49 protein-coding genes, 2 tRNA genes, 3 riboswitches and 1 other annotated feature (2 of these 55 only partly in view) are annotated in these 57,671 nt (G+C 36.9%); of the genes, 24 read left to right on the top strand and 27 right to left on the bottom strand.

Features of this window, described 5'->3' with window-relative positions; all coding sequences use genetic code 11:
* The 3 genes in view from opp4A to opp4C are tightly spaced (at most 32 nt apart) and all read left to right on the top strand, a layout consistent with a single transcriptional unit that may run on beyond the window.
* Positions 1-889, top strand: the 3' portion of a protein-coding gene (opp4A, locus tag D9780_RS18480; RefSeq protein ID WP_121641143.1) for an oligopeptide ABC transporter substrate-binding protein. Its footprint begins 869 nt before the window's first position; 889 of the gene's 1,758 nt are visible here — the last part of the coding sequence; its start codon lies beyond the left edge, outside the window; the stop codon is at positions 887-889.
* A 32-nt stretch (positions 890-921) separates the two neighbouring features.
* The gene (opp4B, locus tag D9780_RS18475; RefSeq protein ID WP_073011665.1) at positions 922-1,887 is read left to right on the top strand and encodes an oligopeptide ABC transporter permease; all 966 of its coding nucleotides are present in this window, start codon (positions 922-924) and stop codon (positions 1,885-1,887) included.
* A 17-nt stretch (positions 1,888-1,904) separates the two neighbouring features.
* Positions 1,905-2,807 carry an oligopeptide ABC transporter permease gene (gene opp4C, locus D9780_RS18470; RefSeq protein WP_121641142.1) on the top strand — a complete coding sequence of 301 codons (903 nt, stop codon included), beginning with the start codon at positions 1,905-1,907 and terminating at the stop codon, positions 2,805-2,807.
* A 226-nt stretch (positions 2,808-3,033) separates the two neighbouring features.
* On the opposite strand, the gene D9780_RS18465 is transcribed toward opp4C, so the two are convergent.
* The gene (locus D9780_RS18465; protein WP_121638939.1) at positions 3,034-4,149 is read right to left on the bottom strand and encodes an IS4 family transposase; all 1,116 of its coding nucleotides are present in this window, start codon (positions 4,147-4,149) and stop codon (positions 3,034-3,036) included.
* 97 nt (positions 4,150-4,246) lie between these two features.
* Complete coding sequence (locus D9780_RS18460) at positions 4,247-4,963, bottom strand: copper homeostasis protein CutC (RefSeq protein ID WP_121641141.1); 717 nt, start codon at positions 4,961-4,963, stop codon at positions 4,247-4,249.
* A 154-nt stretch (positions 4,964-5,117) separates the two neighbouring features.
* Positions 5,118-5,217, top strand: a riboswitch (TPP riboswitch).
* Between the two features lie 165 nt (positions 5,218-5,382).
* Between D9780_RS18460 and tenA the strand changes: the two genes are divergently transcribed.
* The 4 genes from tenA to D9780_RS18440 all read left to right on the top strand — a co-directional run bounded on the left by tenA (position 5,383) and on the right by D9780_RS18440 (position 9,201).
* On the top strand, positions 5,383-6,078 hold the full coding sequence (gene tenA / locus D9780_RS18455) for a thiaminase II (RefSeq protein ID WP_121641547.1): 696 nt from the start codon (positions 5,383-5,385) through the stop codon (positions 6,076-6,078).
* Between the two features lie 294 nt (positions 6,079-6,372).
* Positions 6,373-7,026, top strand: coding sequence for a response regulator transcription factor (locus tag D9780_RS18450; protein ID WP_101933091.1), 654 nt, complete (start codon positions 6,373-6,375; stop codon positions 7,024-7,026).
* 1 nt (position 7,027) lies between these two features.
* On the top strand, positions 7,028-8,473 hold the full coding sequence (locus D9780_RS18445) for a sensor histidine kinase (RefSeq protein ID WP_121641140.1): 1,446 nt from the start codon (positions 7,028-7,030) through the stop codon (positions 8,471-8,473).
* Positions 8,470-9,201, top strand: coding sequence for a hypothetical protein (locus D9780_RS18440; protein ID WP_121641139.1), 732 nt, complete (start codon positions 8,470-8,472; stop codon positions 9,199-9,201). The genes D9780_RS18445 and D9780_RS18440 overlap by 4 nt, the downstream gene beginning before the upstream one ends.
* A 514-nt stretch (positions 9,202-9,715) precedes the next feature.
* Here D9780_RS18440 and D9780_RS18435 read toward each other — a convergent pair.
* The 4 genes from D9780_RS18435 to D9780_RS18420 all read right to left on the bottom strand — a co-directional run bounded on the left by D9780_RS18435 (position 9,716) and on the right by D9780_RS18420 (position 15,064).
* A complete protein-coding gene (locus D9780_RS18435; protein ID WP_121641138.1) occupies positions 9,716-10,732 on the bottom strand; it encodes a D-alanyl-D-alanine carboxypeptidase family protein in 1,017 nt (338 codons plus the stop codon).
* A gap of 21 nt (positions 10,733-10,753) precedes the next feature.
* Positions 10,754-11,464, bottom strand: a complete 711-nt coding sequence (locus D9780_RS18430; RefSeq protein WP_121641137.1) for an N-acetylmuramoyl-L-alanine amidase family protein — start codon at positions 11,462-11,464, stop codon at positions 10,754-10,756.
* Between the two features lie 643 nt (positions 11,465-12,107).
* Positions 12,108-13,433, bottom strand: coding sequence for a 6-phospho-alpha-glucosidase (locus D9780_RS18425; RefSeq protein WP_073011693.1), 1,326 nt, complete (start codon positions 13,431-13,433; stop codon positions 12,108-12,110).
* Positions 13,434-13,456: 23 nt separating this feature from the next.
* Positions 13,457-15,064, bottom strand: a complete 1,608-nt coding sequence (locus tag D9780_RS18420; RefSeq protein ID WP_121641136.1) for an alpha-glucoside-specific PTS transporter subunit IIBC — start codon at positions 15,062-15,064, stop codon at positions 13,457-13,459.
* A 708-nt stretch (positions 15,065-15,772) separates the two neighbouring features.
* On the opposite strand from D9780_RS18420, the gene D9780_RS18415 reads away from it, so the two are divergent.
* The 3 genes from D9780_RS18415 (at position 15,773) to D9780_RS18405 (ending at position 18,264) form a co-directional block, all read left to right on the top strand.
* The gene (locus D9780_RS18415) at positions 15,773-16,381 is read left to right on the top strand and encodes a pentapeptide repeat-containing protein (RefSeq protein ID WP_121641135.1); all 609 of its coding nucleotides are present in this window, start codon (positions 15,773-15,775) and stop codon (positions 16,379-16,381) included.
* 278 nt (positions 16,382-16,659) lie between these two features.
* The gene (locus tag D9780_RS18410) at positions 16,660-17,415 is read left to right on the top strand and encodes a MurR/RpiR family transcriptional regulator (protein ID WP_121641134.1); all 756 of its coding nucleotides are present in this window, start codon (positions 16,660-16,662) and stop codon (positions 17,413-17,415) included.
* A gap of 645 nt (positions 17,416-18,060) precedes the next feature.
* Entirely contained in the window at positions 18,061-18,264 is a 204-nt protein-coding gene (locus tag D9780_RS18405) for a hypothetical protein (protein WP_121641133.1), read from the top strand.
* Positions 18,265-18,269: 5 nt separating this feature from the next.
* On the opposite strand, the gene D9780_RS18400 is transcribed toward D9780_RS18405, so the two are convergent.
* Positions 18,270-18,342 (bottom strand) — tRNA-Arg (locus D9780_RS18400).
* A gap of 189 nt (positions 18,343-18,531) precedes the next feature.
* Here D9780_RS18400 and D9780_RS18395 point away from each other — a divergent pair.
* Both D9780_RS18395 and D9780_RS18390 read left to right on the top strand, forming a co-directional pair.
* Positions 18,532-19,170, top strand: a complete 639-nt coding sequence (locus D9780_RS18395) for a deoxynucleoside kinase (RefSeq protein WP_121641132.1) — start codon at positions 18,532-18,534, stop codon at positions 19,168-19,170.
* A gap of 33 nt (positions 19,171-19,203) precedes the next feature.
* On the top strand, positions 19,204-19,881 hold the full coding sequence (locus tag D9780_RS18390) for a deoxynucleoside kinase (protein ID WP_121641131.1): 678 nt from the start codon (positions 19,204-19,206) through the stop codon (positions 19,879-19,881).
* 280 nt (positions 19,882-20,161) lie between these two features.
* Here the strand turns inward: D9780_RS18390 and proC are convergent, their stop codons facing one another.
* From proC to guaB, 12 genes are all read right to left on the bottom strand, one after another.
* Complete coding sequence (gene proC, locus D9780_RS18385) at positions 20,162-20,971, bottom strand: pyrroline-5-carboxylate reductase (protein WP_240458727.1); 810 nt, start codon at positions 20,969-20,971, stop codon at positions 20,162-20,164.
* Between the two features lie 474 nt (positions 20,972-21,445).
* Positions 21,446-21,538: transfer RNA gene (locus D9780_RS18380), tRNA-Ser, on the bottom strand.
* Positions 21,539-21,669: 131 nt separating this feature from the next.
* The gene (locus D9780_RS18375; RefSeq protein ID WP_121641129.1) at positions 21,670-22,059 is read right to left on the bottom strand and encodes an RDD family protein; all 390 of its coding nucleotides are present in this window, start codon (positions 22,057-22,059) and stop codon (positions 21,670-21,672) included.
* Between the two features lie 276 nt (positions 22,060-22,335).
* Positions 22,336-23,541, bottom strand: coding sequence for a M20 family metallopeptidase (locus D9780_RS18370; protein ID WP_121641128.1), 1,206 nt, complete (start codon positions 23,539-23,541; stop codon positions 22,336-22,338).
* A 21-nt stretch (positions 23,542-23,562) separates the two neighbouring features.
* Positions 23,563-24,381 (bottom strand): MetQ/NlpA family ABC transporter substrate-binding protein, encoded by an 819-nt coding sequence (locus D9780_RS18365; RefSeq protein WP_121641127.1) that lies wholly within the window; start codon positions 24,379-24,381, stop codon positions 23,563-23,565.
* 108 nt (positions 24,382-24,489) lie between these two features.
* Entirely contained in the window at positions 24,490-25,140 is a 651-nt protein-coding gene (locus tag D9780_RS18360; RefSeq protein WP_121641126.1) for a methionine ABC transporter permease, read from the bottom strand.
* Complete coding sequence (locus D9780_RS18355) at positions 25,130-26,161, bottom strand: methionine ABC transporter ATP-binding protein (RefSeq protein ID WP_073010728.1); 1,032 nt, start codon at positions 26,159-26,161, stop codon at positions 25,130-25,132. Before D9780_RS18355 ends, D9780_RS18360 begins: the two co-directional genes overlap by 11 nt.
* Before the next feature lie 246 nt (positions 26,162-26,407).
* Positions 26,408-26,511, bottom strand: a riboswitch (SAM riboswitch).
* A 135-nt stretch (positions 26,512-26,646) separates the two neighbouring features.
* Positions 26,647-26,753: riboswitch (SAM riboswitch) on the bottom strand.
* Between the two features lie 221 nt (positions 26,754-26,974).
* Positions 26,975-28,249 (bottom strand): serine--tRNA ligase, encoded by a 1,275-nt coding sequence (gene serS, locus D9780_RS18350; RefSeq protein WP_121641125.1) that lies wholly within the window; start codon positions 28,247-28,249, stop codon positions 26,975-26,977.
* Positions 28,250-28,541: 292 nt separating this feature from the next.
* Positions 28,542-28,763, bottom strand: a binding site (T-box leader).
* A 68-nt stretch (positions 28,764-28,831) separates the two neighbouring features.
* Positions 28,832-29,410, bottom strand: coding sequence for a pyridoxal 5'-phosphate synthase glutaminase subunit PdxT (gene pdxT, locus D9780_RS18345; protein WP_073010599.1), 579 nt, complete (start codon positions 29,408-29,410; stop codon positions 28,832-28,834).
* A gap of 17 nt (positions 29,411-29,427) precedes the next feature.
* Positions 29,428-30,312 (bottom strand): pyridoxal 5'-phosphate synthase lyase subunit PdxS, encoded by an 885-nt coding sequence (pdxS, locus tag D9780_RS18340; RefSeq protein ID WP_073010596.1) that lies wholly within the window; start codon positions 30,310-30,312, stop codon positions 29,428-29,430.
* Between the two features lie 76 nt (positions 30,313-30,388).
* Positions 30,389-31,720, bottom strand: coding sequence for a serine hydrolase (locus D9780_RS18335; protein ID WP_073010593.1), 1,332 nt, complete (start codon positions 31,718-31,720; stop codon positions 30,389-30,391).
* Between the two features lie 274 nt (positions 31,721-31,994).
* Positions 31,995-33,464 (bottom strand): IMP dehydrogenase, encoded by a 1,470-nt coding sequence (gene guaB, locus D9780_RS18330; RefSeq protein ID WP_121641124.1) that lies wholly within the window; start codon positions 33,462-33,464, stop codon positions 31,995-31,997.
* 223 nt (positions 33,465-33,687) lie between these two features.
* On the opposite strand from guaB, the gene D9780_RS18325 reads away from it, so the two are divergent.
* Positions 33,688-34,635, top strand: a complete 948-nt coding sequence (locus D9780_RS18325; protein WP_073010587.1) for a YaaC family protein — start codon at positions 33,688-33,690, stop codon at positions 34,633-34,635.
* A gap of 135 nt (positions 34,636-34,770) precedes the next feature.
* Here D9780_RS18325 and D9780_RS18320 read toward each other — a convergent pair whose 3' ends face one another.
* The 8 genes from D9780_RS18320 to dnaA form a co-directional block, all read right to left on the bottom strand.
* The gene (locus tag D9780_RS18320; protein ID WP_121641123.1) at positions 34,771-35,838 is read right to left on the bottom strand and encodes an HD-GYP domain-containing protein; all 1,068 of its coding nucleotides are present in this window, start codon (positions 35,836-35,838) and stop codon (positions 34,771-34,773) included.
* A 138-nt stretch (positions 35,839-35,976) separates the two neighbouring features.
* Entirely contained in the window at positions 35,977-38,466 is a 2,490-nt protein-coding gene (gene gyrA, locus D9780_RS18315) for a DNA gyrase subunit A (protein WP_121641122.1), read from the bottom strand.
* Between the two features lie 132 nt (positions 38,467-38,598).
* Positions 38,599-40,524, bottom strand: coding sequence for a DNA topoisomerase (ATP-hydrolyzing) subunit B (gene gyrB, locus D9780_RS18310; RefSeq protein WP_121641121.1), 1,926 nt, complete (start codon positions 40,522-40,524; stop codon positions 38,599-38,601).
* Between the two features lie 16 nt (positions 40,525-40,540).
* Complete coding sequence (gene remB / locus D9780_RS18305; protein WP_073010576.1) at positions 40,541-40,840, bottom strand: extracellular matrix regulator RemB; 300 nt, start codon at positions 40,838-40,840, stop codon at positions 40,541-40,543.
* A 16-nt stretch (positions 40,841-40,856) separates the two neighbouring features.
* Positions 40,857-41,969, bottom strand: a complete 1,113-nt coding sequence (gene recF / locus D9780_RS18300) for a DNA replication/repair protein RecF (protein ID WP_121641120.1) — start codon at positions 41,967-41,969, stop codon at positions 40,857-40,859.
* 135 nt (positions 41,970-42,104) lie between these two features.
* Positions 42,105-42,323, bottom strand: coding sequence for a S4 domain-containing protein YaaA (gene yaaA / locus D9780_RS18295; RefSeq protein WP_121641119.1), 219 nt, complete (start codon positions 42,321-42,323; stop codon positions 42,105-42,107).
* A gap of 534 nt (positions 42,324-42,857) precedes the next feature.
* A complete protein-coding gene (dnaN, locus tag D9780_RS18290) occupies positions 42,858-43,994 on the bottom strand; it encodes a DNA polymerase III subunit beta (protein ID WP_121641118.1) in 1,137 nt (378 codons plus the stop codon).
* 568 nt (positions 43,995-44,562) lie between these two features.
* A complete protein-coding gene (gene dnaA, locus D9780_RS18285) occupies positions 44,563-45,903 on the bottom strand; it encodes a chromosomal replication initiator protein DnaA (RefSeq protein WP_073010565.1) in 1,341 nt (446 codons plus the stop codon).
* Between the two features lie 1,008 nt (positions 45,904-46,911).
* Here dnaA and rpmH point away from each other — a divergent pair.
* From rpmH to D9780_RS18230, 11 genes are all read left to right on the top strand, one after another.
* Positions 46,912-47,046, top strand: coding sequence for a 50S ribosomal protein L34 (gene rpmH, locus D9780_RS18280; RefSeq protein ID WP_050350585.1), 135 nt, complete (start codon positions 46,912-46,914; stop codon positions 47,044-47,046).
* Between the two features lie 203 nt (positions 47,047-47,249).
* Positions 47,250-47,594: a ribonuclease P protein component gene (rnpA, locus tag D9780_RS18275; protein ID WP_073010562.1), complete on the top strand. Its 345-nt coding sequence runs from the start codon at positions 47,250-47,252 to the stop codon at positions 47,592-47,594.
* Positions 47,595-47,769: 175 nt separating this feature from the next.
* Positions 47,770-48,537 carry a YidC family membrane integrase SpoIIIJ gene (gene spoIIIJ, locus D9780_RS18270; protein WP_073010559.1) on the top strand — a complete coding sequence of 256 codons (768 nt, stop codon included), beginning with the start codon at positions 47,770-47,772 and terminating at the stop codon, positions 48,535-48,537.
* A complete protein-coding gene (jag, locus tag D9780_RS18265; protein WP_073010556.1) occupies positions 48,534-49,148 on the top strand; it encodes an RNA-binding cell elongation regulator Jag/EloR in 615 nt (204 codons plus the stop codon). Before spoIIIJ ends, jag begins: the two co-directional genes overlap by 4 nt.
* Positions 49,149-49,671: 523 nt before the next feature.
* Positions 49,672-51,048: a tRNA uridine-5-carboxymethylaminomethyl(34) synthesis GTPase MnmE gene (mnmE, locus tag D9780_RS18260; RefSeq protein WP_121641117.1), complete on the top strand. Its 1,377-nt coding sequence runs from the start codon at positions 49,672-49,674 to the stop codon at positions 51,046-51,048.
* Between the two features lie 30 nt (positions 51,049-51,078).
* Positions 51,079-52,965, top strand: coding sequence for a tRNA uridine-5-carboxymethylaminomethyl(34) synthesis enzyme MnmG (gene mnmG, locus D9780_RS18255; RefSeq protein WP_073010551.1), 1,887 nt, complete (start codon positions 51,079-51,081; stop codon positions 52,963-52,965).
* 65 nt (positions 52,966-53,030) lie between these two features.
* Positions 53,031-53,747 (top strand): 16S rRNA (guanine(527)-N(7))-methyltransferase RsmG, encoded by a 717-nt coding sequence (gene rsmG, locus D9780_RS18250; RefSeq protein ID WP_121641116.1) that lies wholly within the window; start codon positions 53,031-53,033, stop codon positions 53,745-53,747.
* Positions 53,748-54,322: 575 nt separating this feature from the next.
* On the top strand, positions 54,323-55,207 hold the full coding sequence (gene noc, locus D9780_RS18245; protein ID WP_121641115.1) for a nucleoid occlusion protein: 885 nt from the start codon (positions 54,323-54,325) through the stop codon (positions 55,205-55,207).
* 355 nt (positions 55,208-55,562) lie between these two features.
* A complete protein-coding gene (locus tag D9780_RS18240; RefSeq protein ID WP_121641114.1) occupies positions 55,563-56,336 on the top strand; it encodes a ParA family protein in 774 nt (257 codons plus the stop codon).
* Positions 56,317-57,156 carry a ParB/RepB/Spo0J family partition protein gene (locus tag D9780_RS18235; protein WP_073010541.1) on the top strand — a complete coding sequence of 280 codons (840 nt, stop codon included), beginning with the start codon at positions 56,317-56,319 and terminating at the stop codon, positions 57,154-57,156. The genes D9780_RS18240 and D9780_RS18235 overlap by 20 nt, the downstream gene beginning before the upstream one ends.
* A 345-nt stretch (positions 57,157-57,501) precedes the next feature.
* Positions 57,502-57,671, top strand: the 5' end (the start) of a protein-coding gene (locus tag D9780_RS18230) for a DUF554 domain-containing protein (RefSeq protein ID WP_121641113.1). It continues 538 nt past the right edge of the window; the window shows 170 of its 708 coding nt (coding positions 1-170); the start codon lies at positions 57,502-57,504; its stop codon lies off the right edge, out of view.

Genomic DNA, 57,671 nt, shown 5'->3' with positions numbered 1-57,671 from the left:
AAGTAGCCAATACCCGGAAATAAAAGAATTAGATAACGTAGAAGCAATCGAAGAACCAGCACTGGGCTTTAACTATATTGGCTTTAAATTGGGGCATTGGGATGCTGAAGAAGGTGTTAACGTAATGGATAATGAAAAATTCCAAAACAAACAACTTCGTAAAGCAATGGCTTATGCAATCGATGTCCAAGGAATTCTCGATTCCTTTTCCAATGGACTTGGTGAGGTAATCGGAGCACCAGTACCTCCTGTCAGCTGGGCATATGCGGATCAAGCAGAACTAGAAGATTACAGTTATGACCCTGAAAAAGCGAAAGAACTATTAGATGAAGCTGGTTACGTGGATACCAATGATGATGGTTGGCGTGAGAACCCAGACGGAGAAGAGTTTACAGTAAACTTCGATACGATGTCAGGTTCAGATATTTCTGAGCCACGTGCTCAATACATTTTACAGAATTGGCAAGATGTTGGAATTAATGCGAAATTAAACGGTGGTCTAAAAGAATTTAATTTATTCTATGATGTCCTGGAAAAAGATGAGGAATCGGTGGAAACATTTATGGGCGCTTGGGGGCTTGGTTCTGACCCTGATCCAACTGGTTTGTGGAAATCAGATAGCGTATCAAACTATGCTCGTTGGGTGAATGAAGAGTCAGATGAGTTAATTGAAAAAGGACTTAGCGATGAAGCTTTTGATCAAGAATACCGTAAAGATGTATATGCTGAATGGCAAAAATTGATTAACGATGAATTGCCAAACATTTTCCTATACGCACCAGTGGACGTCTATGCAGTGAACAAACGTCTACAAAATGTTCACACCAATTCCTTTACAGCTCAGCAAGACACACATTTATGGTGGGTAACAGACGCTGATAAAGAATAGACTATAAAACTAGTGAATAAGGGGAAAATAATATGCTCATATACACATTACGAAGAATAGCCATCATGATCCCCATTATTTTCCTGGTCTCTGTAGTGGTATTTTTCCTGGCAAACCTTATGCCAGGAGATGCCCTTACAGGGAGAATTGATCCATTAAATACAGATCCAGCTTATATTGAAGAAATGCGGGAGAAGCTTGGCTATAACGACCCCATTTATGTGCAGTATTTAAACTGGATTAGTGGATTTTTTCAAGGGGATTTTGGACAATCCTTCGTGCATAAAATGCCCGCTTCAGAATTAATATTATCGCGACTGCCTAATACCATATTATTAGCCGTCGTAGCCATGATTATTACATACATAGTTTCCTTTTTAATGGGGAGATACGCAGGCCGCCATCCCTACACATTAGGCGACTATGGTGTACAAGTATTAAATTATTTAGCACTTGCCATGCCGAGTTTTGTAGCAGCCTTATTGTTTATTTACTTTGTTTCCTTTCAATTAGGATGGCTTCCAGCGACGGGAAGTATTGGTTCGGGGGTAGATCCTGGAACATGGGAATATATTATTAGTAAAGTAGAACATGCTATCTTACCGTCATTATGTCTTGGTTTATTACCCATTGCTAGCTATACGCAATTTTTACGTAATGACATGATTGAAAGTTCTCAAAAAGATTTTGTACGTATGGCACGTGCCAAAGGAACGCCAGAAAGGAAAATATATAATAAACATATTTTACGTAATTCTGTTATTCCTATCGTTACATTATTAGGATTTGATTTAGCTGGTATTATTGGCGGTTCTGTTATTATTGAAACCATTTTCACATACCCAGGGGTAGGGCAATTATTTGTAGATTCCATTAATAATCGAGATTACACCGTCGTTATGGCTGTTACAATGTTACTAACCGTAATGACACTTATCGGAAATCTACTAGCTGATATTTTCTATGCTTTAGTAGATCCTAGAATACGATTGGATTAGTGGAGGAGGTAGATTAAATGGAAACATCAACAAACCAAACCGTTCAGCTGGCCCCTCCAAAGAAGAAAAGCTTATCACAATGGGGAATTGCTCGTAAAAAGTTTGTCCGAAATATTCCTGCGATGGCAAGTCTTATTTTCCTGTTCGTTGTAACAGCATTATCGATGTCAGCTTCTCTTTTATCAGACATTGATCCGAGTCGTATTAACCCAAGACTCGTTGAAGTGCCGCCTTCTGCTGAACATTGGCTTGGAGCAGATTCTGCTGGAAGAGATATTGTCACCATGCTGCTATACGGTGGGCGGACGTCCCTATTAATTGGTTTTTCTTGTATGACCATTATTATATCCATTGCGACAATTATAGGAACCATTTCAGGGTATTACGGTAACATAGTAGACAGCATTCTCATGCGATTTACCGATTTCATGATGAACTTCCCATTTCTCATTTTTGTTATCGTATTACAAGCAATCTTTATTGACAGTGGAGTGTTAGCATTAATTCTTGTTATCAGCTTGCTTAGCTGGACAGGGGCTGCAAGGGTAATTCGAAGCAAGGTAATGTCGGAAAAAGAAAATGAATATGTGTTGAGTGCTATATCCATTGGAACAAGGCCTTCTAAAGTTATGATTAAACATATATTACCTAACGTCATGTCAACGATTATCGTTCAAGCAACGCTGTTATTAGCAGCGATGATCGTGGCGGAGACAGGACTTAGTTACCTTGGATTTGGGGTTCCTGTCGGTACACCAAGCTGGGGCAATATGCTACAAGCAGCACGCGATCCTGGCACGTTTGAAAATCTGTGGTGGATTTGGCTACCACCAGGTTTATTAATTACATTAACTATTTTATCCATCAACTTTATCGGTGAAGGGTTTAAGGACGCTTTCAATCCGAAATCAAAAAAATAATGCATGAAGCGAGCCTGAGCTTGTTTAATAAGCTCAGGCTCGCTTCATATGTCTGATTTATTTTTGGAGTATATTTTTTCACTAGCATTGCATAAATGTGGTTTGAAAATTCAGTAAACATCTTTGCAGGATTTTTTGCCAAAAAGACAAAGGCTAAACAAAGGTGGTCTGTCCATTTGGAAAAATTATACAATTAAACTATTAGCAACAACGACACTGTATGTATTTACGGAATAGATCTATCGTCAAATCTGCGAATCCAGATGTACGCAGGTTTCCACAGCGCTTTATTTAACCAGCGGCTAATTCGGAGTAAGGACTTCTTACTCCTCATCTCTAACTGGATAAGTACATGTAAACAGTAAGCAATAAGTGCAAGGAAAATTTGATTTTGAATGGCAGTTTCGCTCATGCCATAAAAGTGTTTGATCTTTACATGCTGTTTGAGCCACTTGAAAAATAGCTCAATGGTCCATCGTTGACGGTAAATTTCACTAATCTCTTCGGAGTCTAGATCGAAACGGTTAGTAATTAATCGTAGAATGTTTCCCTTTGTATCCACTACTTCAAGTAGGCGGAATACATTCTCTGTACGATTTTGCGTCGAACCGATGTAAACCATCTTGTCGGATAAAACCGTAGAATCTTTAGGTATAGAAAATGATTCTACTTCACGAGTGATGGCGTTTTTCTTCAGTCTTGATACGAAAAAATAGCCTTCATCTGTCATTCGATCAAATCGTTCATAATCAACGTATCCACGGTCAAACACATACATGGCTTCTTTGTCGTCTACGAGAACTTCCAGTTGATTTCTGTCATGTTCTTTGGCTGTTGTAATCACTGCTTTTTCAGGATAGACGGTGTCTTTATTCATAAATACAAGTCGTAAATGTAGCTTAACTCCTGCTTTTGTTTTACGGAACTTTGCCCACTTATGATTCGTTAAGTTCAATGGAAGCGTGCTAGAATCAATGATTTTCAATGGCATGTATTTCCCGTTTTTAAATTGGATACCTTTTATTTTGTAAACAAGTTCCAAGAATAAATGGGAAAGGATCATTGGATTCATTTCATTATTCTTCCTTGATAGCTGAGATGTACTAATCGATTCAAACCCCAGTGCTTTTTGAAGTCCATCATCTATTAGGGCATCGCTCATTTCTTCCAAGCTCTCGAATCCTTGCAGTTGGGCAAGTAACATAAGCTTTATATACGCTGCAGTTGTTAGCTTTTTTGTGTAGTAATCTTGTTTATTTTCTTCTACTTGTTCAAATAGTTTTTTCGTATTTATAGGTGAAACCCATTTACCAAATGATGATTTTAGTGTATTCTTGTCCATACGGATTATCCTTTACTTTTGGATTTGGACAGGAACCACCTGTACTTCCATTGTAAAGGATTTTTTTGTATCATGAACACATAATTATTGAACATTTTCAGTATTTTGAATCATCAGGTTTAATTAATGCAATGCTAGTGATATTTTTTATGTGTTGTATCTTGCTGCGATCCAGTTTATAGGCGAATGAATCATTCCTTCTAACGCCAGAACCGAAGTGGAATGCATGGGGCTTCACTTGCTCGTATACATCAGCAAATGTTGCTGGCTTTAAACCATGCCCCACCATCATATTTACATGCGTATCCGCAGCCAAATCAATCAATTGTTGTAGCTGCGGAATAGCCTCAGGTGCTTTATAGTTACCTCCTGCAGTTAACACTGTCGTTATTTGCTTATATTGTGCCAAGCATGCTAACGCTTCTTCTTGGTCACGAGCAAAATCAAACGCCCGATGAAAAGTTACATCTAAATCATCAGCCACGTCTAATAACTGTTTCAACACTTCTTCATCAATCGTTTTTTCAGTAGTCAATGACCCAATAACGATACCGTTTGCACCCATCTTTTTAATCAGATCTATATCTGCCTTCATCGTGTCTATATCGTATTTGTTGTATACAAATGATTGACTATGTGGACGAACCATGACATTGATAGGCAGATGGACAGCTTCAACTGCTTTTTTTAGTAAACCGTAACTTGGTGTAAGCCCTATTTCTGCCATCGCAGGGCTAAGTTCAATCCGATCTGCTCCATACTGCTCTGCTTCTATCACATCCGTTAAGTTCGTAGCAATAACTTCTAAAAGCATGAACAACCCTCTCCTTTACATACAATACCCTTATCCTACCTGATGAGAGCGCCTTTTAATAGACCAAAAAGATGCAAAGAACCTAACTACTATCCTCACTTCCTTTGCCTAAATCTATCATCTATGCTTTAATGACAATACATAGTGTTATTATATATCTCACTAGGGGAGCAATTTTATTGCTGAGAAAGGAAACTTGACCCTTTGAACCTGATCTAGTTTGTACTAGCGTAGGGAAGTGACAACTTGCATGAATAGTAATCAGGCAATCACTTCCCCGTTCTATTTACATCGTAGAATGGGGAATATTATTTTCTCCAGATGCAAGTACGTCTTATCCTGAACTACAAAGGTTTGTTGTTTCCACATCTTCTCTAGCATTAAAATAATTTCAATTATCGAGAGGAGAATATAGTATGATGCAACAACTATTTACAGATCGTTTATGGAAAAAGGTAGAGCCCATTTGGAAATCCTATTTGGAGCATCCATTTGTAAAAGGGTTAGGAGAAGGTTGGCTTGATAAGGAAAAGTTCAAGCATTGGATGAAGCAAGACTATGTTTATTTAATAGAATATTCTCGCTTGTTTGCATTAGGAAGCGCGAAAGCACATGATTTATCAACAATGACAACGTTTGCCAATTTACTTCATGGAACCTTGCATATGGAAATGGATTTACATCGTAACTATGCAAGCAAGTTTGGCATAACTGCTGATGAATTAGAAGAAACAGAAGCGGCGGCAACAACGACTGCATACACAAGTTATATGCTAAATGTGGCACAACAAGGTGGCATAGAAAATACAGTCGCCGCCGTACTGGCTTGTGCTTGGAGTTATAATTACATTGGCAAAGCATTGGCAGCCTGGCCAAACGCCTTGGAACATGAATTTTACGGCAATTGGGTACAAATGTATTCCTCCGAAGATTTTACAGCACTAGCTAACGATTGCATTGATTTAATTAATACAATTGCGGAAGATAAACCAGAACACGAGTTAGCCATCTTGGAAGATATCGTTGTGAAAACGAGCTATTTTGAATATATGTTCTGGGATATGGCAGAACATCAAGCCATGTGGCCTATCCCTGTAGCTGCCCAAAACTTATAATTCTTCGTAAATCTTTATCCGTTGAAATGGTAACTTAGATTAATTTCGGACGGCATCATCTGCGGTTTTTAACTTCATAAAAATCCGCAAAGCTCATCATTTAAAAGCTACGGCTATCACCATAAAGACTTGGTGACATGTCGTAGCTTTCTTTATTCCTTAAGTAGAACGATGCAATAGCTTGCTAACAGTCTATTATAACCTATAGATTTCGAAAGGATATATATACCAGATAAATATGATACAACATTGTTACACAGATAATTTATAATGAAAGAGAGGGAGGTTTGCCCAATGGTGCGAATACTAATCGTTGAAGATGAAAAACCAATATCTGACTTAATAAAAATGAGTCTCGGAGATGCAGGATATGAATGTTTCTGTGCCTATGATGGAGAACAAGCTGCTGATATGATCGAAGCAAATCATTTTGATTTAGCAATTTTAGATATTATGCTCCCCAAAATTAATGGCTATGATTTACTAGAATATATCCAGCCTTACGATATACCAGTCATATTTTTAACTGCCAAATCAGATGTAACGGATAAAGTAAAAGGGTTAAAGCTTGGAGCGGAAGACTACCTAACGAAACCTTTTGAAATCGTAGAATTGCTAGCCCGAGTGGAAACTGTTTTACGCAGATATGATAAAAACAAACGATTTATAGAATTGTTTGATATAAAAATAGATACGCTTTCCAGAGTCGTAACCAAATCAGGAAAAACTGTTAATCTAACAGCGAAAGAGTACGACTTATTATTATTATTTATTAACAATAAAAATATTGCTCTATTTCGGAGTAACATCTCTATGAAAGTTTGGGGAGAAGATTTTGTCGGCGAAAGCAGGACGATTGACCTGCACGTACAACGTATGCGACAAAAGCTTGGTTTAAAGGATAAAATCGTAGCAGTCTATAAGGTGGGCTATAGACTGGAGGTATAGCATGAAATTATTTTGGAAAATATTTTATTCCACGATGATCGTATCTGTCTCCTGCTTCAGCATTGGAAGTTATATATTAATTGACTCCGCTTTTCAAGATTCTATCAAGCGCGAAGCCACTTCTGTATTTGAGGAAAATGATATTTTAAGATACTCGCTACAAAAAGAATTACGAGAGGCTTCCGTATCGGATTTTTACTTCGCTGATGAAAAAAACAAGGAATCAGCATCCAATGAAGAGCTACTTATAACCGTTGCCTCCTCCTTAACCATTTATGAATCTGGTGGAGAACTTACTTTTCGCATTAGTAACCAGGACGGAGATATCGTATACGATAATTTTAATGAAGATTTAAGTAACGATGCCGTTACACAAGTATCGAATCAATCTAAAGGCTACCAAGTAAAAAATGTTAATGGGAAATATTTTCTTCACGCTATGACACCACTTCAATTACATGAAGATTTATTCTACATTGAAAACTTTCGAGAAATATCCGATATTTTTGCGAGTAAAAATGACCAATGGACAATGTATATGTATATTACGCTGCTGATGATTGGAATAGGTGCAATCGTCATGCTAGTCACTGCATGGCTACTGACAAAACCGATCTATAAATTATCGAAAGCAACGAAACAGATTGCTAAAGGAAATTTTGAAGAACGAACGATTGTTAGCAGCTATGTTGAGGTTGAGGAATTATCCCGCAATTTTAATTTTATGGCTGAACATATTGAAGAAATGATTTCTCAGTTAAAAGAAGCCAATCAAAGGCAAGAAACATTTATTGGGAGTATTAGCCATGAATTAAAAACACCACTTACTACCATGATTGGTTATGCAGATATGCTTCGCTCTAAAAAGTTAGATTCAGAACAAACATTTATGGCAGCGAATTATATTTTTCAAGAAGGAAAGCGAATTGAGGAGTTAACAATGAAATTACTCGATTTGTTGGTATTAAAAAAACGAGATATTGAAACAAAACCCATAAAAGCAACTGCCTTTTTCAGCCCCTTGCAACAGTACATGGAACCTATTTTTGAAAAAGCAAACATGGAATTTTATGTGGAAGCAGAAGAAGCTATGATACTTATTGAGCCCGATTTAATGCGAACCGTTTGTACCAATTTACTCGATAATGCAAGAAAAGCAATCGATCATGATCATGGAAAAATTAAGCTCCATGGCTTTATCCACCAAAACGACTATCACATCCGTATTTGTGATAATGGAAAAGGTATTCAAGCAGATGAAATGGCTAAAATTACCGACGCTTTTTATATGGTTGATCAATCAAGAGCAAGGGTACAAGGAAGTGTTGGCTTAGGACTTGCTATTTGCAGTGAGATTATCCATTTACACAAAGCTGAACTGACATTTGACAGTGAGTTTGGCAAAGGTACTTGTGTGACAGTAATAATTAAAGGTGTGAAGCGATGATGAAAAAGAAAAAAATACACCTTACCAACATTCTTTTAGCCATCATAGGGGTAAGTATTGCTTTCTTACCATTTATTTTAAAAAATGTTCAAGAGGAGCGTTTGTTGAATCATATTTTTGTATCAGATTTCCAAACAGAAGAAAAACAAGTGAATGATAATCAAACGACATCCATTGAAGAAAAGTTAAAATTAATCGTTAATCATTATGACGGAAATGAAAACATTGCCATCATTGAAAAAAGTAATAATGAGACGAAAAGAGCTGAATACCTTTCTAAGGGAATAAATGAAATTAAAGAACTGCAAAACAAAGGGTTGTTTCCACAAATTGATATGCAACCTGAATTCACGATCATTAATTCCAATATCAAAACATTTTTAAATACACAACATCCCCAGCACACAGTAACGATCTGGGAGGCTTTCTTTTCCACTAATGGTGTAGAAATAAATATATCAATGGACACCCAAACGAATAAAATCTATGAGTATCGAGTGAACCCAAATAATAATAAACCCTTATCTATAACTGATCATGATCAAACTACTACAAAATTAGCTAATTATTTTAATGTGAAAGTAAGTGAAAAAAAATTAATCGATAAAAGAACGGAAAAAATATATACGCTAGCGGACGAAGACGTCTTCATTTCCTTTTTTTCCGATAGGTATTTTGCGAGTTTCTATTTAATTCCTGCATTTGAAGCAGAAAAGAGGCCATTTTGATGGATAAATGAGCTAACTATGATACGTTGATCTATTATACTTTCTTGTAAGAAGAGAGATCGCAGGTTTAACACTTCCATTTCTCACCATAGACAACTGTTCAAAATATGAAAACTTATCCAATTCAGTACGTTATCCATGAACAGTTCGTTCTAAAATGAGCACACAAAAGACCTTGATCTCGCTTTTCCCCCCTTTTTAATATAGATTACTTGGGGCTGTTGCACAATCAGGTAATTGATTGTGCAACAGCTTTTTTGTGTATACACAAAAAAACAGACCACAAAGGGTCTGCTCTCATATATTATTGATTTATGACAAATAAAAGAATAATACAAGCCCAGTATAGGCAAACTGCAGCAAATTATCAATTATATTTACCGATGGATGTAGAAGAAATGATTCCTATGGATGATTCGGTCCGGCTCCATTTTTAGGCTTATATTAAACTTTAAATTCTTATATAATACAAAGAACCAGCCTGTAAATTACCTACAAGCTGTCTTCACTGCCGTTATTCTGCTGTCAAATATTCTTCTAATGTTAAGTCATTCTCTGTTATTTCTTTAGCAGCCTTCTTACCTACATAACGAATATGCCATGGCTCATATTGATATTGCGTAATTTCTTCTTTTCCTTTAGGAAAGCGAATAATAAAACCATATTCAGCTGCATTTTCCGCTAACCATTTACCTTCATCTGTATTAGCAAAGTCCTCATTTAATTGGAAACCCATATCTCTACTCGTCACATCCATCGTTAAACCTGTCTGATGCTCACTTTCCCCTGGTCGAGCACTTAATTGGTTAGCTTGTTTTTCTCCTAACGATTGGACATTAGATGCAAATACTGTTTCTTGGCGATCATAAGAACGATACCCAGATTGAGCAAACAACTCTAGCCCCGCCTTATCTGCAGCGGCAAACAAATCTTCAATTGCTGTAGCTGCAATTTTACGCACTTTCTTTTTCGGTAAATCTTCTGTAAAAGGATAATTTATGTCGGGTACCACTAAATCAACAGGTGTATAATCTGCTGGTAAAGCATTTTCCTTATTTACTAGCACCAATTGTTCATACGGATTTGCGATTACATTAGTTCCGCTATCTGTTGTAGCAGGCTCTGCTTTTGCAGGTAGTTTTTTTCCAGGTTCAAAATCATGATTTCCATCTTCAACCAATTGCTTCACTACCTCCGCTGTTTCTTGTTCATATATACCAGTCAAAGGTAAATCCTTCTGCATTTGTAAATCAGTAATGGCCCATACTGTAGCTGCATCAAAATCACCATTATCTTTTATATCATAGCCAATTTCTTTTAAAGCAAGCTGTAATGCCTTAACATCTTCTCCGCTATCTAATTTTTGCAAAGCCGCTTCAGGCAGTTGTAATTCCTCCACTGTATTTTCTGTGTTATCCTCTGCTTTGGACTGCTTATCTGCTTGTTGTTCTTTATCGCCATTTCCACATGCTGATGTAAATACTAATACGAATAATAAAACGATAAAGCTGATGATATGTTTCCGTTTCATGCTTCCCTCTCCTTCACAACACTAGCTTGAAACATTTTCATTTGTTTCAAAGTAATTCTTTAACCCACTTACAATTGCTTCTGCAACCGTTTGACTGTATTCATCAGACTGAATAAGTGCTAATTCTTCAGGGTTACTCATAAACCCTAGTTCTAAAAGAATAGCTGGTACTTCATTGTTTCTTAATACAGCATAGCTATCTTCGAGTATCCCTCTATCCTTTAATGAGATGGCATTACCCAGGGACTGGTGGATGCTCTGTGCCAACCGATAATCCTTTTCTTGGGAATAATAATACGTATGAAAGCCACCTACGCTAGGATCCTCAAATGAATTGTAATGAATACTGATAAAAGCGTCCGGCATTGCTTCATTACTCATGTTTCTTCTTTCTTTTAACGGTATTTTTACATCTTCTGTCCTAGTCATTATAACATTAGCTCCTACTTCACGTAACGCTTTTTCTATCGGTTTTGTTGTATTTGTAACTAAATCTTTTTCATATATGTCATTAATTCCAATTGAACCAGGATCTCTTCCCCCATGTCCAGGGTCGATCATTACTGTATGCCCGCTCAATTCGCCTGAATCCGTTGTAGCATTTAATGTTTCTTGTTCTGTTTCGCCTATTGTCTTCGTCTTACCTTCCGCAGAGTCATTATCTCCACATGCTGCTAATAAAATGAATAACAGAGATATAATTATATATTTGATGACATTCCTTTGCTCCATCAATTAGATACATTCCTTTCGTCTCATTTATAACGGATTATCATAAATCTATAAACAATTTTTAGTTATCGTTTTTGAATCTATTTCCATATATTTATAGTCTATGAAAGCAAAGTATCAAACTACTATATTTTTTGAATCATAGTTGCATATTACAAAACATTTATACCGTTTAGAGAAATTGGCATGAAAAGGGTAAAGAAAGTTAATTAGAAGTAAATGCTGCCAAATAGGATTTTATATTAACAGAGGTAATTTAGATATGCAATAATCCTTTTTTTGTAAGACTTTGTTTTTCATATACAATAAAAGAACAAATACTCGGGGCACCCGGTTAGCAACGTATCGAGTGGAACGAAGCAACGAAAGTTTTAGGAATCATGCTCCTGCAACAGGAGTATGCTAGCGCCCTCCGGCAAGTCCGTCTTTAGTCGGCCTTCCTATTTTAGTACGAACCGATGATGACTTAGCTTAGGGCAATGGAGTGAAGTCGCCTAGTTGCTGGGAGCTGGAGCCCGACGTGGCTAAATAACTTAGTTAATTTATCCACAGCTGCAAAATTTGATAATTTCCTACAATGAAAAAAACTGTCCAAAAAGGTTTTACTCACCTTTTTAGACAGTTTGGGTTTTAATTTATTTCATTAAGATAGTTCTGGCCAATACGCTTTATTCGCCTCATATAAATCATCTAATAAATCTTTAGCTACTTTTGCACTTGGAACAATTTTAGATAATGTCAATGCTTGCCATAGTTTTTGATATGATTTTTCTGCCCAAGCTTCAACGACAAGCTTTTCAACTGCGACTTGTTGTTCCATTAACCCTTTTTGAAAGCGAGGAATCTCTCCCATAACAAGTGGCTCAGGACCTTGGCTACCAACGATACATGGGACTTCTACCATCGCTGTCGGTTCAAAATTACTTATTGCACCGTTGTTTTCAACAATAAGGAGCATGCGTTCTTTTGAATTATAAGCAATTGCACGAGCCAAATCTACGATATAAGAAGCATGTTCATCAATTTCTAGTTCTGTTCCCTCTGCTGTTTGGTTATCAATTATTTTTTGACATTCACCGAAAACAAACTTTTCACGTCCGTCCATAACTTCATTCGCTCGTGTATACTCTGGATTCGACTGTTCTACGACATAATCTGGATAGAAATAATATTTTAAATACGTGTTTGGAACGGTTGTCGGATCAAGGGCTTGTACATCTTTTGCTTTAGCAAATGTACTGTTCCAGCTAGCATCTGAATGCTGTTTACTCTCATCTACTGTTACATAGCCATGTTTAGAAACATGCTCGCGAATTTTAGGCATGAGGTCGTTTCCTTCTTTATCACGAATATCAAACCACCATCCAAAATGGTTCAATCCAAAGTATTTCACTTCCATCTCTTTACGAGAAGATAGTCCAATGGATGCAGCCATTAATTCTTCAATACCAATTGGCATATCACATATATTTAATATTTTGGAATTTGGACGTAAAAGACGCGTTGCTTCTGCTACAATAGCTGCAGGGTTTGAATAATTTAAGAACCATGCATCTGGTGAATATTTTTCCATATAATCAACAAGTTCAATAACTGGTCCAATGGAACGCATACCATATGCAATTCCACCTGGTCCACATGTTTCTTGACCGACAACACCATATTTTAGTGGTATTTTTTCATCTTTTTCACGCATTGCATATTTACCAACACGGATATGAGCCATGACAAAATCAATATTACTAAATGCTTCTTTCGGGTCAACCGTTTCAACAAACTTAATTTGTGGAGCTCTTTCTTTTAATAAGATCCTACAACCTCCTGCTACAGTTCCTTGACGTTCTTCATCATTATCATACAGCTTTATTTCTTTAATTGGAAAACGATCCAAGTTTTCTAAGAGCATTAATATAATCCCAGGCGTAAATGTACTACCTCCACCAGCAATTGTAATTGAAAATTGTTTCATGATTTTTTCCTCCTTGATGTGTTTTACTGCTTTTGATTTAAAAATGTATCTATGGAATCACGGACTTGTGGCACGGATAATCCAACAATGACTTGAATACTCTTGTTATTTCTTACCACACCGTGGGCTTCCCCATATTCTTTAAAATACATGTCATCTTCTACTTTATTTGGGTCATGCACTGTAACACGTAAACGCGTTGCACAATTTGTAACATCTTCTATATTTTCTGCACCACCAAGACCTTGAAGATAGATAGCTGCTTTTCGCTCATATTCATTGTTGTATTTTTTTTCTGCATGAGCTACGTCGTTTTCAGATTCTACTTTACTTGCTTTATAGTCTTGTTTGGTGTACAGCTTTGTTTCGCCATTGTCTTCCTTTTCTCGACCTGGCATTGGAATATCAAACTTCAAAATTAAAAACTTAAAGGTATAGTAATAAATGACAATGAAGAGGATTCCAATGATAAATTGAGCTATGTACACACCCCAATGGTTCCCCATAAGCGGTACCCAGTTTGTTGCGGCTATTTCAATTAATCCGCCACCCATATTACCAACTAGACCAAATCCATGCATAATCGTAACCATAGTTGCTCCAAGAACTGCATGAAGTGCAAATAAGTATGGAGCAATAAATAAGAATGTAAACTCAAGTGGCTCAGTAATACCTGCAAATACAGCGGTTAACGCTGCTGCAAATAATAATGCACCTACTTTTTTACGTTTTTCTGGTTTTGCTGTATGATAAAGCGCAAGTGCAATACCGATGGAACCAAACATTTTGATGTTTCCTTGTAACAAGAAGCCACCACCTGGGAAGATATCATGTAATGCATCAGTAGACTGTGAATACTCTGTTAAATGAGAGATCCAATACGACTTCATACCACCGTCAACCACTGCTGGTCCATATTCAAATGGTGTATAAATAAAATGATGTAGCCCCGTCGGAATTAAAATTCGCTCCAAGAAGTGAAACAGCCATACACCGATATAACTGGACGAAACTAAAAAGTCTTGTAAAGATGCAATACCATTTTGCACCATTGGCCAAATCCAGCTTGTAAGAAAAGCAAGTGGAATCATTAAGAAGAAAGAGATCATTACTACGAATGGTCCACCTTGAAAAATCCCAATGGATTCTGGCAATTTCTTTTCATAATACCGATTGTGTAACCAGATAACGAGCGCAGAAATAAATATGGCACCGATAATGTTCGTATCTAATGTTTTAATACCAACAATTTCTTTTAATCCGCTTGTACCACCAACTTCACTAGCAAAGTCGACACCGAATGCTGGCCCCCAAATCGTTAAAATGCCGTTAATAAAGTAGTTAAACATTAAGTAACCCATGACAGACGAAAGAACAGCACGACCTGGCGCTTTCTTTGCCAGAGATATTGGAAGCCCAATAACAAATACAAGCTCCATTTGATTAAATACGGTCCAACCACCATTTTCGATTAATGTCCAAATTTGGTACCATAGTCCATCTGGGTTAGCCAAATCTCCCATGACAGCCTCATTTTTGAACAATGTTGCCAAACCTACCACTATACCAAAAAATGGAAATAAGAGCACTGGTACAATCATGGCACTTCCAAATCTACGGATTGCATTCATACATATACACCACCTATTTTTAGTAAAATAACGAATGATAACCTATTCTTTTTAAAACGTAGATTATCGCCGTGTTTAAGAGTAAAACGCTGTTGATTTTTGTACGATACACTTTAAAAGCTTGATATTTTCCTATAAAGTAAAAAAATTCTTCATTAACCTTTTATACTTGAATACCTCCTCGACACTTTTATACCTTTTCAAGGAATGCTTCAACAGTTAATCTTACATCATACGAAAAATGAAATAATAATGAATGTTCCATTTTGTTGATGTCGCTTTCATTTGTTAAGTTAAGTATAGAAGGGCGCACGCATTCATTCAATAGGTTTAGAGGGTTTAGGGAAAGCGTTACCATTTATGAACGCGTTTTCATAAGCTGGGAATTTTCCCAACTGAACAACATAGAAAACGTTTTTTCCTCTTTCCATGATAATTAGAACACGCTGTCGTTTTTAGCAACTCGTGAGTAATTGTGAACTTCAGCGACTTCATTGTGAACTTCGAGTAACTATCTTGTGAACTTCAGCGACTTTTCATGAAACTCAAGCGAAATTATGATGAACTTCAACAATTTTCTTTCCTTGGTTGCCAATCAAGTGGTTCTTATCCTATAATAAGAACAAACGTTTTGCATTTAACGGATTCGTATAACTTGGCTTATACTATAAAACCTTTCCTATAACATAAAAAATTTAAGGAGCTACTATGATGGCAAAAGTAAAGATTGAAAATCCAAATATCGATATCGATTTACCTGCCGCCTCTCTTCAAGATATATTTGAAAACGAGGACCCTTCTCTACGTCATTGCACAATTTCTACTTGCTCTGCTGAAATAAAAAACTATGATCGTACAGACTTTTCACAAGTCGTATTTAAACAGGTCAAATTAAATGGTTCCTCATTCAAAAACGTAGAATTAACAGACGTTATTTTTGATAACTGTGATCTATCCAACGTAGATTTTTTAGGGGCGATTATTCATCGGGTAGAATTCAAAGACACAAAGATGGTCGGAGTGAACTTAGCCGACGCCACGTTAAGAAATGTGCGTTTTGAAAATAGTATCATGCATTTAAGCTCTTTTAATGATAGTAGTCCGAAACAGATCATTCTTGATCATTGCTCTTTAAAAGGTGCGGACTTTTATGCATGTAAATTTAATAAAGTTCAATTCCAGCACTGTGATATAAACGAAGTCAATTTTTCGCAAACGCCACTAAAGAATGTAGACCTGAGTAATTCTACTTTTGAAAGATTAATTGTCTCTTTAGACGAACTGAAGGTTGTATTATTTCTTCAGAACAGGCAGTAGCATTTGCCGCAATGTTAGGTTTAAAAGTAAAGGAATAGGGGAGTGTCAACAGAATTCTGTTTGTTTAATAGTAAACAAGAGCTTGTTGTCGCTATAAAACTACATTTTTGCAAGGTGAAATTCCCTTTTGATTGTTTCCACTTTACGTTCTTTTTCGTTGCACATAGCCTTGATTATAAACGATACAAGTTTACAAATCCGTTAAAACGAACAAGAATTATCCTCCTAGCAAAAGAATGTTATACTGGAAATAATCAAAGCTTAGGTAGGAGTGTCCGATGAAACTAGAAACATTAATTAATAAAAATTACGAAAAATTAAACAAAAATGACCTGCATGTTCTCCAATACATACTGAGCCATCGGGAATCTTGCTATGATTTAAGTATTGTCGAATTAGCAAATGCTTGTTTTGCCTCTCGTTCATCCATTCATCGCCTAACGAAGAAACTTGGCTTTAGTGGCTATAGCGAATTTAGGGTTTTTTTAAAGTGGGAAAGGGAAACAAAACATCCAACAGATGACCTTATGGAGTCATTCCATTCAGATGTAGCGCAAACGCTAAAGAACTTGGATTCCGTTGATTTTGATACTATTAGCAAGTTATTGTACCAAGCAGGGAGAATCTATATACATGGCACAGGAACCGCTCAACTAATGTGTGCCAAAGATTGTCAACGTATGTTTTCTATTATTGAGACATTTATTATCCTTATTCACGACCAAGTGGAATTCGAAGCGATGTATAGGGGGATGCAGGATACGGATGTGGTCCTAATTATTTCATTATCTGGTGATACACCAACGCTGATTCCAAATATTAAACAGCTAAATGCCAAAGGGATTGATGTCATTACAATCACTAATTTAAAAAATAATAAACTCGCACAAATGTCCCCTAACAACATATATGCCACAACAACGCCTGGAGCAACCAAGGAGGGAACAGAAATCACTTCATTTGTCCCGTTCTATATTGCTATTGAAGCGATGTACCGTAAATATATCGAGTATTGTGAGCAGCAAAAGAGATAGGAGTTTGGATATAATGTCATTGTGTAATGAGAAAAGAGCTGGTGAGTCGTTCTAAGTATTCATTTGAAGTGAAAATAAAAAACACGGTGGGGTAAATTCTGTCATTATAAATATTAATTTCGCAGAGCTTTGCCAATCTTTTTTTCGGCACACTCTGCTTTATTTTTTCTATATTAAGGAGAAAAAAGGTGATTTTCTTTCTATGACAAAAATTTGTTTATTGATTAATCTTCCTACGCGGCTATGGCCTCAAGACCTCTGGTATGCACCCATTTTTTAGTGAACTCTCACGTAAAGCCCACATTTAAGTAAGGGTGAAATGCTAATCTAATACTATTAATACAGCTGATTAAATATTTCTACATGATTTACGTAATTTGTTTATTCTCTCTCATATTGCTGATCTAAAAAATAACTCAAGTTATCGTTCTATTTCACTATCTGCTTCGGATGTATCTGAATTAAAAAAACATCTTAATGGAGAGAAACCGATTAAGATGAATGCAGCTAGCTCATATATGGAAGTAATTTAGTTGTAGCCACTGGCATAGGAACTCATGTATTACCTTCTAATCTTGGTAGAGCGTTTCGAAGAGCCATAAAACAATCAAAGGTAAATAAAATAAGGTTCATGGTTTTACTCCTATGCTCTTTGCATTAGGTGACCATCCTAAAATCGTACAAGCGCGTCTTGAATATTTCTCTATACAAGTTACGCTAGATACTTATTCTCATATGCTCCCTAATATGCAGGAAGCAGTCGCAGAAAGTTTAGAATCCAAGAAAACGAGAACGCTCGAATCTGGTTTTACAAGTGATGTGACCAATTTTAAAGATGACAGACGATAAACATACGCCCCCGGCAGGATTCGAACCTGCGACACACGGTTTAGGAAACCGATGCTCTATCCCCTGAGCTACGGGGGCAAGTAAAAAATATAAACAATTAAACTTCATAGTGCCGAATCTCATTTTTTAATCCAACACTATCTATTATACAAAATTCCTCCACACTTGAAAAGTACTACCTCACTTCACAGAGTGTACATGGTTTCTACATAATGAGTATGATAAAATAGTTTACATCTGTTTTTTACTAGATTGGAGGATAAAACAATGGCACATGTACCATTTATTGCTATTGAAGGACCAATTGGTATAGGGAAAACATCCCTTGCTGAAAAATTGTCTGCTCATTTTCAATTTCAGTTGCTAAAAGAAATCGTTGAAGAAAATCCATTTCTAGGAAAATTTTACGAAAATATTGAGGAGTGGAGTTTTCAAACAGAAATGTTCTTTTTATGCAATCGATTCAAGCAACTAGAAGACATTGACAAACAATACTTACGTAACGGAAAATCTGTCGTTGCTGATTATCATATATCAAAAAACATGATTTTTGCCAAACGTACTTTACCCGAAGATAAATTCGAGAAATACGAAAAAATTTATCATATTTTAACAGCAGATATGCCTGTACCGAATATGATGATTTATTTGCACGCAAGTTTAGATACCATTTTAGAACGCATTCGAAAACGTGGCAGGGAAATGGAACAACACATACAAGCATCCTACTTGGAACAGCTTGCAGCGGATTATGAAGACTTTATGAACCAATTTGAAAAACAGCACCCAAATATTCCAGTTATTCGTATTGATGGGGACAAGGTAGATTTTATTTGTTATCAACAACATTTAAATCAGATTATGGAACAAGTGTCCATGAATTTGAAGCAACTGAACTGCACATAAAGAAGAAATGGAAATAGAAGGAGAATTACACCAATGAACGCAAGAGAAAAATATCACATCCCTCATAATAGCATTATTACAATCGCAGGTACGGTCGGGGTCGGAAAGTCAACGATGACAAACGCTCTAGCAAAAGCATTAAACTTTAAAACATCGTACGAAAAAGTAGATACAAATCCATATTTAGAAAAGTTTTATGCTGATTTTGAAAGATGGAGTTTTCATCTCCAAATATATTTTTTAGCAGAACGATTTAAAGAACAGAAAAAAATTTTTGAATATGGGGGTGGCTTTATTCAAGACCGCTCTATCTATGAAGATACAGGCATTTTTGCAAAAATGCATTACGATAATGGAACAATGTCTAAAACTGACTATGAAACGTACACGAACTTATTTGAAGCAATGGTCATGACACCGTATTTCCCACATCCTGACCTCCTTATTTATTTAGAAGGTTCATTTGAAGCGATTATTGATCGAATTCATGAACGTGGACGGGAAATGGAAAAGAACACGGATGTATCCTATTGGAAAGAATTGTATTATCGTTATCAAGAATGGATTAATAACTTCAACGCTTGCCCTATCCTGCGAATCGATATAGCTGATTATGACTTGATGAAAAAAGAAAACTCAATTGAACCCGTTCTAGAGCGGGTCGGGCATTTTATCCAGCAATCTCGTCGTTGGAAATCTGACCGTGTATAAAATAATTTTTCTATCCGTGGGTGGTTTCCCCACGGATTGTTTGCGCTATTAGGCTTAAAATACTATTAAAAACTTCCATCTCCTATGAAAAGCGTCTACAGGTCCGTTTTTTTAAAATGAATCTTTAATCAGTATAGGGGCCCCACTGATCGTTAAGTGAACCAACTGGAGATTTAGGTACTGTTATCTCCCACTTAGACTTATTCTTGAAGTGGGAGTCTGACAGCACTGATAAAATACTTTGCCTATCCCAATAAAAAGCTAAACTAATATTTCTTGTTCATTCTCCTAATTCAATAGAACGATCTCTTGCTGCATAAATACATTTGCTTATTACTTGTTGAAAATTTTGTTGTGCTAAAGTTTGGATTCCTGCTTCTGTAGTACCTGCTGGACTTGTTATTTTCTTGCGTAATTCTGCTGCCGTTTCATTTGTTTCACGCAACATGTTTCCAGCACCTAGCACTGTCTGATGAATTAACTGTTTAGCTGTCTCTGGACTCATGCCAGATTCAATAGCTGTTTGCTCCATTGCTTCGACAAGATAATAAATATACGCCGGTCCACTTCCAGAAATTCCTGTCACCAGATGCATTTCTTTTTCTTCCACTTGAACGGTTGTTCCAATCGTATCGAATAATTCCTTCGCTATGCGCATATGTTCTTCTAAAGCGTGCGTTCCAGTACATAAAGCTGTAGCTGAAAAACCAATGGAAGCAGAAGTATTAGGCATCGCTCTAACAACAGGGGTAGATATGCCAATCCACTGCTCTATCTTTTCCGTTGATATTCCAGCTGTAACCGAAACAATCAAATGCCTCTCTTCTATATATGGTTGAATAGAAGCAAGTGCTTCTTTCATATCACACGGCTTTGTAGCCAATACAATGACATCTGACCATTCTATGAGTTGTTGTTTATCACGCATACTGTCTATGCGATACTTCTGCTTTAAATCAGTTATTCTTTGATGATTCGTTCGATTTGTTATCATAATGTGCTGTTTATCGATAATGGTTGATTCAATTAAGCCAGAAATAATTGCTTCGGCCATAGAACCAGCACCAATAAATGCAAGGTTTTTATCCATCGTAATAACAACCTCCTTGTTAAAGTAATTTTTCAGGAAAACTTGGCTTGTCGCTAAGTTTTTATACTGTAAACCTTTTAAATTTTAAAATAAAAAACTCTCTCCATCCTAAATAAGGACGAAAAGAGTTTTCCGCGGTACCACCTATATTGGCATGAATCCCATGCCCAGCTTTTCTTGTTAACACAGTTTTTAACTGCGGTCAGGTTTATTCTAACAGCTCATTAGGTAGGTTCATATCAGCCGTCTACGTGTGGGGTCTTTCAGCCGGTGAACCCCATTCTCTGTCGTCCGTACATGATACAATTGGCCTCGTCATCGCTTTTTTATTTTTGTTTTATTAATTATATGTACTATATGCATAAAACAAATCATTGTCAAGTTCAAACAATTAAAAACGGACTTACATCAAAAAAATCGCTACAATGTAACGATTTTTTTTATCTCCAAAATTTTATGCGCTAATTTTAAAAATGGAGGAGGTAGAGGGATTCGAACCCCCGCGGGCTGTTACACCCCTGTCGGTTTTCAAGACCGATCCCTTCAGCCAGACTTGGGTATACCTCCGTGGCGACAAGATATAATATACCATGTTCTGAACATACTTGTCAATTCCTAATTACTATTTTTATTTACTAACATAGATCATATTTCTCAAAGATTGGCACAGCTTTATGCAAAGTTGTGCCAAAACCATGCTATACCTCTTTTACAACCGTACCTGCATACTTGTCATGCGGAAGTACAGATCCCGCTTCTCCTTCAAAGGAATGTCGGTTAATAATGTATTGTAAGTTACTTAACGTATCACGATAAGCCATTCGTTTAAAAAGCTTTGTCGGCGTCAACTCAAAATCTGTTTTGCTTCGTAATTCTAGTCCCATTAATTTATAACCCACCGTTTGTTTACACTGCTTTAGTTGTATGTACTCGAGCGACCACATGACAACGGTTGGGGTTACTACAGTATGAATAAACTCATTCTTTACTTTTTTCCGTAAAACGTATTCAACCCCAACAGTTACTGCGGTAGAAATTGCTACATCAATAAAAAGAGCCTTCATCCTTTTTTTGGTTAACGGCTTCATTTCATCCCCTCCTATGTTCGTCTAGCTGTTATACGGACATCGGGCATGAAAGTTTCCTGAAAATGTGAAAAAAATTAATATCCTGCTTTAAATCGAATATTTAGCAGGGATAGAAGGCGCTGTAAAACTCTCACCTCAAGAAATTGGTAGGTGTCTAAGTGAAAATAACAGCTACTACATCCCCATTTCTTCTAGAAACTTTTAGGTAATATCTTACATACTAAGAAAGTGGGGGATAAAAAAACCACCCACTAATTACCGCAACATCAACCAAAATTATTGCTCCGTTTTATGAAGAAATTCCTTCCTTACTCTGTCAAAAGCTGTTTCATCCGTTAACAATTTTAGCGCTGTAAATGCCGCTGCTTTCGCTCCAACAATTAATGCTTCATCTGCTTGCTTTGATTTGGCAGCTTCTCGAAACGAAACAGTATGACCAATTAAACTACTAGAGCCAATTTTAATATGCGGATGAATTGTTGGAACTACTTGGCTTATATTCCCTGCATCTGTCGAACCTAAAGCTTGCGAAGGACGTTCAAGTACTGTCTCTCCTAAATGCTCTATTTCCGTTTTAAAAATGTCGTCAAGACTCTCATTGATAATAAAATTATCTACCCCATTTTGAAATGAAGATACTTTTACTTTGGCTCCTGTTGTTAAAGCAGCCCCCTCTGCAATTGCTTTTACTCGCTCTGTAACTTGATTCAAACCTTCCCTTGTTGCCGCACGAATGAAAAATCGAGCTCTCGCATAACCAGGTACAACGTTAGGAGCGTCACCACCATCTGTAATAATGCCATGTATCCGTACATCGTTTGAAACATGTTGACGTAAAGCATTGATGCCATTAAACAATTGAATAACTCCATCTAACGCATTAATTCCTTGATCTGGATGCGCAGATGCATGAGCAGTTTTACCGAAAAATTCAAAGTCGAGCGGATCTACTGCCAATGTAGGAGCTGTCAGTCGTGTATCTGCACCAGGGTGAAGCATAAGGGCTGCATCAACGCTTTCTGTAATTTTAGCTTTAACAAAGCTCCCTTTTGCACTGCCATTCGGTCCACCTTCTTCAGCAGGCGTCCCAAAGACTACTACTTCACCACCTACTTCATCGATTACTTGACTTAAAGCAATAGCAGCACTAACACTTAGTGTACCAATGATATTATGACCACATGCATGACCGATCTCTGGTAAAGCATCATATTCCGCTAAAAAGGCAATTCTCCTTCCGTCCAAAGCACTTTTCTTTCTAGCGATAAACGCAGTAGCATGCCCTGCCACATCCAATTGAACATCAAAGCCATATTCCACTAAAATATCTGTTAATATTTTAGCAGCATATGTTTCCTGATTCCCGATTTCAGGATGAGCATGGATATCATGACTAATTCGAATATATCTTTCCTTATTAGCTTCTATATTTTTTGCTATTTCCTGTTTCCAAATCGTTGTCGTTTCTGTAGTAAACGTCATTATGATCACCTCATTTTAAATTTAGTAGCCAATTTCACTTAATGGAACAAAAGTTGGAATAGAATTTCCGTCACGTTCTTTTTCAATAAATTTAGCTACATCTTCGGTTTGATAGATCTCTGCCAGCTTCGTCAATACTTGGTCATCCTTATTCTTTTCCTGAACAGCAATAATGTTAATATAGGCTGTCGCTGTTTCATCCTCATGATATATAGCATCTTTCAATGGACTTAATCCTGCGTCTACGGCTATTCCATTGTTTATAATTGAACCATCCACATCAGGAAGGACTCTTGGCGTTTGCCCAGCAACAAGTAATTCAAATTGCAAATTTTTTGGGTTGTCAATGATTTTATCTAAAGCACCATTGCCATCGAAGTCTTCCGCTAATTTAATCAAACCTGCATCCTGTAATAATGATAACCCTCTTCCCATATTGGTAGCTTCTTTTGCTAAAGCAATCGTCCCTCCTTTAGGTATATCCTCCGGTGTACCATGTTTCTCCGAATATAACCCCATTGGAGCAATGACCGTCGTGGCAATTGGTGTTAAATCTAAATCATGTTCTTTTATAAACGCATCAAAATAAGAAACCGTTTGGAATGCATTTGCATCAATCTCTCCTTCTGCCAAAGCCAAATTAGGTTGCACATAATCGGAGAAACGAACAATTTCTACGTTTATCCCTTCCTCCTTAGCTTTTTCCGCTACATAATCCCAAATCGTCGTATCAGAACCGCTAATACCAACTTTTACTGTAGAAGTAGCTTCACTGCTAGAACAAGCGCTAATACTAATCAGTGTAATCAATAAAGAGAATAAAATGGCTAATCTTTTCATAAAAACTCTCCTCGTATATATTTTCAAGTGTTTTTTACTCATCCACCTGTTTTCATGCTTACTACGTATTCCTCTGAGCATATCCTACCACGTTCCCAGTCAATTTTATTATCTTCGTCGCACTCGTCTGGCTAAGTAATTTCCGAGGGACTGTAATCCTTGTACCATAATAATAAGGATCCCTACAGTAAGGAGCATCACAACCGTATCAAAACGCTGGTAGCCATATGTTATAGCTAAATCACCAAGGCCTCCACCACCAACTGCCCCAGCCATTGCAGAAGCTCCTACTAAACCAATCGTTGCAATCGTAATGCCTAATAATAAAGAACTTAATGCTTCTGGTAAAAGAAAACGAGTCATAATCTGCCATGGCGTTGCTCCCATGGCTTGTGCTGCTTCTATAACCCCTTGATCAACTTCTAGTAACGAGTTTTCAATTAATCTAGCAATATAAGGACCAGCAAATAATATCATTGGCACAATGGCAGCGGCAGTTCCAATCGAAGTACCAACAATCAGTCTTGTGAATGGGATAACGGCTACCATTAAAATAATGAAGGGGATAGAACGAAATATATTTATTCCTGCGTTTAATATAGTGAAAATAATTTGATTTTCCAAAAGGTGCCCCTTTCTCGTTACAACTAGTAACACACCTAATACCAATCCGATAAAAAAGGAGAAAATCAATGATACGCCAACCATGACGACCGTTTCCCATATAGCTTGTAAGAGTTGTTCCTGATCAACTAACATCTGCTAACACTTCCTTTACAGTAACCTTTTGTTGATGAATATGTAGCAAAGCACGTTTCATCTCCTTCTCCGCACCTGAAAATTGAACGATTAAATTGCCAAAAGGAATCCCCTGTAATTCTGTAATGCTGCCATACAGTATATTGACATCTACGGTATACGTTTTAGCAACTTGTGATAATAAAGGCTCGCCTGCACTATTACCGACAAACACAATGCGATATATATGCCGGTCTTCTCGCTGTTCACGAAGTAAAGCATAAATCGACTCTGGTATATGGTCATTCATCACAGAACGTACAAACTTAGCAGCAATCGCTGTTTTTGGTTTTGAAAATACTTGAAATACACTGCCCGACTCCACTATTTTTCCTTGATCTAAAACAGCAACCTGATCACAAATCTCTCGAATGGCACTCATCTCATGCGTAATCATTAAAATCGTCACTCCATATGCTTGATTTACCTGTTTTAACAGTTGAAGAATAGCTTTTGTTGTTTCTGGATCAAGTGCAGATGTTGCCTCATCACATAAAAGCACTTTCGGATTCGTCACTAAAGCACGGGCTATCCCTACACGTTGCTTTTGCCCTCCAGATAGCTGATCGGGGTAACTGTTTGCTTTATCTTCTAAACCGACAAAAGCGAGTAACTCTAATACTCTTTTTCTCACTTCCTCTTTAGGGCGTTTTGCCACTAGTAGGGGCATCGCTACATTCGTAAACACTGTTTTTGAATGTAAAAGATTAAAATGTTGAAAAATCATACCGATATTTCGTTTTGCTTCACGTACTTCTTTTGCAGTTAATTGTAAGAGATTTTTCCCATCCACGATTACTCTTCCAGATGACGGGCGTTCTAAAGCATTTACACAGCGAATGAGCGAGCTTTTTCCTGCACCACTAAATCCAATCACGCCATATATTTCTCCTTTTTTCACCTGTAAATCCACGTTTTGTAATGCTTTTACAGAATGACCTTTTCCTTCATAAATTTTCGTTACCTGATCAAATATAATCATCGAACCAATCCCCCATTCTTTTTCACTTAAAATCGCTTTGTATGGCAATTGTTCCATGTGAAACAATTGCCATACATCTAGCTTTGCCACAATTAATAAAGATGTTCTAATCATTTTGTATTAAAACTTGGCTTGTCTCCTAATTTCATGGCGAAAGGCGTAGTTTTTCTTATACTTTAAAACTCTTCATTTTTAGTATAAAAAATACCCCTTCCATAAGAAGAGGTATTATTCATACATTTCCTCTTCTTATCTTGCAAACTACTTGTTTGCTGGATTTGGCACAGTACTCATATGAGTCCGCTGCCGAGGCTTCTAAGGGCCAGTCCCTCCACCTCTCTTGATAAGAAGTATGTTATTTTTTTTGCAGTAACACCATCGTTTTGCTTAAATTGTAAACTGAAAATTCTATCCTTTCCTATTGGGTAAAAAGAAATCCCTCCTTATACGAAATAAGAAGGGAATTCCAATCTATTGGTTTCCACTTCTTATTTTTCAAGCATGTTTGCTTGTTGGATTTAGCACAGTACTACTTACGAGTCCGCTGCCGAGGCTTCTAAGGGCCAATTCCCTCCACCTCTCTGAATAAGAAGAATTATTATATTTATTTTTAAACAAGATATTGTGTTAAATCATACTATGGTTTCCTTTACATGTCAAACAGTTTTTTTAGAAAAGATTGGCTATCGCCATGCCGTTATTGCAATAAAACTCGTCGACATGAACCGTTCCTCCAGTCGTCGTCAATAAACTAAGAATACGACTTTGCTCTTCTTTTTACCATTTGGCTCACACGTAAATGGTTGCATTCACTTATTTGATGACCTCTTTTCCTCCCATATATGGACGCAATGCTTTTGGAATTACAACCGTCCCATCCTCTTGCTGATAATTTTCCAATATAGCTGCAACAGTTCGACCAATAGCCAATCCAGAACCGTTTAAAGTATGCACAAATTCTGGTTTTGCTTTTGCTTCTCTACGAAAACGAATATTAGCCCGTCTAGCCTGGAAGTCTTCAAAATTAGAGCAAGAAGAAATTTCCCGATACGTATGCTGACTAGGAATCCATACTTCTATATCGTACTTCTTAGCAGCTGTAAAGCCTAAATCTCCGGTACACATACTCATCACACGATAAGGAAGCTCTAGTAACTGTAATATTTTCTCTGCATGGTTTGTTAACACTTCCAATGTCTCATAGGACTCTTCCGGTTTAACAAAATGGACAAGCTCGACTTTATTAAATTGATGCTGACGAATCAGACCTCTTGTATCTCTGCCAGCAGACCCTGCTTCAGAACGAAAACAGCTACTAAATGCAGCGAATTTTTTCGGTAAATCATCTATCTTTAAAATATCATCACGATAATAATTTGTTACTGGCACTTCTGCAGTCGGAGCTAAATAATAATCCCATTCTTCTAGTTTAAAGGCGTCTTCAGCAAATTTAGGTAATTGCCCAGTCCCAGTCATACTAGTTCGATTCACAATTTGCGGTGGCAACATTTCTTCATAGCCATGTTCATCCACATGGAAATCTAACATAAGGTTCCATAATGCACGCTCTAATCTTGCACCAAGTCCTTTATAAAAGACAAACCTGCTCCCAGTCACTTTGCCAGCTCGTTCAAAGTCAACGATGTCTAAGTCTGTTGCTACATCCCAGTGAGGCTTTGGCTCATAGGAAAATGGCGTCTTCTCTCCCCAACTCCGCACCTCGACATTATCGTCTTCATCTTCACCAATTGGTACACTTTCATGAGGAATATTAGGAATAGACAACATGATTTGTTCTAAATGTTCATTAATTTGCTTTAATTCACTATCCAACTCAGCAATTTGGTCGCCTACTTCTCGCATTTCTTTAATCGCAAGCTCAGCATCTTGCTTTTCTCGTTTTAGTACAGAGATTTGTTTCGATACTTCATTTCGCTTCGCTTTTAACTGCTCTGTTTCGGAAATCAGTTGACGACGCTTTTCATCTAACTCGCCAAAATGATCTAATTCTGACAAATCCTCACCACGATGCGCTAATTTTTGTTTTACTTCTTGGAAATGGTGACGTAGAAATTTCATATCTAACATTTGAGTTCCTCCTTATATGATTAATATTAAAATGGATCCCTTATTTAAGTAGAAATTAGCTTGTCGCTAATTTCTTAGGCAAAAGAGTGCTAAACGTTTTATACTATAACTCTTTCTTCTATAGGTTTAAAACACGTTTTAACAATGCGAGCCATTTTTAACCTATAACTTTTAGAAAAACTTGGCTTGTCGCCAAGTCCTTATGGCGAAAGGCGTAGTTTATCTTATACTATAAACCTTTAAACTTTTATACTTTCCTATAGTGTATATACAAAAAACTCCCGTCCCTATGAATAGGGACGGGAGTTTTACCCGCGTTGCCACCCTGATTGAAGAACGCCTCAAAGCACTCTTCCAGCTCAAACGTGATAACGGCACGTGTCCGGGTTTATTTACTCTATCATTCGATAAACCAGCTCAAGGATGGATTCATAGTCGTTTTACATCGATTTGCACCAGCCATCGACTCTCTACTGAAAAACAAACTACTACTATTTCCTATCATAACTGTTATTGTCCTATTTATTATCTACTATGATAACCGATTTTTCATATATAATCAACTACAACCAACATACTAATTTATGATTTAGTGGTAGCTGTCAAATCAATAAAGTAAGAAATGAATCTATGGTCATCCGTCAATTCAGGATGAAAGGCTGTAGCCATAAAAGGACCTTGACGAACAGCAACAATATGCTCATCATACGTGGCTAGAACTTCAACATTCTTTCCGACTTCCACTACGTATGGGGCGCGGATAAACACTGCACGAAAATCTTCTGCGATTCCAGCTACATCTAATTCTGCCTCAAAACTGGCCACTTGACGACCAAATGCATTTCTAGCAACAGTCATATCAATCAGACCTAAATGTCCTTCTGCTTGTCCTACAATTGATTTTGCCATGATAATTAAGCCAGCACAAGTACCAAAAATAGGTTTACCTTTGTCGGCAAAATCTTGAATTGCTGTGAATATTCCATAACTATCCATTAATCGTCTAATAGTCGTACTTTCACCACCAGGCAAAATTAACCCATCGATTTCTTCTAGCTGTTCTTTTCTTTTTATTTCTACAGCGTTAGCCCCACATGCATGAATGGAGCGGATGTGTTCGCGTACCGCCCCCTGCAGTGCGAGGACTCCAATTGTTGTCATAAGACATGCCTTCTTTCTTACTCGCTACGATCCTGCATTCGGTCATGAGCTTCAATTGTAGCCATATCTAGCCCTTTCATCGCATCGCCAAGATCTTTAGAAAGTTCTGCAATCAGTTTATAGTCTTGATAATGTGTCGTTGCTTCCACGATAGCTTTGGCGAATTTAGCTGGATTTGCTGATTTAAATATACCAGAACCAACAAATACACCATCAGCTCCTAATTCCATCATTAGTGCTGCATCACTTGGCGTAGCAATACCACCTGCTGCAAAATTAACTACAGGCAAGCGACCTTCTTCACGAATTTGCAATAATAATTCAAATGGCGCACCAATTTCCTTCGCATAAGTCATAACTTCATCACGGGACATAGAAGACACCATACGAATTTCCGATTGTACTTGGCGCATATGACGCACAGCTTCAACGATATTCCCTGTACCAGGCTCTCCTTTTGTCCGTAACATCGAAGCGCCTTCGCCTATACGACGAGCTGCTTCCCCAAGATTACGGCAACCACAAACAAACGGTACCGTATAATCAGATTTATTAATATGATAAATATCATCAGCAGGAGTTAAGACTTCACTTTCGTCAATATAGTCTACACCCATCGCTTCTAAAACACGTGCTTCTGTAATATGTCCAATTCGAGCTTTTGCCATTACTGGAATGGATACAGCTCCAAGTACTTCTTCCGTAATTGTCGGATCTGCCATCCGAGCTACGCCACCAGCTGCTCGAATATCTGAAGGAACACGTTCAAGTGCCATAACAGCTACTGCACCTGCTTCTTCAGCGATTTTAGCTTGTTCTGCATTGACAACATCCATAATGACGCCGCCTTTTTGCATTTCTGCCATACCTCGTTTTACACGTTCTGTACCTATATTTGACAAAGCAACCGCCCCCTAATCACATTCTTATTTCGTATTCTTTATAAAAGTATACTATACACAATGCTGACTACTATGCTTAGAACAAGCCTTTAATCCAGTCTACCACTGTATGAAATAAATCAACAAAGAAATCACCTATTGCTCCTATTGTTAACATAAACCAATTTGATTTCTCCACACTAGTGTCCGTTACAACATCAACAGTACTATTACTGTCCTTCGTTATATACCCATAATCATTATCAGCTTTATAAGTAATTTGAGCTGTCCCTATTTTTTCACCTTTTTTAATAGGTGCTGTTAGTTGTCCATCTTTGTTTAATTTTTCCTTATCCAATGTATATGTTATTTCATATAAATCTTTTTCATCGGGTTTAATTGGCAAAGATACAGATTCAGCAAGTGATATGCTTACATCATCTTTCTTTCCTTTATTAACCGGAATGCTGGATTTATCTTCCAATTGATATCCAGCAGGGAAAATTTCTGTATTCTCAAATTTTTGGAAGCCGTAATCTAGCAATTTAGCAGTTTGCTCAAAACGCTTTGCTTCGCTTTTCGTTTTCATGACAACAGAAATTAAACGGCGATCTCCCTTTTTGGCAGTTCCAGTAAAGGTATAGCCTGCTAAATCAGTGAAACCAGTTTTTAAACCGTCAACACCTTCATAATAAAATTCTTCAAAATTGGTTTTATCATGCTGAAGCATCCAATTTAAATTACGAAGCTCCTTGCCATCAAACTTCACGGTCGGCTTACTTGATATTTCTAAAGCCTTTGGAAAATCATGAACAAGATGGTAAGCTAATAAAGCTGCAGACTTCGCAGAGAGATAGTTCACTCCATTGGGATCTGTTCCTTTTGGATGGTTGTCCCCTAATGATTCATTTTCAATTCCAGTTGAATTGACAAATTCAAAATCTGGCAGACCCATCTCTTCGCCTTTTTTATTCATTAATTTGACGAATTCTCCTTCTGAACCGGCAATAAGTTCAGCAAGGGCAATGGTAGCTGCATTATCCGAATTAATCGCCATTGCATGATAAAGATCTTTTACCTTATAATCCTTCGCTTGCTTTAATCCAATTCCGGAGAAAGTTGAATCTGCGGAAATACTGTATGGATAGTCGCTAATCTGTGTTGTTGTGTCCCAGCTGATTTGACCTTTTTCAACAGCTTCCCATACTAAGTACTCTGTCATCATTTTGGTCATACTAGCTGGAGGAAACAATTTATCCGCATTTTTAGCAAATAAAATTTTCCCTGTATTTGCATCTACCAAGATAGCAGATTCTGCTTCAAGATCTACTTCTGAAGCTTGCGCAGATAATGGCTGTATTGCGATAGAAAATGCCATTATAACGGCTGCCAGAAAAATAAAGAAACTTTTTCTCATAACATGTTTCACTTTCTTGTACCCCCAACTGTAGTTTAACCTTTCCCTTCCTATGTATGTCCAAAAAGATTGCTAGTCGTTTAATTTAGTTTATCGGTCGTTTTCTCTTTTTTTAAACATACATAGAAAAATAACGTACATCTTTTTCGTGCACTTAGTTATTTTACCATATAAAAAGATAAAAAAATAGATGGGGATGTATCCCACATCTACTTTTTGTACTATAGGAAATGATTGAATATAAGCGAGACTTAACGATAGCCAAATTTTGCTAAGCTATTACTTCTTAGACGATATAATTTGGAGCCTCTTTCGTAATTTGTACATCATGTGGATGACTTTCCCTTAAGCCAGCATTCGTAATTCGAACAAATTTTCCGTCCTGGCGCAATGCTTCAATGGATGCCGTACCGCAATATCCCATGCCAGCACGCAGCCCTCCTACTAATTGATGAATCGTATCTGCTAAAGGACCTTTATATGCTACACGGCCTTCAATTCCTTCTGGCACAAGTTTCTTCGCCTCAGATTCCTCTTGGAAGTAACGATCTTTAGAGCCTGCTTTCATCGCCCCAACTGAACCCATGCCTCGATACACTTTATACTGCCTACCTTGGTAGATTTCTGTTTCTCCTGGGCTTTCCGTAACACCCGCAAACATACTTCCGAGCATAACAGCATGCGCGCCTGCTGCTAGTGCTTTGACAATATCCCCAGAAAATTTAATACCACCATCTGCAATAACAGGTACGCCATATGGTGCAGCAGCTTTTGCACAATCATATACAGCTGTAATTTGTGGAACGCCAACCCCTGCAACTACTCTAGTCGTACAAATCGATCCTGGCCCAATTCCAACCTTAACAATGGAAGCACCGGCTTCTATTAATGCTTTTGTTGCTTCCGCCGTCGCAACGTTTCCAGCTACAATATCTAAATCAGGATAAATTTTTCGTACTGCTTTTACTTGGTCAATGACGCCATTCGAATGGCCATGAGCAGTATCAATGACAATAACATCTACACCGGCTTCTACAAGCTTTTCAATTCGTTTCATCGCATCACCAGTCACACCAACAGCTGCTCCTACGAGTAACCTTCCTTGAGTATCTTTGGCTGCTTTAGGAAATTCAATCACTTTTTCAATATCTTTAATGGTAATAAGCCCTTTTAAAGTTTGTTTATCATCTACTAGTGGAAGCTTTTCAATTTTATATTGCTGCAATATTTTCTCTGCTTCTTCTAGTGTTGTACCAACAGGGGCAGTTACGAGCTGTTCCTTCGTCATTACATCAGAAATAGCTATGGAATAGTCTTGAATAAAGCGCAAATCACGATTGGTTAAAATACCGACTAGCTTTTGTTCCTCAACATTATTTACAATAGGTACGCCAGAAATGCGAAATTTCCCCATAAGATGTTCTGCATCATATACTTGATGCTCTGGTGTCAAAAAGAATGGATTGGTAATTACGCCACTTTCTGAACGTTTTACACGATCTACCTGCTCTGCCTGTTCTTCGATAGACATATTTTTATGAATAATTCCAATACCACCTTGACGCGCCATCGCAATAGCTAAACTTGCTTCTGTTACCGTGTCCATCCCTGCACTCATCAACGGTGTATTTAATGTAATTTTATCCGTTAACGTTGTACTTACATCTACATCCTTCGGTAACACCTCGGACTTCGCTGGCACTAGCAAGACATCATCAAAAGTTAAACCTTCTTTTACAAACTTATCTTCACGCATTCATTATCCTCCTTTTTTAATTTAGCAATAGGAAGCAATTCCTGTTGTAATCATTCTGTGGCTATATGCAAACTTACATGTATGGTTAATCCGTACTGAGATAAACTAAAATAAGATCTATTTTTATATACAATACGCCAATGAAATAGCTTTTTCAACCCGATTTTAAAGGAAATAAAAAGTAAATGGATTCAAAATTTTTGCATAGTTAGAAGGTGTGTATATGCTTCGTGAAGATATTTTTTTAACTTATTTACAATCGCAGCAAACAGCTCAATCCTACTTACACCATTGCTATGTAAAAAATAATGTAGTCGATGCAGAAGTAAATAGTTATCATAATTGCAACGCTTTTCTCTATTATATGGACCATGGAAAGCGTTTCTTTGAACAAGGGAGAAAGACAGAACTATTTATGCAGCCGATCCTTTATTTTTACGGCATGGTTCACCTTATTAAAGCTTGTTTATTAACAAAGCGTCCTCATTATCCAGAATCAACAAATTTATTAGCACATGGTGTAACTGCAAGAAAAAAGAAAAAGAAAAATTATCATTTTTTAAACGATGAAGTAAAGATACAGCATAATGGACTTTTTCCATACTTTTCAGAGCATTTATTTGCGCTAGAAACCCCGTTTGAAAAACGGAGTATGCAAAAATTACTCGCGCTCATTCCCGAAATGCAACCTGTTTTCCAGTTAGATCAGAATCCGCATTTAGCAGCTGTAGGAAGAATATCATCACCACTGTTAGAATTTCCAGTTCATTTGTTAGATAGCTATCACTTAACTGAAGCGGCTTTTATAAAGCGAATTCAAGCATACGTTCCTCCTATTAAATATACAGATACGGATAAGCAGAAGATTCGAATGGAGGTAGAGGAACCTATTTTAGAGCCTTGTGGACCATTTTTTATGCAACAACATTCAAAGGAATTATATTTCCCGGTCTATCGGGAAGATTTTTTCCCCATCCATGAGGTAATGGTTCACTACTTAGTCCTTTACAATTTAAGTATGCTCGGTCGCTATGAAACGGAATGGTGGGGCGACCTTTTTGTCCATAAAGCTGATGTTGATTTCCCTTATATATCACATTTTTTAGAATTGGCAGCTTGGAAAACACCAGCTTTACTTATGAATGAATTATACAAGCAACGCAAAATTTAGAAACAAAATGTGTAATTACCGGATAAAACCCATAAAATCTGGGAGACTTCTTTGAAAAACGTGTAGAAAGGAGGCTCCTTATCTTTCTACTATAGGAAAGTTTCTATTAAAACTATACTGCTTTTTGTCCTCCCATTACAATAATACTTCAATAAATAAGTCTGGATAATTTTCTAAAGCAATAATTTGATTATCTTCTAACCGTACCATAGGACGAGTTGGTTTCTTTTCATCCGTAAATACAATTTCCGCTGTTTTTTGGTTGGATAGCTTCACCTTCGTACCGATCGAAAACTGTGTCATCATTTGTATAAATAACTGAATAATTTCTGGATCTAACTTTGTAAACTTTTCGGCCTGCAATACTTCGATAACTTTGAAAGGAGACTGCTTTTGTTTATAGTAACGTTCACACGTCATTGCATGGTAGGTATCACAAATAGCTATGATTCGAGCATACCGATTGATTTTCCTTTCTGTTAACCCGAAAGGATACCCGCTACCATCAAGTCGTTCATGATGCTGTGAAATGGCTTGTTTTATGTCTGACTTTAGAATAGGCACGTTTTTAATGAATTGATAGGAATATGTTGGATGGTTTTTAATTTCATTCATTTCGGCTTCCGTTAGCATAGTCTCTTTTTCAATAATGGTAGGATTTATCCTTGCCATTCCGCAGTCACTCAGCAATCCTCCTAACCCTAATTGCAACCATTCTCCTTTAGAAAATTCAGATTTATAACCAATGTACGCTGCTAATATCGCCACCGCTATATGATGATGATAAATATAATCTTCTTTTTTAGCATAATGATGCAATTTAAATACATACTTACTTATCTCTTCCATGTTATCTAATAATGGTATGATGAAAGCACGAACTTCTGTAATATCAATGCGCGCACTGCTCTGCCATTTAGCAAATAGTTTTTTGTATTGTTGAACTGTACGTTGATAGTGCTTAGAAAAAGATGTGGTAGGATGTGTAGCCACTTTTATCGTTTCGGTTTGTATTTCTTTCTGTTTGTCACCTTCAGCCTGTTTTTCGGAAACATCTACTTTTTCAATGAGAAACTTATGTAAAACAGTAATATGTTCCTCTGTAAGTACTGTATGCTTAGGAATAATAGCACGGTGTGATTTGCCTTTCACATCGCGAAGCAACACACAACCTGGTGAAAGTGCATTCGTTTCAACCCACAAGTAAATTCCCCCTCTACCTTTGTGTAATCGGTTTCAAAAATTTAAAACTGCTATCCAATGGTTAGCGGCTGGAGGGAGGACTCCCTCCGTTACCATCTAATCCATTCATGTCTACTAGTAGATTAGCTTCATTGAGATTTATTCATCGCTCGATTCCGCTTCGTCTTGTTCTTGCTCTTGTTCTGTATTTTCTTCTTCATCTGGTTCAATTCGAGCAACTGTTGCTACTTCTTCATCTTCATGCAAACGAATTAAACGAACTCCCATTGTATTTCTTCCTGTGACCGAAATACTTTCAACTGGAATACGAATAAGCACACCAGCTACGGTAATCAACATCAAATCTTCTTCTCCAGAAACCGCCTTAACTGCAACAACGTGACCAGTTTTTTCTGTTAGATTACAAGTGAAAATACCTTTCCCACCGCGGTTCGTCGTGCGGTATTCCGACTCTGGCGTTTGTTTTCCAAAACCTTTATTCGTTACGTGGAGAATATTCGCATCTTCTTGTAGGATCTCCATCGATACAACTTCGTCATCTTCTCGTAAAGAAATACCTTTTACACCTGCCGCACTTCTTCCCATTGGACGAACTTGGTCTTCAGGAAAACGAATGAGATATCCATTTTTCGTCGCGATCATGATATCTTTCATTCCATCTGTCAGACGTACAGATATAAGTTCATCGTCTTCTCTAAGACCTACTGCAATTAGACCACCTTTTCGGATATTAGCAAATTGCGCTAGCGAAGTTCGCTTGGAAATACCATGCTTCGTCGTAAAGAATAAAAATTGATTTTCCATATAGTCATTAACAGTTATTACTGCATTGACCCACTCGCCTTTTTCTACTTGTAACAAATTAATAATTGGTATTCCTTTTGCCGTTCGACTAAATTCAGGGATCTCATACCCTTTCGCTTTGTATACTTTTCCTTTATTCGTAAAGAATAAAATCGTATCATGTGTTGAAGTAGAGACAAGATGCTCAACAAAATCATCCTCGTTTGTTCCCATACCTTGTATACCACGGCCACCGCGATTTTGCGTGCGATAAGTGGAAGAAGGAAGACGTTTAATATAACCTTGGTGCGTTAACGTAATCACAATATTTTCTTCAGGAATTAAATCTTCATCCTCAAAGAAATCACTACCACCAATTACGATTTCTGTACGCCGATCATCATTAAAACGTTCTTTGATTTCAGCAAGCTCCTCACGAATAATTTCTAAAACCTTTTCTTCATCTGCAAGAATGGCTTTCAATTCTTCAATGAGCTGCTTTAATTCTTTATATTCATCTTCAATTTTTTCGCGTTCTAAGCCTGTTAAGCGTTGCAGACGCATATCTAGAATGGCTTGTGCTTGCTTTTCTGATAAATCAAAACGTTCCATTAAACCGTTACGGGCAATATCTGTCGTTTTGGAGTTACGAATGAGTGTAATCACTTCATCTAAATGGTCAAGTGCAATGCGCAATCCTTCTAAAATATGTGCCCTTGCTTCTGCTTTGCGTAATTCAAATGCTGTTCGTCGTTTTATAATTACTTTTTGATGCTCTAAATAATGCTCCAAACATTGTTTAATCGTTAACACTTTTGGACGTCCATCAACAAGTGCTAACATGTTAATGCCAAATGTCGTTTGCAATGCGGTATGCTTGTACAAATTATTTAAAACAACATTCGCATTAGCATCACGTCTAAGTTCTATAACGACTCTTAACCCGTCACGATCAGATTCATCACGCAAATCCGTTATACCATCAATGCGCTTGTCTCGAACAAGCTCCGCAATTTTTTCAATCAATTTTGCTTTGTTTACTTGGTAAGGTAATTCAGTAGCGATAATTCTCGGCTTCCCGTTCGCTGTCTCTTCAATTGTTACTTTTGCGCGAACGGTAATGGAACCTTTTCCTGTTTCATATGCTTTTCGAATCCCACTACGACCAAGAATTTGCCCAGCAGTTGGAAAATCAGGTCCATGAATATACTCTCCCATTAACTCATCAATCGTAATATCTGGTTGCTTGCTCAATGCGAGTACCGCATCGATCGTTTCTCCTAAATTATGTGGTGGAATGTTTGTCGCCATACCTACCGCAATACCAGATGCACCATTCACTAACAAATTCGGAAAACGTGCTGGAAAAACGACAGGTTCTCTTTCCGAACCATCATAGTTATCGACATAATCAATGGTATCTTTATTAATATCTCTTAGTAATTCCATGGAAATTTTCGACATTCTTGCTTCGGTGTAACGCATAGCTGCTGCTGAATCGCCATCAACCGAACCAAAGTTTCCATGCCCATCAACAAGCATATTACGATAGCTAAAATCTTGTGCCATACGCACCATGGCTTCGTATACAGCTGAGTCACCATGTGGGTGATACTTACCAATTACTTCTCCGACAATACGTGCTGATTTTTTATACGCTTTATCTGCATGCATACCTAAATCATTCATTGCATATAATATTCTACGATGTACAGGTTTTAATCCGTCACGAACATCAGGCAATGCACGAGAAACAATTACACTCATAGCATAATCTAGGAATGATGTACGCATCTCTTTTCCGAGATTGATTTCCTGTACTTTTGGACGTTGTTGATCCGCCATTATCCGACTACCTCCATTTACTCATCTAACCAAGCAATAATTAAATGTATTATGTCTTTATCCGATTCATTTTGTAATTGTGTTAGAAAAACTTAGCTAATCGCCAAGTATTTCTCGTTTTCCATTGCCAGTTTATATATCAAGATTTTTTACATATTGTGCATTTTCTTGGATAAAGTTACGTCTTGGTTCTACTTTATCACCCATGAGTACATCAAAAATTTGATCCGCATCGATTGCATCAGATAATTCTACCTGTAGTAATGTACGCGTATCAGGACTCATCGTCGTCTCCCAAAGCTGCGTCGCATTCATTTCTCCTAGACCTTTATATCTCTGTAATCCAGGCTTAGGCGCTTTTGGCAATTCTGCTAAGATTTGCTCCATTTCTTTATCATTGTATGCATAGTGAACAGCTTTTCCTTGCTGAACTTTATAAAGCGGTGGCTGAGCAATATATATATATCCATGCTCGATTAACGGTCGCATATATCGATAAAAGAAAGTAAGTAAGAGCGTACGAATATGAGCTCCATCTACATCCGCGTCTGTCATTAGAACTATTTTATGATAACGAGCTTTAGAAATATCGAAATCTTCGCCAATGCCTGTTCCTAATGCTGTAATAATGGAACGTACTTCATTGTTCGACAAGATTTTATCTAAACGTGCTTTCTCCACGTTTAAAATTTTTCCTCTTAAAGGTAAAATAGCTTGAAAATGCCGATCTCGACCTTGCTTTGCGGAACCTCCAGCTGAGTCTCCCTCTACAATGTACAATTCACTAATGGACGCATCCTTAGAAGCACAGTCTGCTAATTTCCCAGGTAAATTAGATACTTCTAAAGCGCCTTTTCTACGTGTTAATTCTCGTGCTTTTTTAGCTGCGTCACGTGCTCTAGAAGCCATTAATCCTTTTTCTACAATAATTTTAGCTACAGTAGGGTTTTCAAATAAAAACTTAGAAAATAGTTCACTAAAAACAGAATCTGTCACTGTTCGAACTTCACTATTTCCTAATTTCGTTTTCGTTTGTCCCTCAAATTGTGGATTTGGATGTTTAACAGAAACAATTGCTGTCAAACCTTCACGGACATCTTCCCCAGATAGATTTGGATCGTTTTCTTTAAATAGATTATTCTTTCTGGCATAGTCATTAATAACGCGGGTTAGCCCCGTCTTAAAGCCAGCTTCATGTGTACCACCTTCGTACGTATGAATATTATTCGCAAAGGAATATAAATTACTTGCAAACCCATCATTATATTGAAGTGCTATTTCTACAGCAATTCCTTGGTCTTCTCCTTCTGCGTAGAAAGGCTCATGCAGGGCTTCTTTTGTTTGATTAATAAACTCTACATAAGAACAAATACCACCTTCATAACAGTAGCTAACAGGCTCCTTATCCGTACGTTTATCTTCAATGGTTATTGTCAAACCTTTATTTAAAAATGCCAATTCACGAAGTCGCTGTACTAATGTATCAAAATCATATTCTGTCGTTTCATCAAAAATAGTGGGGTCTGGCGTAAAATGAACAATGGTACCAGTAATATCTGTCTCGCCAATAACCTTTATTTCCCCTTGAGGGACACCTTTTTCAAACCGTAAGAAATGAATGTTGTTGTCTCGGTGAACATAAACTTCTAAACTTGAAGAAAGGGCGTTTACGACGGAAGCACCAACACCATGGAGGCCTCCAGAAACCTTATAACCGCCACCGCCAAATTTACCGCCGGCGTGTAGTACGGTCATAATAACTTCTAACGCTGGTCTACCTGTTTTTTTCTGAATATCAACAGGTATTCCACGCCCATTATCTTTAACCGTAATGCTATTATCTTTTTCAATAAATACTTCAATGTGATCACAATAACCGGCTAAAGCTTCATCAATACTGTTGTCTACAATTTCCCATACGAGATGATGTAATCCCTTTTCACTTGTTGATCCAATGTACATTCCAGGTCGTTTTCGTACAGCTTCTAAACCTTCCAAAACTTGAATCTGGTCTGCATCATACGCCTGTTCCTTCATGACTTTATCTTCCATTGACATGTTCTCACTTCCATTTCTATACTTCTTCCGATTCCAATTCTTTTATATCATCTGAAAAATCATCAAGCTTACTAATCGTTGAAATCATACTTGCTCTTTTTTTCAGTGTAGATACAGATAAGGAGCTATAATAAATGCAATCTTTTGTTATCATGACGGATTTCGCTTCTTCCTGTGTACCTTCTAATTTTTTTTCTGTAGAAGCCGCTGCCATAAATTCTTCCATTATCGTTGATGATGAAATTAGATGGTAATCAATAATTGCAATAACATCATTGGAACGTATCACATGGTCATTTCCAATATGGATAAACATGACGATTCCCCCGTATTTAAGATTCTACTTTCCCATCCTTCACCCGAAAAATGGCTGCTTGGTTTAATGTTTCATGCTGAATACCATCTACACTTGTGGTGGAGACAAAGGTTTGTACCTTTCCTTGAATAGTTTCTAATAAATGGGACTGTCGGTAATCATCTAGTTCGCTTAAGACATCATCTAGCAGTAAGATCGGATATTCCCCGACTTCGTTATAAATTAATTCAATTTCCGCTAATTTAACCGCTAAAGCTGTCGTACGTTGTTGACCTTGTGAACCGTAAATTTGGACATTTTTATCATTCACATAAAATAATAAATCATCTCGATGGGGACCAATTAACGTTGTTCCTCGATCGATCTCTTTATCTTCAATTTCGCTAAATTTACGATTATATATATCTGCTATTTTTCCCTTATTCGCTTCTTCTGATACGTCTATTGTCGGATCGTAAGCAATATGCAACGTTTCTAACTGACGGCTTATACCATAATGAATTGGACTAGCCCATTTTCTTAGCAAAGTCAAAAAAACAAACCGCCTTTCTAATAAAGTTGCGGCATGTTCAATAAGCTGATCGGTTAAAACGTACAACATCGTTCGATCTTGGGTAGATTGTCGTTGTAATTGCTTTAATACGTGATTCCGCTGTTTAAGAATCTTTTGAAACTGGCCTAGATGATAAATATAGCGCGGTTGGATTTGACCTAGTTCCATGTCCATAAACCGTCTGCGAATTTGAGGTGCACCTTTGACAAGCGTTAAATCCTCTGGAGCAAACATTACGACATTAAAGGCTCCAATGTAGTCACTTAATTTCTTTTGCTCCATGCGATTTAATTTTGCCTTTTTCCCTTTTGCGGAAATGACAATTTCAAGCGGAAAAGACTGATTTCGTTTGGTCACTCTACCTTCTATTTTAGCATACTCTTCTTCCCATTTAACTAGTTCCTTTTCCCTGGGAGTACGATGGGATTTCGTAAACGCTAATAGGTAAATAGCCTCCATTAAGTTTGTCTTCCCTTGTGCATTTTCGCCTATAATCACATTAATTGCATGGTCAAAAGTCATATCTAGGCTTTCATAATTGCGATAATTTTTTAATTGGAGTTGTTGTATATGCATGTTTCATCCTCTTTATTCAGGAAATAGTTCGCTAGGTTTTACAGCCTCTTAGCTTGTAAAATAATGCAGGTTCATTATGGTGGAAGCTAAAACATTATTGTTGGTGGCAACTAACTATGAACGGTTTGAAAATATCTATTCTCGGTCCACTTGGAAACATCCAACTTCATCTATTTCTACCTTATCACCAGCATATAACTTTCTCCCACGACGATGTTCACGCTCGCCATTTACAAGTACACCTACATCTTGTAAATATGTTTTGACCATACCGCCAGAGTCTAAGACATTTATTAATTTTATAAATTGCCCCAATTGGATATATTCCGTTTGAATCATTATTTTCTCACACATTGTTTATCACTCATTTTCTTTTCTTAATAATGTTTTTTGTAATTTCTATTGCACGTTAACAGTCTTTTCAATATATAACGATGTAAAAGAATGACGCTCAATCTCTCATATTCCTATTTTACTAAAGATTTGCCTTTAAGGAAAGGTATCCTACTTCTTTTCTGAAATAAAGTCTCTGTAAGGCTTTAAATCTGTTTGTAAAAGCTGTTTGTAGCTTTATTCAGGTGTGAAATAACTTGTAAACCTTTTTTAACTATAGGAAAGCATAAAATTTGTTGCTTTGGCATACGGATTCAACGAAATAGACACGTACTGCTCCAGCGCCAAGCAACTAGGAGATTTCACTCCATTGCCCTACGATAAGTCACCATCGGTTCGTGCCTCACCATGATTCTTAAAACTTTAGTTCATTCGTTCCAGTCGCTACGTTGCTAACCGGGCGCCTGAACCTTTGTTCAATATCCTCTAATGCAAAGAAGCCAAACAATCTGTTTATAATTGTTCGGCTTCTTATTTCATCTGATTATCTATTGTTTAGTATGTGCGTACGGGTAAAATCAATTGGAGAATCGAATCATCTTCAACTGGTTGAATAATAAATGGGCGCATAGCACCTGTAAAAGCAATTTTTACTTCTTCATAATCAATTACTTTTAACGCATCAATCATATATTTTGAACTAAACGATATTTTTAAATCTTCACCTTCTATAGAGGAAATGGAAACTTCTTCCGTGACATTTCCTATTTCTGGATGGTTACTTGCAATTTCCACCATGTTATTGTTTTTCGTTGTTAAACGAACGACATTGTTTCGCTCTTCTTTAGCTAATAAAGATGCTCGATCGATCGTATGTAATAAATCTTTTGTACTTACATATAAGATCGTTTTACTCGCATCAGGAATTAAACGTGATGTTTCAGGGTAATTGCCATCAAGTAGTCTAGACAAAAATTGCAAATGCTTCGTACGGAATAAAATCTGGTTATTCGTTACACTGATTTGAATTTTTTCTTCGCTATCATCCATAATTTTATTTAATTCATTCAAACTTTTTCCTGGCACAACCACATTTGAAAATTCATTCGTCGTTTCTGTTACGGGAACGGTTCGTGAAGCTAAGCGATGACTATCTGTCGCTGAGAAAGTGAGTGTTTGATCAGCTAATCTCATATTCACTCCAGTTAAAATAGGTCTTGTTTCCATGGTTGATACAGCAAAAACAGTTTGTTTAATTAAGCTTTTTAAAAGGTCTATTGGGAGTTCAAAACTGTCATCTGTTTGTAATTTAGGTAGTTGTGGATATTCTGCTGCATCTTGTCCATTTAGATTAAATTCTGCTTTACCTGAGCGAATCGTTACTTTTAAACTTTCATCCACTTCTATTTCCACAATTTGTTCTGGAAGTTTGCGAACAATATCAGGAAAATATTTGGATTGAAGCACAATACTACCTTCTTCGATATGATCAACGTGAATAATTCCCTCTTCTTCAGCTGGAATATAAGATTCGATAGATATATCAGAGTCGCTTCCTGTTAATGTTATCCCATCTTTTCTTGCTTCCAACTTTATTCCCGATAAAATAGCGACAACTGGACGAGATGAAATAGCCTTCATGACGTTTTGTACGGCCGTCATTAGTTGATCTCGCTGTATAACAAATTTCATATATTTTTCCTCCTAATGGAAGTTTCCTATATATTTATGTTTACATTTTTGTACGTTTATTTCCTGCATACATATATATATTTATTAATAAAAAATAATAGTAATAATAATAAGGCCTGTTAGTATGTGGAAAACTAGGAAACATTCAACTCGTACAAGTTATTCACATGTGGATAACTTGTATATAAGTAAGTACCCCTTATGCACATTGTTAACAAGCCAAAATAAAGTAGCAATCCATTCTAGTGTTGAAAAAGGTGTTTAAGAAGATGCTTACCCTAAAGTTTTTTCTCAAGATAAGAAAGTATAAAATTTGATGCTATGGCGTAACCAAATAACTGAATGGGCTCCGGCCAGCTCCAACGCCTAGCAACTAGGCGATTTCACTCCATTGCTCTAAGCTAAGTCATCATCGGTTCGTTCTAAATAGGAAGGTCGACTAAAGACGGGCTCGCCGGAGGGCTACGAGTTCCACCATAAGGCTTGGCAATAAGCTAAGTCATCTGTAAGCATCAACACATGTTAAGAGAAATAGATTTGCATCTATCATGGACATTTAGTAGCTACTCTACATTGATTTTATTTGTTCTTTAAGCTCTTCTAATTCTTTAGCTAGCTGTGTATCTTTATCGATCAGTTTGGATATTTTTTCATGCGCATGAATGACGGTTGTATGGTCTCTTCCTCCAAATTCCTCTCCAATTTTAGGCAGAGAAGAGTCGGTCATTTCTCTTGATAAATACATAGCTATTTGACGAGGAAAAGCGATGGATTTTGTACGTTTTTTAGCTAAAAAATCTTCCAACCGAACATTGTATCTCTCGCCAACTATTTCTTGAATACTAGCAATGGTGACTACTTTTGGTTTATTACTAGGAATAATATCCTTTAAAGCATCTGCTGCAAGGGAAGCATCGATGTCTTGATTAACCAGCGATGAGTAGGCAACGATACGAATGAGTGCTCCTTCTAATTCACGGATATTTGTATCAATTTGGTTTGCAATATAGAGCATTACTTCATTGGGGATATCAAGACCTTCTGCTTTAGCTTTTTTAGTTAGAATAGCAATTCGAGTCTCCAAATCAGGTGGAGTAATATCCGTAATCAATCCCCATTCAAACCTTGATCGAAGTCGATCCTCCAGTGTAGGAATTTCTTTTGGAGGTCTGTCACTAGAGATAATAATTTGTTTGTTGTCATCATGCAGTGCATTAAATGTATGGAAAAATTCTTCCTGTGTTGATTCCTTCCCAGCAATAAATTGTATATCATCAATTAATAAAATATCTACATTGCGATACTTATTGCGAAAATTGACGGTCTTATTATCCATAATGGCGTTAATAAATTCATTGGTAAATTTTTCTGAAGACAAATAAACGACTTTAGCTTCCGGATTATGATCTTGCACGTAATGACCGATGGCATGCATCAAATGGGTTTTCCCTAAGCCAACTCCACCGTAGATGAATAAGGGGTTATATGCTTTTGCTGGCGCTTCGGCTACAGCTAAAGAAGCAGCATGTGCAAAACGATTACCAGCTCCGATAACAAATGTATCAAATGTGTATTTTGCATTTAACAAAGATTTAGAGTGATCATTAAGTTCGTTAGCTTTCCCTTGATTTGATGTAGGAGCAGATTCTGCATCTTTTGTCGTACTAGGAATAATAAACTTAGCTTCTATTTCAGCTCCAGTTATTTCTGTTAAGATTTCCGAAATAAGCCTCGTATATTGATTTTCTAACCAATCCCTAGCAAATTCATTGGGTGCAGAGACGATGAGCGTATTATTGTCCAAAGATTCTGCTTTGGTATTTTTTAACCACGTATCGAAGCTTGGCTTACTAATTTTTTCTTCTATCTTTTCAAGCGCTGCAGTCCATACTTCTTGTATATTTTCCAATCAGGAGTTCACTCCTTTCTAATAGTAGATAAATGATTCATTGATTGATCCGTATATAGCTGTTAACCAATCGAGTTGACGACAGAGAATGAAATATTTGTCATCTTGCTATGTTAGTAGCATATACATGACAGAAAAAGCCTCTCTCAATCTTATAGTCCATGTTCCATGAACAATTTTATAGATGGAAAGGCATATGGTAATCTCCATATCGTAATTTCTTGTCTGTGGATAAATATAAATGATCAATAAAAGGGAAAGATAGACTTATAAACGATATCCACATTGTTGTTGATAACCTTAAAAACAAGTATGTTTATAAGTATCCACACCTTATCCACAATCTGTGTATAAGTGTATTTGCTTTTTTTTATTTTCACAGGTTAAACACAAATATAATATCAGAAAAAAGCAAGAAGTGCAATGGTCTTTCGATGGTTATCCACAAAGTCTATAGCTTGTAGACAAAATTTATCCACACCACTATATTTTGTGAATGATTTGTCGATAATTGTTGTGGATAGGGAAGAGGGGGGATATATTTGCCAACAGAGGCTGTGGATATGTAAAAAAAATTCTGGGAAGATCATGAAGACTAATTTTTAGAAAAACAGAGAAGCACTCTATCGTAAAATGGACGCCTAGACGGACAAATACATTTGAAAGAGGTATTTCTCATAAAAGCTAGCGTACTGTTTTTCCGTATCGGTTATTTCTATATTTAATTTGTTTGTTTATAAAACTCAGTAAAGTGTATATAAATAGAGTGCTGGAATTTTAGCGGTTATAATTATGGCGAGAAAAACTTGGTACATATGTGGATATGTAAGGAAGTTTATTAAATGAAAGTGGAATTGAAGGCTTTCTCTATAAAGATTTTGTAAGAAGACAAGTTTTTCTAATAAGAACAAGTTGACAGATACCCTTATTTTTACGTATAATTACAAAGACTGTCTGATGACGGATTAAGAAATGGTATAATTCATCCCTTAGGGAGGTGCAAGATAAATGAAAAGAACGTTTCAACCTAATAATCGTAAACGTAAAAAAGTACACGGCTTCCGTACACGGATGAGCACGAAAAATGGTCGTAAAGTAATTGCTCGTCGTCGTCGTAAGGGTAGAAAAGTCTTGTCAGCATAGACCACTGAACCATCAGTGGTCTTTTTTTCACTAGTAGGAAAGTGTTTTATCGTATCAGAAAAACGATAGCGTTTTCTGCCACGGGCTGGTGACTAGCTAAGTTCTTCTAAATAAAATCGTAACATTGGTGAAGATTTTCTTTACATAGAATGAATGAATCTTCCATCCGCGTAGCAGTTTTTAATGTAGTAAAGGTGATCAATTTGAAGAAAGAATATCGAATTAAGAAAAATAGTGATTTTCAATATGCCTTTAAAGCAGGGAAATCCTTTGCAAACCGTCAGCTCGTTATTTATTATGTGAAGAAAGAGGGACAGTCGCATTTCCGAATGGGTCTATCAGTTGGTAAAAAAATTGGGAATGCAGTAACAAGAAATCGTATTAAGCGATATTTGCGACAGGCTTTTTTTGAGCTAAAGGACGACATTGCTTATCCATATGATATTGTTATCATTGCGAGACAGCCAGCTAAGCAAATGACCTTTTCGGAGATCAAAAAAAGTTTAACCCATTTGTTATATAAAGAACATTTGTTAAAAAATCACTAAATTTAATATAGAATCTTCCCCTTATTTAAGTTAAAATAACGATAGGTGACAGAAAACTTGTCTTTTAGGAATGTATAAAAATTTTTTGGTTTATCGTATAAGAAAAATGACAGCTTTCGCTATAAAGAATTGGCGATAAGTCTAGTTTTTTAATATAGAGTTAGGAGGAAATGTGTTGCGTAAAAAGTTTTGGTTGCTAGTGGCACTTATTGGTTTACTGGCAATTTTATCTGGTTGTACAGAAGTAAACGAGCCGATTACGAGTGAAAGTGAAGGAATTTGGAACCAGTACTTCGTATATCCAATTTCATGGCTTATCACTTATTTTGCAGAATTATTTAATGAAAATTATGGACTGGCAATCGTTCTCGTAACAATTATTGTTCGTTTATTACTGTTGCCACTAAATGTGAAACAATTAAAAAGCTCGAAGGCGATGCAAGATATTCAGCCAAAGATGAAAGAGCTGCAGCAAAAATATAGTTCTAAAGATGCGAATACGCAGCAAAAGTTGCAACAGGAGACCATGGCTTTATTCCAAAAGCATGGTGTAAATCCCCTTGCTGGTTGCTTACCGATTTTCGTTCAAATGCCAATTTTAATTGGGATGTATCATGCGATTATGCGAACAGAAACGATTAAAACACATAGCTTTTTATGGTTCCAATTAGGGGAACCAGATCCATTTTTTATTTTACCATTAATTGCTGGTGGGGCGACATTCCTACAGCAAAAGTTGATGATGGCAGGAAGTCCTGCTGCGCAAAATCCGCAAATGATGGTTATGCTTTATGTTATGCCTATCATGATCGGTGTCTTTGCTATTTTCTTCCCGTCTGCTTTAGCGTTATACTGGGTAGTAGGGAATATCTTTATGGTTGCTCAAACGTTATTTATTCGTAAGCCAATGATGGCTGCAAATAATGGAGGAGACAAAAAGTGAGAGAAATAACTGCTAGTGGACAAACAGTTGAAGAAGCGGTCCAGGCAGCTTTAGAGCAGTTAAAAACAACCAGGGACCACGTTGAAGTTGATGTCATTGATGAAGGTAAAAAGGGATTGTTCGGCGTATTTGGTACGAAACGTGCTTACGTTAAAGTCAAAATCGTTGAAAATCCAATTGAAAAAACGGAAAAATATTTGCAGCAAATATTAGAACAAATGAATGTTTCTGCAACGGTGCAGACGACTGTAACAGATCATCATGTTACGTATGAAGTAACAGGCGATGATATTGCTTTATTGATTGGTAAAAGAGGTCAGACGTTAAATGCGCTACAATATTTGTTGCATCTGGCAATGAACAAAAATGCTTCTGAATTTTACACAGTCACATTGGATGCAGAAGGATACCGAGAACGTCGTAAAGAAACATTAGAAGCGTTGGCGAACAGAATGGCAGATAAAGCAGTTCGCTTAAATAAAAAGGTAGCTTTAGAGCCAATGCCTGCTTTTGAAAGAAAAATTATTCATAACGTACTACAGGAAAATAAAGCCATTACTACTTATTCTGACGGTAATGAACCACATCGACATATTGTTATTCAACCGTAAAAGTAACGCTATACATCCTATCTAGCTGAAAAACTAGATAGGATTTTTTATTGGTCTAGAAAATGATAAAATTTTTAAGATATGGATAAAATTACTAATTTATTTAGCCACATCCGGCACAACGTCCAGCAACTAGGCGACTTCACTCCATTGACCTAAAATAAGTCATCATCGGTTCGTTCTAAATAGGAAGCCCGACTAAAGACGGGGTAGCTGGAGGGCGCCGGCATACTCCTGTTGCAGGAGCATGATTCCTAAAACTTTCGTTGATTCGCTCCACTCGCTACGTTGCTAACCCGGGCGCCCCGATCCTTTGTTCTTTACACGTACCCAATGCTTGTCAAGATTGTGAAAAAAGAAAGTTGAGTTTTAATTAGATATCCACATGTGCATAATCTTATGGGAAAAAGAAATGAAAAAAAGGTTGTGGATAACTGTGTTTTGTGCTATTCTGTTAAGTTAGTGACGATAAAAAAATGCACTTCATATAGATATTCCATGTATAGGTTGGAGGTGATTAGCAATGGAAACAGATACAATTACAGCTATTTCAACACCAATTGGTGAAGGAGCAATTGCAATTGTTCGTTTAAGCGGTCCTGAGGCTATTTCCATCACAGCTAATGTTTTTAAAGGAAAAAATTTAGGTGATGTGGCTTCACATACAATACATTACGGGAAAATAATCGATCCTGAGACAAAAGAGGTTGCTGAGGAAGTTATGGTTTCCGTTATGCGAGCACCAAAAACGTTTACCCGCGAAGATGTTGTAGAAATTAATTGTCACGGGGGTATGGTTGCGGTTAACCGTGTATTGGAAATTATTTTAAGCCAAGGAGCTAGACTAGCTGAGCCTGGTGAATTTACGAAACGTGCTTTTTTACATGGGAGAATTGATTTATCGCAAGCCGAAGCAGTGATGGATCTTATCCGAGCGAAAACAGACAAAGCCATGTCCGTTGCATTAAAGCAGATGGACGGTCGCTTATCTGCGCTTATTCGTCGTTTACGTCAAGATTTGTTGGAAACAGTGGCACATGTAGAGGTTAACATTGATTATCCAGAATACGATGACGTCGAAGAAATGTCCCATGATATGATGCGCACGAAATCAAAAGAAGTGTATAAAGAAGTCGTTGAGCTTCTACAAGTGGCGAAACAAGGGAAGATTTTACGAGAAGGTTTAGCAACAGCGATTATAGGACGGCCAAATGTTGGCAAGTCGTCCCTAATGAATACACTTGTTCAAGAGAATAAAGCAATTGTTACAGAAGTTCCAGGAACGACTCGCGATATTATTGAAGAATATGTTAGTGTAAGAGGGGTTCCTTTACGGTTAGTAGATACCGCTGGGATTCGTGAAACAGAAGACATTGTGGAAAAAATTGGCGTAGAACGATCTCGTCAAGTTCTAAAAGAATCGGATTTAATTTTATTTGTACTAAACTATAATGATGTGCTATCAGAAGAAGATGAAAAGTTATTTAAAGCAATAGAAGGCTTAGATTACATCGTTATTATTAATAAAACGGATTTAGAGCAAAAATTAGATTTAGACCGTGTTTATGAATTGGCTGCAGAAAAACCAATTGTTATTACTTCCTTGGTGAAAGAAGAAGGGGTAAATGAATTAGAAGAAGCCATCGCAAAAACTTTTTTCGCTGGTGATATTGATACGGGCGACCTCACATATGTTTCGAACGTCCGCCATATTCAACTGCTGAAACAAGCCAAACAAGCATTAGAAGATGCGATGGAAGGCTTAGAACTTGGACTACCGTTAGATGTTGTACAAATAGATGTAACAAGAACGTGGGAATTACTAGGTGAAATCATCGGGGATACTGCAAGTGACAGCCTTATTGATCAGCTTTTCTCACAATTTTGTCTCGGAAAATAAAGTTACTTTAATTTAGAAAGGATGAGACCAATGACTTATGATGCAGGACATTATGATGTAGTCGTGGTCGGTGCAGGTCACGCAGGTGTAGAGGCTGGGCTTGCGGCTGCTAAAATGGGAGCAAAAACATTAATGCTCACACTTAATTTAGATATGATCGCATTTATGCCATGTAATCCATCTATTGGAGGACCAGCAAAAGGGATTGTTGTAAGGGAAATTGACGCACTAGGTGGTGTCATGGGTAAAGTGATTGATAAAACGCATATTCAAATGCGTTTGCTAAATACAGGAAAAGGGCCTGCCGTTCAAGCGCTTCGGGCGCAAGCAGATAAACCTATGTATATTAAGGAAATGAAAAATATTGTAGAGAATGAGAAAAACCTTACATTGCGCCAAGGAATGGTAGATCGTTTAGTAGTTGAAGATGGTGTCTGTAAGGGAGTTGTTACCGAAACCAATGCTTTCTATCGTGCAGAAACCGTCATTATTACGACAGGAACGTTTATGCGAGGGAAAGTGCTTATGGGAGATTTGGAATATGAAAGTGGTCCAAATAATCAACGACCAACGATTAAATTGTCCGAAAACCTAGAAGAACTAGGTCTTGAAATTACGCGTTTTAAAACAGGTACACCTCCACGTGTAAATAGCCATACGATTGATTATTCAAAAACAGAAATCCAGCCGGGAGATGAGACACCCCGCAGTTTTTCATATGAAACAACAGAATATATTACAGATCAAATTCCATGCTGGTTAACGTATACGAATGAATTCACGCATGAAATTATCAATGAGAACCTCTCCCTTTCTGCTATGTATTCTGGAATGAAACGGGGAACAGGTCCGAGATATTGTCCGTCTATTGAGGATAAAATTGTCCGCTTTAACGACAAGCCTCGCCATCAAATTTTCTTAGAGCCAGAAGGAAGAGATACAGAAGAAGTGTATGTACAAGGGCTATCGACTTCTTTACCTGAATCTGTACAGCATGGCATGGTAAGAAGTGTAGAAGGGTTAGAGCATGCTGAAATTATGCGAGCGGGCTATGCGATTGAATATGATGCAATTGTACCAACACAGCTATGGCCGACACTGGAAACAAAGAAAATCCCCGGTTTATTTACGGCGGGGCAAATTAATGGTACTTCTGGTTATGAAGAGGCAGCAGCTCAAGGGATTATGGCTGGTATTAATGCCGCTGCAAAAGTATTGGGGAAAGATCCAGTCATTTTAGATCGATCACAAGCTTATATTGGTGTGCTTATAGATGATTTAGTGACAAAAGGAACAAATGAACCGTATCGACTATTAACATCTCGTGCAGAGTATCGCTTACTATTAAGACATGACAATGCTGACTTTCGTATGACAGAGCTAGGCTATGAGCTAGGCTTAATTACGGAAGAGCGTTATGCTGCATTTAAGGAAAAATATCGCCTCGTAGAAGAAGAAAAGAAACGATTGCAAAAATTAATCATTAAGCCTACAGAGGAAGTAAATGCATTTTTAGAAACAGCTGGGGCATCAAAGATGAAAGAAGCTGTAAAAGCATATGATCTTTTAAAGCGACCAGAGCTGTCGTATGACTTATTAGCACCAATTATTCATGCTGATCCGTCACTTCCACATGATGTTACGGAACAAGTCGGTATTCAAATTAAATATGAGGGATATATTAAAAAGGCGAATGATCAAGTGGCACGCATGCTGAAAATGGAAGAAAAGAAAATACCAGAAGATATTGATTATGATGCAATTAGTGGTATAGCTACAGAAGCGAAAGAGAAGCTAAAAAAAGTCCGTCCACTCTCTGTCGGGCAAGCATCGCGTATTTCTGGAGTAAACCCAGCTGATATATCTATTTTAGTTGTTTATATGGAGCAAGGAAATATAGCGCGTCTGGCTAATTAATGATAGTAAGCAGATTTAGCTTATAAGTAGCTAAGTCTGCTTTTATCTACATAAGGAGTAGAAGCATGAACCGAGAACAATTCTTTCAAGTATTAGAGGAAAAAGGAATAAAGTTAACCACATATCAAAAGGAACAATTTTCCATTTATTTTTCAACATTAATTGAATGGAACGAAAAAATCAACTTAACTGGTTTAACGGAGGAAGCCGATGTTTATTTAAAACATTTTTATGATTCCATCAGTGCAGCATTTTATTTTGATTTCAAACAAGTACAATCAATTTGTGATGTTGGTGCAGGGGCAGGTTTTCCTAGTATTCCGTTAAAAATTTGCTTTCCACATTTACAAATTACTATTGTTGATTCATTGAAGAAGCGAATTGGATTTTTAAATGAATTATCCACTGCTTTGTCGTTAGAAAAAGTCGCCTTTTATCATGACCGAGCGGAAAACATGGGTAAAAATGCATCTTTTCGGGAAACTTTTGACGTAGTAACTGCAAGGGCGGTTGCTCGTATGTCTGTATTAAGTGAACTTTGTTTACCTCTTACAAAAAAACAAGGAACTTTTTTGGCAATGAAAGGCGCAAAAGCAGGGGAGGAGATAGAATTAGCTAAGCCTGCGATTGAGGTTTTGGGTGGGGAATTAAAACAAATGTACACGTTTACGTTGCCTGAGGAAGATAGTGAACGCTCTATTATTGAAATATATAAAGCAAGGAAAACACCTAAAAAATATCCACGAAAAGCTGGACTTCCAAATAAAGAGCCAATTGAATGAGTGTGATTCACGCTTCTAATGGTTAGGATCTATCCTGGATAGAAGGTGTTGTAAGGCTCCCGCTGTATGAATGGAAGGAAAGTCAAAATGGGGGATAGCAGCATCTTCATTGCTCTAGCAATGAAGGGATGAAAAAATCCGGCTGATGAATGAGTATTTTTCCTAATATATATATGGTAAAATAAAGCCATATACGTGTTTGTGACCAAGTAATAATTTCGTATAGCGCTAGCAGTTTGCTGCTGCGTTTTTTCTTATACGGCTACTTTTATATATAGAGCCGAAGCGCTATTTTAAATTATAATTCTGCTTCGTAAATGATCGAATGATAAGAAAAGATTATATAGATTAAATATTCAATTTATTCGTTCAGTAAGATATATATTTTTTCGCTTACTCTATCTATCTTCTATTTAAACAAGAAAAGGAGATAGAGAGAAACAAGTTTCGCTTTATAAGCGCTTTTCCTGTGCTATAATATTTATAGTTATTCCATATAGAATGTTCCACGTGAAACATTTTATATTTTATACATAGATCATATTATAATAGTAAAATAGAGGTGGTGTGGGATTATGGTGAAGCCCTTTAACCGTTTTTTTGGAATCGGTGATAAACCTGAACAGGAAAATGCTTCCGATTCAGGTATAGATATTCACTCCAATGAAGTGATACAGATCCCTGTTAAAAATATAAAACCTAATCGTTATCAGCCTAGGTCTATTTTTAGTGAAGAAAAGATAAAAGAACTTGCTCAAACGATACAAACACATGGTATGATCCAACCAATTATCGTTAGGCATTTGGATGAAAATGACCAGGCAGAACAACATTATGAAATTATTGCTGGGGAAAGAAGATGGCGAGCGGTGGAGTCCTTAGGATGGGAACATATTTCTGCTATTGTCAAAGAAATGACGGACACAGAGACTGCTTCCGTTGCCCTTATAGAGAATTTACAACGTGAGGAACTAACTGTTATCGAAGAGGCAACAGCGTATGCGCAACTATTAGAAATTCATGATTTAACCCAAGAAGCGCTTGCTCAACGATTAGGAAAAAACCAATCAACCATTGCAAATAAGTTACGATTACTTAAATTGCCGCAAGCAGTTCAAGAAGCATTGCTAGGAAAATATATCACAGAGAGGCATGCTCGAGCCCTCATTAAATTAAGTGATGAAGAGGAACAAATTAAATTATTACAAGAAATCATTGAAAATCATTTAAATGTAAAGCAAACCGAAGATAAAATAGCAAAAATAAATGAGCGGAAAGAAAAACCCGCAAAAAGGAATACAGCTAAACGAAAAGGTTTTAATAAGGATATTCGTATTGCAATGAATACGATACGTCAATCCCTTAACATGGTTTCTGATACAGGTGTTGAAGTTGAGTCTGATGAACAAGATTTAGAAGATTATTACCAAATCACGATTAAAATTCCAAAGAAGAAATAATTCATTTATATATTTAAGTTTAATGGTCACCGTATCGTTTCAGAGAAGGATCATACTTATACTATAGGAAAATATAAGATCCTTTGATTTATAATATAAGAAAACTGGCTCCTCCATAGAAATTTGATGGTAAGCCAGTTTTTCTACAGGTAACCCATCTCTACAAAGGTGGGTGTTTTTCACTATTTACGTTTATTGTAAAAGAAAAATGACGGTGTTTTTATGGCAAACCATGTATTTCTTAAGAATTATGTATCTACTAAAATTACGAATCGCTAACAAAATTAAAATTAGTCAGCTATTTAGAAGAAAAAATGATAAAATAGATAGTATATCGTTTTAGGTAGGTGTCAACATGGGAAAAATAATGTCCATCGCTAACCAGAAAGGTGGCGTAGGAAAAACAACATCATCTGTTAATTTAAGTGCTTGTTTAGCACATTTAGGAAATAAGGTTCTTCTTGTAGATGTAGACCCGCAAGGTAACGCTACGAGTGGAACAGGTGTAAATAAAGCAGATGTAAAACATTGTATTTATAATGTCCTTGTAGAAGATTTACCTGCGGAAGAAGTATGTATTTCTACAACGATTGACAATTTAGATATTATACCTGCTACTATCCAATTAGCTGGGGCAGAGATAGAGTTGGTGCCAACAATATCTAGAGAAATACGGCTTAAAAAATCATTAGAGAATCTGAAGCTAGACTATGATTACATTATCATTGATTGCCCTCCATCACTTGGGTTATTGACTTTAAATGCACTAACTGCTTCTGACTCTGTCATTATTCCAGTACAATGTGAGTATTACGCATTGGAAGGGCTAAGTCAGTTGCTAAACACCATTAGACTAGTACAAAAGCATCTTAATAAAACACTTATGATTGAAGGAGTGTTATTAACTATGCTTGATGCTAGAACCAATTTAGGCTTACAAGTTATTGAAGAAGTGAAAAAATATTTTCAAGACAAAGTCTATCAAACAATAATTCCAAGAAATGTAAGATTAGGAGAAGCTCCAAGTCATGGTTTGCCAATTATTACTTATGATGCAAAGTCAAAAGGTGCAGAAGTATATCTTGAGTTAGCGAAGGAAGTGATAGCCAATGGCGAAAGGGTTAGGTAAAGGAATTAATGCTTTCTTTCCAGAGGTTGAGGAAAAACAAGATGATGTTATTGAGGAAATTGCTATTTCTGAGTGCCGTCCAAATCCATATCAGCCTCGAAAAACTTTTCACGCAGACGCTATTGAAGAGTTAAAAGAATCTATTCTTGAGTACGGTATTATTCAGCCTTTGATTGTTCGAGCGAGCATTAAAGGCTATGAAATTGTCGTAGGAGAAAGAAGATATCGTGCAGCTAAAGAGGCAGGACTAGATAAGATACCAGTCATTATTAAAGACTTAACCGATGATAAAATGATGGAACTGGCTTTATTGGAAAACTTGCAGCGAGAGGATTTAACTCCTATCGAAGAGGCCCATGCGTATGCTAACTTAATGAACGAATTAAACATTACACAGGAAGAATTATCGAAACGGTTAGGAAAAAGTAGATCACACATCGCTAATATGGTACGATTGCTTTCTTTACCTGAGTCCGTTATTGCCTACATAAATAATGGAGAGCTTTCCATGGGGCATGGGCGTGCTATACTGGGTCTGAAGGATAAAACAAAAGTTCAAGCCTTAGTACAAAAAATACGAAAAGAAAAATTAAATGTAAGACAGGTAGAAAAATTGATCGTTCAATTGAACGAAAAGCCTGTAAAACAAAAAGAAAAACCAAAGAAAGATGTATTTATTCAAGAGAGAGAAACGTTTCTTAGAGAAAGGTTTGGAACTGCTGTAACCATTCAACGTGGCAAACGGAAAGGTAAAATTGAGATAGAATTTTATAACGATAACGATTTACAGCGTATTATTGATACGCTTGAAAATGAATAGTTCCTGTTTTTAGAGTTGTTTCTGACTAGGATAACATTAGAAATAAGTAGAGACTGACAATATTGTCAGTCTTTCGTTTTACATTATACGAAAGTATAAAATTTCAGGGGTTATAATATAAGAAAAACGATGCCATTCGCCATAAGACTTGGCGACAAGCCAAATTTTTCTAAAATGTAATCACTTTGTTGAAAGGCACTAGATAAGAGAAGACATTTTTTTCGTAAATCAATATACGTGAGCTATAATTATATTTTCCTACAATCGTGATTTCATATAAATGTAAGTTACATACAAATGTTTCACGTGAAACAGTGACATATTAAAATAGGGGAGGCGGACAAAATAGCTTTATATGGTACCATTATAAATGGAATTCTAATTATCATTGGCAGCTTACTAGGTTTAGTATTCACTAAAATCCCAGATCGGTATAAAGAGACTGTCATGCAAGGAATCGGTTTAGCTGTCATATTAATTGGTTTGCAAATGGCTTTTGTCACGGAACAAATTAT

The sequence above is a fragment of the Virgibacillus sp. Bac330 genome (genome assembly GCF_003667845.1).
GTDB classification, from domain to species: domain Bacteria; phylum Bacillota; class Bacilli; order Bacillales; family Amphibacillaceae; genus Virgibacillus; species Virgibacillus chiguensis.
Note: the sequence above shows the minus strand (reverse complement) of the source record. Positions and strands in the feature narration are given on the sequence as shown.

Excerpts from the sequence above, each read along its gene's own strand:
- D9780_RS18440 (WP_121641139.1), top strand. The coding sequence starts at position 8,470 with ATGATGAAAAAGAAAAAAATACACCTTACCAACATTCTTTTAGCCATC.
- D9780_RS18410 (WP_121641134.1), top strand. The coding sequence starts at position 16,660 with ATGAAACTAGAAACATTAATTAATAAAAATTACGAAAAATTAAACAAA.
- yaaA (WP_121641119.1), bottom strand. The coding sequence starts at position 42,323 with ATGTGTGAGAAAATAATGATTCAAACGGAATATATCCAATTGGGGCAA.
- pdxT (WP_073010599.1), bottom strand. The coding sequence starts at position 29,410 with ATGACAACAATTGGAGTCCTCGCACTGCAGGGGGCGGTACGCGAACAC.
- D9780_RS18360 (WP_121641126.1), bottom strand. The coding sequence starts at position 25,140 with ATGTTAGTTGATCAGGAACAACTCTTACAAGCTATATGGGAAACGGTC.
- D9780_RS18430 (WP_121641137.1), bottom strand. The coding sequence starts at position 11,464 with ATGGAGCAAAGGAATGTCATCAAATATATAATTATATCTCTGTTATTC.
- D9780_RS18325 (WP_073010587.1), top strand. The coding sequence starts at position 33,688 with ATGCTTCGTGAAGATATTTTTTTAACTTATTTACAATCGCAGCAAACA.
- proC (WP_240458727.1), bottom strand. The coding sequence starts at position 20,971 with ATGGATAAAAACCTTGCATTTATTGGTGCTGGTTCTATGGCCGAAGCA.
- mnmE (WP_121641117.1), top strand. The coding sequence starts at position 49,672 with ATGGAAACAGATACAATTACAGCTATTTCAACACCAATTGGTGAAGGA.
- D9780_RS18240 (WP_121641114.1), top strand. The coding sequence starts at position 55,563 with ATGGGAAAAATAATGTCCATCGCTAACCAGAAAGGTGGCGTAGGAAAA.
- guaB (WP_121641124.1), bottom strand. The coding sequence starts at position 33,464 with ATGCGTGAAGATAAGTTTGTAAAAGAAGGTTTAACTTTTGATGATGTC.
- rpmH (WP_050350585.1), top strand. The coding sequence starts at position 46,912 with ATGAAAAGAACGTTTCAACCTAATAATCGTAAACGTAAAAAAGTACAC.
- noc (WP_121641115.1), top strand. The coding sequence starts at position 54,323 with ATGGTGAAGCCCTTTAACCGTTTTTTTGGAATCGGTGATAAACCTGAA.
- recF (WP_121641120.1), bottom strand. The coding sequence starts at position 41,969 with ATGCATATACAACAACTCCAATTAAAAAATTATCGCAATTATGAAAGC.
- D9780_RS18370 (WP_121641128.1), bottom strand. The coding sequence starts at position 23,541 with ATGACGTTTACTACAGAAACGACAACGATTTGGAAACAGGAAATAGCA.
- rsmG (WP_121641116.1), top strand. The coding sequence starts at position 53,031 with ATGAACCGAGAACAATTCTTTCAAGTATTAGAGGAAAAAGGAATAAAG.
- dnaN (WP_121641118.1), bottom strand. The coding sequence starts at position 43,994 with ATGAAATTTGTTATACAGCGAGATCAACTAATGACGGCCGTACAAAAC.
- D9780_RS18375 (WP_121641129.1), bottom strand. The coding sequence starts at position 22,059 with ATGAAGCCGTTAACCAAAAAAAGGATGAAGGCTCTTTTTATTGATGTA.
- D9780_RS18420 (WP_121641136.1), bottom strand. The coding sequence starts at position 15,064 with ATGAATGCAATCCGTAGATTTGGAAGTGCCATGATTGTACCAGTGCTC.
- serS (WP_121641125.1), bottom strand. The coding sequence starts at position 28,249 with ATGTTAGATATGAAATTTCTACGTCACCATTTCCAAGAAGTAAAACAA.
- tenA (WP_121641547.1), top strand. The coding sequence starts at position 5,383 with ATGCAACAACTATTTACAGATCGTTTATGGAAAAAGGTAGAGCCCATT.
- D9780_RS18415 (WP_121641135.1), top strand. The coding sequence starts at position 15,773 with ATGATGGCAAAAGTAAAGATTGAAAATCCAAATATCGATATCGATTTA.
- opp4C (WP_121641142.1), top strand. The coding sequence starts at position 1,905 with ATGGAAACATCAACAAACCAAACCGTTCAGCTGGCCCCTCCAAAGAAG.
- D9780_RS18235 (WP_073010541.1), top strand. The coding sequence starts at position 56,317 with ATGGCGAAAGGGTTAGGTAAAGGAATTAATGCTTTCTTTCCAGAGGTT.
- D9780_RS18435 (WP_121641138.1), bottom strand. The coding sequence starts at position 10,732 with ATGAAACGGAAACATATCATCAGCTTTATCGTTTTATTATTCGTATTA.
- remB (WP_073010576.1), bottom strand. The coding sequence starts at position 40,840 with ATGTTTATCCATATTGGAAATGACCATGTGATACGTTCCAATGATGTT.
- D9780_RS18355 (WP_073010728.1), bottom strand. The coding sequence starts at position 26,161 with ATGATTATATTTGATCAGGTAACGAAAATTTATGAAGGAAAAGGTCAT.
- D9780_RS18365 (WP_121641127.1), bottom strand. The coding sequence starts at position 24,381 with ATGAAAAGATTAGCCATTTTATTCTCTTTATTGATTACACTGATTAGT.
- D9780_RS18460 (WP_121641141.1), bottom strand. The coding sequence starts at position 4,963 with ATGCTTTTAGAAGTTATTGCTACGAACTTAACGGATGTGATAGAAGCA.
- D9780_RS18405 (WP_121641133.1), top strand. The coding sequence starts at position 18,061 with ATGCTCTTTGCATTAGGTGACCATCCTAAAATCGTACAAGCGCGTCTT.
- D9780_RS18445 (WP_121641140.1), top strand. The coding sequence starts at position 7,028 with ATGAAATTATTTTGGAAAATATTTTATTCCACGATGATCGTATCTGTC.
- D9780_RS18465 (WP_121638939.1), bottom strand. The coding sequence starts at position 4,149 with ATGGACAAGAATACACTAAAATCATCATTTGGTAAATGGGTTTCACCT.
- D9780_RS18450 (WP_101933091.1), top strand. The coding sequence starts at position 6,373 with ATGGTGCGAATACTAATCGTTGAAGATGAAAAACCAATATCTGACTTA.
- D9780_RS18390 (WP_121641131.1), top strand. The coding sequence starts at position 19,204 with ATGAACGCAAGAGAAAAATATCACATCCCTCATAATAGCATTATTACA.
- gyrA (WP_121641122.1), bottom strand. The coding sequence starts at position 38,466 with ATGGCGGATCAACAACGTCCAAAAGTACAGGAAATCAATCTCGGAAAA.
- opp4B (WP_073011665.1), top strand. The coding sequence starts at position 922 with ATGCTCATATACACATTACGAAGAATAGCCATCATGATCCCCATTATT.
- D9780_RS18425 (WP_073011693.1), bottom strand. The coding sequence starts at position 13,433 with ATGAAACAATTTTCAATTACAATTGCTGGTGGAGGTAGTACATTTACG.
- gyrB (WP_121641121.1), bottom strand. The coding sequence starts at position 40,524 with ATGTCAATGGAAGATAAAGTCATGAAGGAACAGGCGTATGATGCAGAC.
- mnmG (WP_073010551.1), top strand. The coding sequence starts at position 51,079 with ATGACTTATGATGCAGGACATTATGATGTAGTCGTGGTCGGTGCAGGT.
- D9780_RS18395 (WP_121641132.1), top strand. The coding sequence starts at position 18,532 with ATGGCACATGTACCATTTATTGCTATTGAAGGACCAATTGGTATAGGG.